At 46.1% G+C, this 57,671-nt stretch carries 50 protein-coding genes and 1 riboswitch (1 of these 51 running past the window's edge); of the genes, 44 read left to right on the forward strand and 6 right to left on the reverse strand.

Translation table 11 applies throughout. The features are described from left to right. Positions 1 to 347: 347 nt before the first annotated feature. The 4 genes from HMPREF0650_RS03195 to HMPREF0650_RS03205 all read right to left on the reverse strand — a co-directional run bounded on the left by HMPREF0650_RS03195 (position 348) and on the right by HMPREF0650_RS03205 (position 3,876). The gene (locus tag HMPREF0650_RS03195) at positions 348 to 1,163 is read right to left on the reverse strand and encodes a TerB family tellurite resistance protein (protein WP_004348331.1); all 816 of its coding nucleotides are present in this window, start codon (positions 1,161 to 1,163) and stop codon (positions 348 to 350) included. An 82-nt stretch (positions 1,164 to 1,245) separates the two neighbouring features. Next, positions 1,246 to 2,505 carry a sialidase family protein gene (locus HMPREF0650_RS03200; protein ID WP_155813565.1) on the reverse strand — a complete coding sequence of 420 codons (1,260 nt, stop codon included), beginning with the start codon at positions 2,503 to 2,505 and terminating at the stop codon, positions 1,246 to 1,248. A gap of 611 nt (positions 2,506 to 3,116) precedes the next feature. Then, complete coding sequence (locus tag HMPREF0650_RS13015) at positions 3,117 to 3,272, reverse strand: hypothetical protein (protein ID WP_004348334.1); 156 nt, start codon at positions 3,270 to 3,272, stop codon at positions 3,117 to 3,119. A gap of 154 nt (positions 3,273 to 3,426) precedes the next feature. Then, entirely contained in the window at positions 3,427 to 3,876 is a 450-nt protein-coding gene (locus HMPREF0650_RS03205; RefSeq protein WP_004348335.1) for a type I restriction enzyme HsdR N-terminal domain-containing protein, read from the reverse strand. A gap of 143 nt (positions 3,877 to 4,019) precedes the next feature. On the opposite strand from HMPREF0650_RS03205, the gene holA reads away from it, so the two are divergent. The 18 genes from holA (at position 4,020) to HMPREF0650_RS03300 (ending at position 25,771) form a co-directional block, all read left to right on the forward strand. Next, positions 4,020 to 5,039: a DNA polymerase III subunit delta gene (holA, locus tag HMPREF0650_RS03210; protein ID WP_004348336.1), complete on the forward strand. Its 1,020-nt coding sequence runs from the start codon at positions 4,020 to 4,022 to the stop codon at positions 5,037 to 5,039. 991 nt (positions 5,040 to 6,030) lie between these two features. Further along, on the forward strand, positions 6,031 to 6,498 hold the full coding sequence (locus tag HMPREF0650_RS03215) for a helix-turn-helix domain-containing protein (protein ID WP_040562362.1): 468 nt from the start codon (positions 6,031 to 6,033) through the stop codon (positions 6,496 to 6,498). A 351-nt stretch (positions 6,499 to 6,849) separates the two neighbouring features. Beyond that, on the forward strand, positions 6,850 to 7,626 hold the full coding sequence (locus HMPREF0650_RS03220) for a dihydroorotate dehydrogenase electron transfer subunit (RefSeq protein ID WP_004348339.1): 777 nt from the start codon (positions 6,850 to 6,852) through the stop codon (positions 7,624 to 7,626). Next, positions 7,614 to 8,525, forward strand: coding sequence for a dihydroorotate dehydrogenase (locus HMPREF0650_RS03225; protein WP_004348340.1), 912 nt, complete (start codon positions 7,614 to 7,616; stop codon positions 8,523 to 8,525). Before HMPREF0650_RS03220 ends, HMPREF0650_RS03225 begins: the two co-directional genes overlap by 13 nt. A gap of 65 nt (positions 8,526 to 8,590) precedes the next feature. Further along, positions 8,591 to 8,917: a hypothetical protein gene (locus HMPREF0650_RS03230; RefSeq protein ID WP_040562315.1), complete on the forward strand. Its 327-nt coding sequence runs from the start codon at positions 8,591 to 8,593 to the stop codon at positions 8,915 to 8,917. Positions 8,918 to 9,124: 207 nt separating this feature from the next. Beyond that, positions 9,125 to 10,048, forward strand: a complete 924-nt coding sequence (locus HMPREF0650_RS03235; protein ID WP_004348341.1) for a M48 family metallopeptidase — start codon at positions 9,125 to 9,127, stop codon at positions 10,046 to 10,048. A gap of 489 nt (positions 10,049 to 10,537) precedes the next feature. After that, on the forward strand, positions 10,538 to 10,990 hold the full coding sequence (locus HMPREF0650_RS03240; RefSeq protein WP_040562363.1) for an NfeD family protein: 453 nt from the start codon (positions 10,538 to 10,540) through the stop codon (positions 10,988 to 10,990). Positions 10,991 to 11,022: 32 nt separating this feature from the next. Then, positions 11,023 to 11,973, forward strand: coding sequence for an SPFH domain-containing protein (locus tag HMPREF0650_RS03245; protein ID WP_004348343.1), 951 nt, complete (start codon positions 11,023 to 11,025; stop codon positions 11,971 to 11,973). Between the two features lie 399 nt (positions 11,974 to 12,372). Beyond that, positions 12,373 to 13,572 carry a hypothetical protein gene (locus HMPREF0650_RS03250; RefSeq protein WP_004348345.1) on the forward strand — a complete coding sequence of 400 codons (1,200 nt, stop codon included), beginning with the start codon at positions 12,373 to 12,375 and terminating at the stop codon, positions 13,570 to 13,572. Then, on the forward strand, positions 13,572 to 14,126 hold the full coding sequence (locus HMPREF0650_RS03255; protein ID WP_004348346.1) for a condensin complex protein MksE: 555 nt from the start codon (positions 13,572 to 13,574) through the stop codon (positions 14,124 to 14,126). The genes HMPREF0650_RS03250 and HMPREF0650_RS03255 overlap by 1 nt, the downstream gene beginning before the upstream one ends. Further along, positions 14,110 to 17,775 (forward strand): ATP-binding protein, encoded by a 3,666-nt coding sequence (locus HMPREF0650_RS03260; protein ID WP_004348347.1) that lies wholly within the window; start codon positions 14,110 to 14,112, stop codon positions 17,773 to 17,775. The genes HMPREF0650_RS03255 and HMPREF0650_RS03260 overlap by 17 nt, the downstream gene beginning before the upstream one ends. Beyond that, on the forward strand, positions 17,772 to 18,620 hold the full coding sequence (locus tag HMPREF0650_RS03265) for a hypothetical protein (protein WP_004348348.1): 849 nt from the start codon (positions 17,772 to 17,774) through the stop codon (positions 18,618 to 18,620). Before HMPREF0650_RS03260 ends, HMPREF0650_RS03265 begins: the two co-directional genes overlap by 4 nt. Positions 18,621 to 18,806: 186 nt before the next feature. Then, positions 18,807 to 19,898 carry a UDP-N-acetyl glucosamine 2-epimerase gene (locus tag HMPREF0650_RS03270; RefSeq protein WP_004348349.1) on the forward strand — a complete coding sequence of 364 codons (1,092 nt, stop codon included), beginning with the start codon at positions 18,807 to 18,809 and terminating at the stop codon, positions 19,896 to 19,898. A 74-nt stretch (positions 19,899 to 19,972) separates the two neighbouring features. Continuing rightward, the gene (locus tag HMPREF0650_RS03275; protein ID WP_040562316.1) at positions 19,973 to 20,752 is read left to right on the forward strand and encodes an SDR family NAD(P)-dependent oxidoreductase; all 780 of its coding nucleotides are present in this window, start codon (positions 19,973 to 19,975) and stop codon (positions 20,750 to 20,752) included. Positions 20,753 to 20,882: 130 nt separating this feature from the next. Beyond that, a complete protein-coding gene (locus tag HMPREF0650_RS03280; RefSeq protein ID WP_004348351.1) occupies positions 20,883 to 22,256 on the forward strand; it encodes an MATE family efflux transporter in 1,374 nt (457 codons plus the stop codon). A 596-nt stretch (positions 22,257 to 22,852) separates the two neighbouring features. Next, positions 22,853 to 23,470, forward strand: a complete 618-nt coding sequence (locus tag HMPREF0650_RS03290) for a helix-turn-helix domain-containing protein (protein ID WP_004348352.1) — start codon at positions 22,853 to 22,855, stop codon at positions 23,468 to 23,470. A 91-nt stretch (positions 23,471 to 23,561) separates the two neighbouring features. Next, positions 23,562 to 23,771: a heavy-metal-associated domain-containing protein gene (locus HMPREF0650_RS03295; RefSeq protein WP_004348353.1), complete on the forward strand. Its 210-nt coding sequence runs from the start codon at positions 23,562 to 23,564 to the stop codon at positions 23,769 to 23,771. A 74-nt stretch (positions 23,772 to 23,845) separates the two neighbouring features. Next, positions 23,846 to 25,771 (forward strand): heavy metal translocating P-type ATPase, encoded by a 1,926-nt coding sequence (locus HMPREF0650_RS03300; protein WP_004348354.1) that lies wholly within the window; start codon positions 23,846 to 23,848, stop codon positions 25,769 to 25,771. Positions 25,772 to 25,879: 108 nt separating this feature from the next. On the opposite strand, the gene HMPREF0650_RS03305 is transcribed toward HMPREF0650_RS03300, so the two are convergent. Then, on the reverse strand, positions 25,880 to 26,629 hold the full coding sequence (locus HMPREF0650_RS03305) for a putative outer membrane beta-barrel protein (protein ID WP_245543451.1): 750 nt from the start codon (positions 26,627 to 26,629) through the stop codon (positions 25,880 to 25,882). A gap of 141 nt (positions 26,630 to 26,770) precedes the next feature. Here HMPREF0650_RS03305 and HMPREF0650_RS03310 point away from each other — a divergent pair, with 141 nt between their 5' ends. The 26 genes from HMPREF0650_RS03310 (at position 26,771) to HMPREF0650_RS03435 (ending at position 57,576) form a co-directional block, all read left to right on the forward strand. Beyond that, positions 26,771 to 27,361 carry a hypothetical protein gene (locus HMPREF0650_RS03310; protein WP_004348358.1) on the forward strand — a complete coding sequence of 197 codons (591 nt, stop codon included), beginning with the start codon at positions 26,771 to 26,773 and terminating at the stop codon, positions 27,359 to 27,361. Between the two features lie 5 nt (positions 27,362 to 27,366). Continuing rightward, the gene (locus HMPREF0650_RS03315; RefSeq protein ID WP_004348360.1) at positions 27,367 to 28,257 is read left to right on the forward strand and encodes a tetratricopeptide repeat protein; all 891 of its coding nucleotides are present in this window, start codon (positions 27,367 to 27,369) and stop codon (positions 28,255 to 28,257) included. Positions 28,258 to 28,657: 400 nt separating this feature from the next. Beyond that, positions 28,658 to 29,827, forward strand: coding sequence for a pyridoxal phosphate-dependent aminotransferase (locus HMPREF0650_RS03320; RefSeq protein ID WP_040562366.1), 1,170 nt, complete (start codon positions 28,658 to 28,660; stop codon positions 29,825 to 29,827). Positions 29,828 to 29,960: 133 nt separating this feature from the next. Then, complete coding sequence (locus HMPREF0650_RS03325) at positions 29,961 to 31,025, forward strand: bifunctional 3-deoxy-7-phosphoheptulonate synthase/chorismate mutase type II (RefSeq protein WP_040562368.1); 1,065 nt, start codon at positions 29,961 to 29,963, stop codon at positions 31,023 to 31,025. 155 nt (positions 31,026 to 31,180) lie between these two features. Continuing rightward, entirely contained in the window at positions 31,181 to 31,963 is a 783-nt protein-coding gene (locus tag HMPREF0650_RS03330) for a prephenate dehydrogenase (protein ID WP_004348364.1), read from the forward strand. 44 nt (positions 31,964 to 32,007) lie between these two features. Continuing rightward, entirely contained in the window at positions 32,008 to 32,898 is an 891-nt protein-coding gene (locus HMPREF0650_RS03335) for a DMT family transporter (protein ID WP_004348365.1), read from the forward strand. A gap of 10 nt (positions 32,899 to 32,908) precedes the next feature. Continuing rightward, positions 32,909 to 33,859, forward strand: a complete 951-nt coding sequence (locus HMPREF0650_RS03340; RefSeq protein ID WP_004348366.1) for an endonuclease/exonuclease/phosphatase family protein — start codon at positions 32,909 to 32,911, stop codon at positions 33,857 to 33,859. A gap of 186 nt (positions 33,860 to 34,045) precedes the next feature. Next, the gene (locus HMPREF0650_RS03345) at positions 34,046 to 35,332 is read left to right on the forward strand and encodes a Gfo/Idh/MocA family oxidoreductase (protein WP_004348367.1); all 1,287 of its coding nucleotides are present in this window, start codon (positions 34,046 to 34,048) and stop codon (positions 35,330 to 35,332) included. A gap of 47 nt (positions 35,333 to 35,379) precedes the next feature. Then, on the forward strand, positions 35,380 to 38,643 hold the full coding sequence (locus HMPREF0650_RS03350) for a 3-keto-alpha-glucoside-1,2-lyase-like domain-containing protein (protein WP_040562318.1): 3,264 nt from the start codon (positions 35,380 to 35,382) through the stop codon (positions 38,641 to 38,643). Positions 38,644 to 39,283: 640 nt separating this feature from the next. After that, the gene (ffh, locus tag HMPREF0650_RS03355; RefSeq protein WP_004348371.1) at positions 39,284 to 40,621 is read left to right on the forward strand and encodes a signal recognition particle protein; all 1,338 of its coding nucleotides are present in this window, start codon (positions 39,284 to 39,286) and stop codon (positions 40,619 to 40,621) included. Positions 40,622 to 40,652: 31 nt separating this feature from the next. Next, positions 40,653 to 41,531, forward strand: a complete 879-nt coding sequence (gene folD / locus HMPREF0650_RS03360; RefSeq protein WP_004348373.1) for a bifunctional methylenetetrahydrofolate dehydrogenase/methenyltetrahydrofolate cyclohydrolase FolD — start codon at positions 40,653 to 40,655, stop codon at positions 41,529 to 41,531. Then, entirely contained in the window at positions 41,528 to 41,707 is a 180-nt protein-coding gene (locus HMPREF0650_RS03365) for a tetratricopeptide repeat protein (protein WP_004348375.1), read from the forward strand. Before folD ends, HMPREF0650_RS03365 begins: the two co-directional genes overlap by 4 nt. 19 nt (positions 41,708 to 41,726) lie before the next feature. Beyond that, positions 41,727 to 41,960, forward strand: a complete 234-nt coding sequence (locus HMPREF0650_RS03370) for a 4Fe-4S dicluster domain-containing protein (RefSeq protein ID WP_023056787.1) — start codon at positions 41,727 to 41,729, stop codon at positions 41,958 to 41,960. Between the two features lie 4 nt (positions 41,961 to 41,964). Continuing rightward, entirely contained in the window at positions 41,965 to 43,047 is a 1,083-nt protein-coding gene (locus HMPREF0650_RS03375; RefSeq protein WP_004348378.1) for a 3-methyl-2-oxobutanoate dehydrogenase subunit VorB, read from the forward strand. A gap of 1 nt (position 43,048) precedes the next feature. Continuing rightward, positions 43,049 to 43,816, forward strand: a complete 768-nt coding sequence (locus tag HMPREF0650_RS03380) for a thiamine pyrophosphate-dependent enzyme (RefSeq protein ID WP_004348380.1) — start codon at positions 43,049 to 43,051, stop codon at positions 43,814 to 43,816. 21 nt (positions 43,817 to 43,837) lie between these two features. Next, positions 43,838 to 44,383, forward strand: coding sequence for a 2-oxoacid:ferredoxin oxidoreductase subunit gamma family protein (locus tag HMPREF0650_RS03385; RefSeq protein ID WP_004348382.1), 546 nt, complete (start codon positions 43,838 to 43,840; stop codon positions 44,381 to 44,383). Positions 44,384 to 44,659: 276 nt separating this feature from the next. Then, entirely contained in the window at positions 44,660 to 45,811 is a 1,152-nt protein-coding gene (locus tag HMPREF0650_RS03390; protein WP_004348383.1) for an OmpA family protein, read from the forward strand. Positions 45,812 to 46,106: 295 nt separating this feature from the next. Next, positions 46,107 to 46,883: an acyl-[acyl-carrier-protein] thioesterase gene (locus HMPREF0650_RS03395; protein ID WP_004348385.1), complete on the forward strand. Its 777-nt coding sequence runs from the start codon at positions 46,107 to 46,109 to the stop codon at positions 46,881 to 46,883. A 171-nt stretch (positions 46,884 to 47,054) separates the two neighbouring features. Beyond that, positions 47,055 to 47,241, forward strand: a riboswitch (cobalamin riboswitch). Positions 47,242 to 47,291: 50 nt separating this feature from the next. Next, positions 47,292 to 49,271, forward strand: coding sequence for a TonB-dependent receptor plug domain-containing protein (locus HMPREF0650_RS03400; protein WP_004348393.1), 1,980 nt, complete (start codon positions 47,292 to 47,294; stop codon positions 49,269 to 49,271). A 13-nt stretch (positions 49,272 to 49,284) separates the two neighbouring features. Then, positions 49,285 to 50,418 carry a YncE family protein gene (locus HMPREF0650_RS03405; protein ID WP_040562370.1) on the forward strand — a complete coding sequence of 378 codons (1,134 nt, stop codon included), beginning with the start codon at positions 49,285 to 49,287 and terminating at the stop codon, positions 50,416 to 50,418. 403 nt (positions 50,419 to 50,821) lie between these two features. Beyond that, positions 50,822 to 53,230, forward strand: coding sequence for a glycoside hydrolase family 20 protein (locus HMPREF0650_RS03410; protein WP_004348396.1), 2,409 nt, complete (start codon positions 50,822 to 50,824; stop codon positions 53,228 to 53,230). 202 nt (positions 53,231 to 53,432) lie between these two features. Then, positions 53,433 to 54,137: a GIN domain-containing protein gene (locus HMPREF0650_RS03415; protein ID WP_004348398.1), complete on the forward strand. Its 705-nt coding sequence runs from the start codon at positions 53,433 to 53,435 to the stop codon at positions 54,135 to 54,137. A 235-nt stretch (positions 54,138 to 54,372) separates the two neighbouring features. Continuing rightward, the gene (locus HMPREF0650_RS03420; protein ID WP_004348400.1) at positions 54,373 to 55,122 is read left to right on the forward strand and encodes an NTP transferase domain-containing protein; all 750 of its coding nucleotides are present in this window, start codon (positions 54,373 to 54,375) and stop codon (positions 55,120 to 55,122) included. A gap of 41 nt (positions 55,123 to 55,163) precedes the next feature. Next, positions 55,164 to 55,910, forward strand: coding sequence for an ATP-grasp domain-containing protein (locus HMPREF0650_RS03425; protein WP_004348401.1), 747 nt, complete (start codon positions 55,164 to 55,166; stop codon positions 55,908 to 55,910). Next, a complete protein-coding gene (locus tag HMPREF0650_RS03430) occupies positions 55,907 to 56,839 on the forward strand; it encodes a CDP-alcohol phosphatidyltransferase family protein (RefSeq protein ID WP_004348404.1) in 933 nt (310 codons plus the stop codon). Before HMPREF0650_RS03425 ends, HMPREF0650_RS03430 begins: the two co-directional genes overlap by 4 nt. 8 nt (positions 56,840 to 56,847) lie before the next feature. Beyond that, a complete protein-coding gene (locus tag HMPREF0650_RS03435; protein ID WP_004348406.1) occupies positions 56,848 to 57,576 on the forward strand; it encodes an HAD family hydrolase in 729 nt (242 codons plus the stop codon). A gap of 56 nt (positions 57,577 to 57,632) precedes the next feature. Here HMPREF0650_RS03435 and HMPREF0650_RS03440 read toward each other — a convergent pair whose 3' ends face one another. Beyond that, positions 57,633 to 57,671: the 3' portion of a RecQ family ATP-dependent DNA helicase gene (locus HMPREF0650_RS03440; RefSeq protein WP_004348408.1), read on the reverse strand. It continues 1,872 nt past the right edge of the window; 39 of the gene's 1,911 nt are visible here — the last part of the coding sequence; its start codon lies off the right edge, out of view — the gene reads right to left on this strand; the stop codon is at positions 57,633 to 57,635.

Below are 57,671 nucleotides of genomic sequence, written 5' to 3' on the forward strand. Positions count from 1 at the left end.
ATAAAGTGATCTAGGTTGTATCCTCAATGCAAGCTGATTCATTGGCTAATGGGGTAGGAAAAGCCACTCTATGAATAGTGTTTTCCTCCAGCTTCATAATCGTATGCTGTTTATCAATCCTGTTGCGTTGTGGCATGCAGAATCCTATAGTATTTCATTTTGGTACCGCCACCGCTCACGTTTGCAATCGCCGGTTACATATTCACGTCCCCCATACAAAGTCATAGTGTACAAAATGGCCATACACGGTTATGATGTACTTTCTCCTACTTCTTCTGCTGTCGTCCTTACCCCACCTAGATATAATACCTCAGCGTGTGGTGTCACTCTGCGAAAGGGATGTGTGGCTACATGCCGCGGGCTTTGTAAATGAGGTCTTTGGCGTTGTTGATTTCCTGAAACTTCTTCTGGGCAGCCTTCTTCACATCGTTGCCCAGCGTGGAAACACGGTCGGGATGATGCTTCAAGGCCATCTGCCGGTAAGCCTTTTTCACTTCATCGTTAGTGGCTGAGGGGGCAATTCCCAGTACTCTGTAGGCTGCTTCGAGGTTTGTAGAGCTGTCTTTGAGGTTGAGCATGGAGTCAACATCGGCAGCTGAAAGTCCCAGATATTGGGCTATCTCTTTTAGAACGTTGACCTCTTCACTGACAATCATGCCATCGGCTTGGGCGATAATCACTAGGAAGTTGAACAGCTGCAACCGTTCAGAATAGCCCATATTGAAACTAATTTGGATGCATGCTTGCCGGATGGTGTTGCTGAACTGCTGCCACCCCATTTGCTTTTGTTGCTCGAAAAGCCTGAGAAGAATCTCCTCTCCCTGCTTCACTGCCACCTCACCAAAGTTCTGTCTGAGAAAATTACGCACCGTTTGCATCTCCGAATGCATCACCTTGCCGTCGGCTCGGATGACATACGAGGCCAATGCGAGGATGGAAAAGAGGAACGTGTTGCGCTGTCCTTCGGCGTATTGTCGTTGCTGTTGATTGTATTGTGCATACCTGTTGCCCTGACGTTGTCGATATTCGTCACCCGATTCGCCTTCACTGAAGGTGTCTAAGCCGCTATCGAAGAGCCATCCAATTGCAAATCCAGCGAGTGCGCCTAGTGGGCCTCCCTGCATGAAACCTAGTATTCCACCTATCCATTTACCTGCTGCCATTGTTCTCTGGTTTGTTTTGATTCATGCTTGCATGGCGTGCTGCCATTGTATTTCTTTTTATTTTTCAGGCTTTTCGTGCGTTTCAGAACTTCCCTTTGAGTTGATATTTCCCGTTTGTGATGCTCTCAAGCTTCAAACTTTGGTAGTCGATGTTGTAGATGGTGGGGCCTGACTCCCATAAAAATCCAATTCTTCCATCTTTCTGAAGCGTCATGGTAGAATAGGCTCCCAGGCCTGTTGCTACCATCATGCCTCGCTGCCAGCCGTCAGCCAACTGCTGGGATGTGAGATGTTTCTTGCCCAAATCTTTGTAAAAAAAGCCGATGCGCGTTCGCTGTGGACCAAAAGGAACCGACTGAATGGCTACGAACGTTTTCTTGCCATCGGCTTTGCGAATGGCTGGGACGACCAAGATTTCACCATTACACTCGTTCTCAATGCCCGAGAAGGCAGTCGCTTTGGTGCGTTGTCCCCACGAGCCTTCGGCCTTTTTAAGGTTGCTGAAGGTGAAGACGTTGAACAGTCGGCCGTTGTGACGTGAACTGAGTATGAGGCTGCCGTCGGGCAGTTCCTCGCATTTCACCTCGTCACCGTCGCGACAGGGAGATGTGTTGATGTCGCCCAACACGTGCCACTGCCGGCCAAAATCGTCGCTGTAGAGCACGAAGTTGCCTGACAAGGTGCACAGACCGACGTACAGACGATAGTATTTGCCTACCTTGACGTGGCGGCTTTGGTGTATTTTGCCCGATGTGAAGAACAGCGACTGGATGGGGCCGGCCTCACGTTGGTCGAACAGGCGGTATATCTGTTCGGTGATTTCGTGTCCCTTGTCCCAGGTCTTTCCGTTGTCATGACTGCGGAAGATGGCAATACGGTTAGGGTTGTTGCGTGTTGCTTGGAAATATACGGTTTTGCCAGCCACGCAAACAGCCAGCACCTCGCTGCTCTTTTTGTCGGCCACCAAGGCGCAGTCGCCAAAGGCATAATCCCACTTGACATCAGCCTCGTTGCCATGGCCGTCGGCCAACATCTTCTCTGCCGACCAGGTCTTGCCATTGTCGCGACTCGTGCGATAGACCACGTCCACGGCTCCAAAGCCAATGTCAGAGCCGCAATAACGGTAGTCGGCCGCAGCGATTAAGTCGCCGTTGCTGCATGTGGCGATGGCGGGGATGCGATAGGGGATGGCATCTTTTTCCGGCGTAGTGAAAAGTCGCTGCCGACTGTCTGTCTCATTGATGGCACGGATGCTGCTGCAGAGCATGAGCACGGCGATGCTGATGACCGTGCGAAGGTGCGCGCCTACTAACTGATGGATGTAGTTGTGATGTGTGTGCATAGTAAAATACTTGTTGTTCATTGTGTTCCAAATATTGTTTGATGTTGGCAAATATACGGAAAATTTTTGAAATCAGCAGTGATTTCATCGCTAAACTCCTGCAAAATAAAAAATCGGAAAGATTCGAAATTTTCTTTACAATAACCTCTTCAAAATTCGTTTGTAGGTGAGCAATGCACGCCCTAGCGTCAAATATGCCCAAAATGAACGACTTTTGCAAGTTGCTGATTACAAGGTTGATACGCTATCTCCTCATCGTTTTCTCATCGTCCTCTCCTGTATTGCTGCTCAATAACAATGCTTTTGAATGCCAATAGGTATGCCTTTGGCTTCCAATATGTAAGTCTTTGCTCACCAATGGCATGGTTATAACAGCGCAAGTGATGCCTTTTATCGCATTTAGGTCGTGTTTTTAGATTAAAAAATCGACTTTGACGCTTCCAAAGATGTATGTTAGGTGAGTCCGTGCCTATCAATTTTTTCTATTTCGTCAGTTTTCATGTACCGTTTTACATGTATGTTTTTCTTACAAAATAGGTGGGAATGATGATGTACAAATGTGGCTGAAGATTTCATGAAACGTTTTGTTTCTCAATTACGTGCCGTCGTCATTATGATAACGTGCTGGCTTGTTTCTCTGGCAAACGTATCTCACCGTTGCCCGAAGGGACGGCCAAGTTCTCTGCAATGCCATTCAGCGAGGAGAAAGTCAAAAGTGCATTCGTGATGACTTGGCTGCGTGTGGGCTGTTTTTGAGCGATAATCAAAGAATGGAAAATTGACGTCTGGTGGCTTGGATCTGTAATCGAGTAGGAGGTGAACGCCAATGATTAGTGTTTACCTCCTACACGATTTATAATTTAATAGCAATTTCCTTCCTTTTTAATTTCAGTTTTATGAGCGTAAAAAGGTTCTGTTTTGTTAAATATTTTCGTACTCAGGAATATGGTCTAAATATAAATATTTTTTACTTTCATAATCCATTTTGCAGCAATAAGAATCAATGCCGTTGCTGACAATGAGATAGTCGACATGCAGCAGTAAATTATAGGTGGATATTTGGTCGAACACCTTTTGTGTAATGGGGATGGATGGAGCCTTATATTCTATGATCATCCTGGGACGCAGGTGCGAATCGTACAGAACACTGTCGGCTCGCAGTGTCTTGCCGGCCATGTTGAGTTGTATTTCATTAGCTAACAAGGTGGCTGGATAGTGTTTGTGCTCTATTAAATAATGTATGAAATGTTGTCTCACCCATTCTTCTGGTGTAAGTGCGACATATCTCTTGCGGAGAATGTCGAAAATGGTGGGTTTGTCTTTCGTGCCGCCTAATTTTATTTGGTAATGGGGTAGGTTTAATGGATACATTTTAGTAATTTTGCATTCAGATACAAAGTTAATAAAAAAACAAGAAAAGAAAAAGACCTGGTGGAGAATACGCAGAATATGACCAGAGTGTCAATTTGTATGGCTTTTTGTCATGCTCATCTCGTACCAAGTTTTTTGTAATAATGGCTAAAACAGGACCTACATACGATTCTATCATGCGTGACCTTCAGGCACGTCATTTTTCACCTATTTATATATTGATGGGTGAGGAGTCGTATTTTATCGATAAAATTTCAGATTATATCGCCGAAAACGTCCTGCAACCCGAAGAGCGTGACTTCAATCAAAACATAGTTTTTGGTTCTGACATCAACGCAGCACAGATTGTAGATCTGGCAAAGGGATATCCAATGATGGCCGAATATCGGGTCGTCATCGTGAAAGAAGCGCAAAACTTGCGTGGAACTGACGTGATTGAAAAATATCTGAAAAACCCTGTTAAATCAACAATCTTAGTGCTTTGCCACAAAAATGGCACCATCGACAGACGAAAAAAACTGATTGGAAGATCTGAAGCTTTAGGTGTAGTTTTTGAAAGTAAAAAGATGAGAGAGTCAGAACTGCCTTCTTTCATCGCTTCGTATCTGAAACAGAAAAATGTGACTATCGATTATAAGTCGACAGCAATGATTGCCGATCATATTGGATCCGATTTGAATCGGATGATTTCTGTTCTGGACAAATTGCTGATTTCACTTCCGGAAGACAATCGAGTGGTTGTGCCTGAAGTCATTGAAAAGCAAATTGGCGTGAGCAAAGATTTCAATGCTTTCGAACTGAGAAGTGCCTTGGTCAATCGAGATGTTTTTAAAGCCAATCAGATAATCAAATATTTTGACAATAATCCAAAAGCAGGGTCTATCTATGCTTTTCTTCCTTTGCTCTTCAGTTATTTTCAAAATCTGATGATTGCTTATTATGCTCCCTCCAAAAATGAGAATGCTGTTGCACAATTTTTGGATCTAAGAGGAGGGTGGGCTGCGCGTGATTATATCACAGGAATGAAAAATTATTCAGGTAAGAAAACCATGCAGATCATTGCTAAGTTTAGAGAAATTGATGCTAAAAGCAAAGGAATCAACAATCCCTACACATCGACAGGGGATCTCATGAAGGAGCTTATTTTTTATATCCTGCATTGAAAAAAATACCCGTTTAGGTCCTAAATAGCACCAAACGGGATCCCTCCTAAATAAACTTCAAAAACCTTCTATAACTTCAAATGGGCCTCTAATAATTTCAAATAGGTCCCTAATAGCTTCAAATAGGCCCCTAATAACTTCAAATTGGCCGCTAATAGGGTAGCTATTTCCATCTAAAGAGGGTTTTTCGCATGCTTAAAAGGCTCTTTTTTGCCAAAGATAGACCTCATTTTAGCTTATTTTTGTCTAGAATAAAACTTTCATATTTCATGTTTTTTGCCGTTAAACCCTGATGAAATCAAGGTTCTTCGCATTTTAGTGTGTTCATAATTCGCATATTTAAGCGCACCCTGTACCTTGTTTCAGAATATTGAAATTATGGCGATTTTTCATCTTTCAATCATCAATAAATTTATAGTTAACTAATTTTATGATTTAAAACCATAAAAGATTGCGTTCTTTTTAATTTATAATTACGAATTTAAAATCGAGTATTTTCCTTAAATCCACAAACATATACATAAATCACAATGTGAAATAATAATATTAAAATGCAAATATTTAGATTTCATGTTTAATAATTATAAATATACAATAACAAGAACTTTCCTTAAGTTATTGATAATCAATCGTTATAATGTTTTTCTTCTTCTATTTTCTACATATAACCATTGATTCCTACTTAATTTCATGGAATAGAGCCTGTATACAGTAGAATGATAAACGATAATGCATTTATTCCCAGCTTTTTATAATTTTTTGCTACATTTATACAAAGCCTTGATTTATGGATGTAATTCATATATCTATATGAAAAGTTGTTGTATTACATTCCTTTAATGTCGGTTTTATAAATATAAATAACTAAATTCAAACTATTGAATACTAAATATGATATTGATTTGTTTGTTTTGTGATTTTTATTGTTTATCTTTGTAAAGTCAATGAGAATTGCCTTTTTTGGCCTATTTTATGTTGAATGACGGATAAAATGAAAGATCGAATAAAACAATTGATGAATGCTCAGCACATGAATCAGCAAACTTTTGCTGAGGCATTGGATATTTCACCTGCTTCTTTGAGTAGCATTTTTAATGATCGTACAAAACCGACATTGAATCATATCGATGCTATCAAGAAAAAATTTCCAACTATTAATTTAGATTGGTTATTGTATGGCAATGGTCCTATGTTTATGGATGAATATACAGGTGATATCGATAATCATACAGTTTCGGCTTCTTCAGCTGAATCTGTTTTAAACTTCGATGACTCTCCTTCTACTCCATCAGAGAGTAATGTAGTTCAACCGCAGTTAAGTTTTGTAGAACAACGTAATCAACTTCAACCAGTCGCTAATAACAATACGAAATATATTGACAATAATCCGCGTAAGATTGCTGAAATAAGAGTTTTCTATGATGACCAAACGTGGGAGACTTTTGTGCCTAAAAAATAAGCTTTTTGTGTAGCACTGACTGAACCATTTCAGTCAATTGGTTTATTGTTATTCCATACTCATAATAAGCTTTTCTATTTTGCTCAATCTTTTAAAAGGTTGAACGATTACTGTTATAGGCGTTTTTATTTATTTCTTTCATTTGTGAGTGTGTTCTATTTGTGCTAACTTTGCACTTAATATAATAATGTGTTTCACGATTATTCAATTTAAATAGGTGTCTATTCAAAGCTGAGCTTATTCTACGTTTAGACAAACGAGGTTTATATGTAATATCATTACCCTCGCATGTCACGGTTTAAGATTTGTCCAAGACTTCCTATTTCAATACTATTATAACGAAATTGTTCAATGAGAAAGATTTGTGAAGATTTCCTTGTACAAGCAACAGAGCAATTAAGTGGTCGTCATTGGCTCATGCGATTGCGTTCTTCATCGGCTTTACCCGAGATGAATCCGGGCCAATTCGTACAGGTTCATATTGACGATTCGCCAACAACCTATTTGCGTCGGCCCATTTCTGTTAACATGGTGGATTACGAACGCAATGAGATATTATTGCTTGTGGCCGCAATCGGTGAAGGAACCCGTCATCTGGTACGAAAGAAACCTGGTGAGAAGGTCAATTGTCTGTTGCCGCTGGGCAATAGTTTTACCATGCCACGTTCAACCAATGAGCGTGTCTTGCTCGTTGGAGGCGGTGTTGGAATCGCTCCAATGCTTTTCTTGGGAAAGCGATTGGTGGAGCTGGGAGTGCGTCCTACGTTCTTATTAGGAGCGCGAACCGCTGATGAATTGCTTGAAAAGGACATGTTTAATGAGCTTGGTGACCTATATCTCACCACGGAAGATGGTTCAGAAGGCGAGAAAGGTTATGTAACCAATCATTCCATTCTCAAGGAAAAACAATTCGACCGTATTGCCACCTGTGGGCCCAAACCCATGATGATGTCCGTGGCACGCTATGCCAAGCAGAACGACATAGAATGCGAAGTCTCGTTAGAGAATGATATGGCGTGCGGTTTGGGAGCCTGTCTTTGTTGCGTGGAAGATACTACAGACGGGCATATCTGTGTCTGTACTGAAGGTCCAGTGTTAAATATTAAGAAGTTATTATGGCAGCTCTAAATGTAAAAATAAATGACATTGAGTTTAAGAATCCAATCTTAACCGCTTCGGGTACTTTCGGATATGGTCTCGAATTTGCCGATTTAGTGCCATTGAATCAGCTTGGTGGTATTATTGTCAAGGGTACAACACTCCATCCTCGTCAAGGAAATAAGTATCCACGAATGGCTGAAACGCCGCATGGCATGCTCAACTGTGTGGGACTTCAGAATAAGGGTGTTGACTATTTCTGCTCAGAAATCTATCCAAAGATTAAGGATATAGACACCCACATGATTGTCAATGTCAGCGGAAACACGCCCGATGATTATGCCGAGTGTGCCGCCCGTATCGATGCTCTGGACAAGATTCCGGCCATCGAACTTAATATCTCCTGTCCTAATGTTAAAGAGGGCGGCATGGCTTTTGGCGTAACTTGTGCCGGAGCGGCAGCGGTTGTCAAGGCTGTTCGACGGGCTTATCACAAGACACTCATCGTCAAGTTGTCGCCCAACGTCACCGATGTGGCTGAAATAGCACGAGCCTGTGAGGCCGAAGGAGCCGACAGCGTTTCGCTTATCAACACGCTCATGGGCATGGCCATTGACATAGAGCGGCGCAAACCCGTGTTGAGCATTGCCACAGGTGGCCTGAGCGGGCCGGCTGTAAAGCCAGTAGCGTTGCGCATGGTATGGCAAGTGGCCAAGGCTGTCAATATTCCTGTCATTGGACTTGGAGGGATTTCTACGGCGAAAGATGCCATCGAATTCTTCATGGCAGGTGCCACGGCTATCCAGATTGGCACGGCCAACTTTGTCGATCCCATGGCTACCATCCACGTTCGTGATGGTGTGAACCGCTGGCTTGATGACCATGGCTGTGCTTCGGTGACAGAAATCATTGGCGCATTGAACGTTTAAGCCGACTAAAACCTGTGCTTCCCGTTTATCTGTTGAATCTGCATAGGTTCTAAAAAACATTTCCTATGAAAATACAATGTATATTAATCAGCATAGTCTTTGTTTCTTTTTTATGCTCATGCGAGAGTGTACAAAGTTTGGAAGGGCTTGTGGTGGATGTCCATAATGTTCCTTTAGATAGTGTTTTAATTTCAGACAATCTGATGAATTTTCGTATGCGTACAGATTCGTTAGGAAGATTTAGGTATATGATAATGCTACCTACAACAAGCCGAGGTATAGACACAAAATTTAGTTTTTCCAAAAAAGGATTTATAGATCATAGTCAGACAATTAAAGTCAATCGTTCTACGAAAGTTATTGTTGTTATGAATAGAGACACGACTGAATAAGCCAATGGTGCAACAACCCTGTGTTGGCATGATTGAGGAGCCCTATGCCGTTGATAATGTTTAAGCTGACATAAGACCAAGGGCATCAACTGGGTTCAGCTCCACCTTTCCCTTTCCCGGCATTATTTCAAATTATAATCAACTATTGTCCGCATGTATCATTTTTTTTTGTAAGTTTGCAATATCGAAATTTATAAAACCAAGGATATGAATAAAGCTAAAATTTTATTGTTGACCTTTGCTACAGCATTGCTCGTAGCATGTGGAACAACGCGCACCGTGCCTATTACGGGACGCAAACAGAATTTGATGGTCTCGGATGAGCAGGTGCTTAGTTTGAGCAAACAGGAATATGACAAGTACATGGCTTCGGCTACCAAGTCGTCCAATGCAGCCAACACGGCCATGGTGAGGCGCGTGGGACAGCGGTTGGCCCGTGCCGTTGAAACCTATTTCAGCAGCCATGGACTGAGCGAAGAGCTGCAGCACTATAGCTGGGAGTTCAACCTTGTCGCCGACAAGCAGGCCAACGCATTCTGTATGCCCGGTGGTAAAATCGTGGTGTACGAAGGCCTTCTGCCCTATACACAGGACGAACCGTCCCTGGCAGTGGTTGTAGGTCACGAGATAGCGCATGCCGTTGCCCGTCACAGTGCCGAGCAGATGAGCAAGCAGATCAGGGATCATCTGGGCGTGCAGGTGCTTGGCGGCGCCCTCGGGGCACTGGGTGTGGGAAATACCACCACACAGATTGCACAGGTGGTGGCCCAACAAGGATTGCAATTCCGCAACCTGAAATATTCACGCGACCATGAGTTGGAGGCCGACAACATGGGACTTATCTTTGCCGCCATGGCCGGTTACGATCCTCGGGTGGCCGTCCCATTCTGGCAGCGCATGGCCAGTGGCAAGGGAAACCAGAGCGACATGTTCAGCACTCACCCTGCTGATGCTAAGCGCATTGCCGCTTTGCAGCGTCTTATGCCTACTGCTTTACAATATTATAATGGTGGCTCTGGTGCCGCAGCAGCCCCCGCTCCAAAGACGAGCAGGAAGTTGACCAACAAGAAACAGTCATCCCGACAAAAGACGGTTTCTGCCTCCGGCCTTTACAAAAACACGGGGAAGTAACCGCATCGACCATCTTTCACAGGGCCTGGTAGGATAGTTAGCTCCTACCAGGCCTTGTCCTGTATGAGCTGATGGGGCATCCGTCCGTCATCGGTTCCCCACTATCTGATCGCCCCTTCTGACGTCTATTTTGTGAATATGTATAATGTTGATTTTCAGTAGTTTATACCTTTCGTGGAAAAAGCATTGACTTTGCCCTCCAAAGTCATTGATATTGGGCATCAATGTCATTGAGTTTGGCGGGCAAAGTCAATGCCCTTCCGTCCGCACAATATAGGATGAACGCTTCTTCCCTGGTGGGTCAATCATCTTTTTTATTTTCCACCTACAAAAAGAGCGATTTTTCTTGCCCCAACAGGCGTATAATTCAAGAATTTTCTATAAATTTGTTGCGGATTGAAATGCAATTCGCCACCGTTTGCTTGCAGTGCGCCACATTTCCGGATGGCTCCACCTGCGGCGGTGGTTGTTTACCAAAACCTTATACAGATGATTGAATACATTTCACAACATTTATGGCTCGTTTGGACCATCGTAGCCATGCTCTGCCTGATCATCGAGCTTGGGTCGGGCGATTTCTTTGTCACCTGCTTCGCTATCGGCGCGCTGGGTGCCATGGTCAGCTCGCTCTTTGACGTGCCTCTCTGGCTCCAAATCATCATTTTCGCCGTGTGCTCGGTGCTGAGCCTCGTGTTCGTGCGCCCGCCACTGGTGCATGCCCTGCATGCCTCTGGCGACAACCGGGTCAGCAATGCCGAGGCCCTCATCGGGCGAACCGGCACGGTGGAAGAGCCCATCACGGGCGAGCACAGCGGCTATGTCAAGATCGATGGCGACGTGTGGAAGGCTGTCAGCACCGATTTGGAAACCATCCAGCGGGGCGAGCGGGTGCGCGTGGTCAAGATGGACAGCATCATCCTCACCGTGGAGCGGTGCCTGTAACGCATGAATTATTCACTAAAAAACTTCATATCATGATTGCAACCTATGTGTTAGTGGCGATTGTTATACTGGCTTTGATTTTCGTCAAGCAAGCCATCATCATCATCCCACAGTCAGAAACCAAAATTGTAGAGCGCCTGGGCAAGTACTATGCTACCCTCAGTCCTGGCATCAACGTCATTATCCCGTTTATCGACCGTGCCAAGAACATCGTGGCGCTCAACCGTGGCCGCTACATCTACAGCACCAGCATCGATCTACGCGAGCAGGTGTACGACTTTGACAAGCAGAATGTTATCACCAAGGACAACATTCAGATGCAGATCAATGCCTTGTTGTATTTCCAAATTGTGGACCCGTTCAAGGCCGTTTACGAAATCAACAACCTGCCCAACGCCATCGAGAAGCTCACGCAGACCACCCTGCGTAACATCATCGGCGAGCTGGAACTGGACCAGACGCTCACCTCGCGCGACACCATCAACACCAAGTTGCGCGCCGTTCTCGACGACGCCACCAACAAGTGGGGCATCAAGGTGAACCGTGTGGAGCTTCAAGACATCACGCCCCCCGAGAGCGTGTTGCAGGCCATGGAGAAGCAGATGCAGGCCGAGCGCAACAAGCGTGCCACCATCTTGACCAGCGAGGGTGAGAAGCAGGCGGCCATCTTGCAGTCGGAAGGCGAGAAGACCAGCACCATCAACCGCGCCGAGGCCACCAAGCAGCAGGCCATTCTCTTTGCCGAGGGTGAGGCCACTGCCCGCATTCGCAAGGCCGAAGCCGAGGCCATCGCCATCCAGAAGATAACTGAAGCCGTGGGACAAAGCACCAATCCGGCCAATTACCTCCTGGCTCAGAAGTACATCGCCATGATGCAGGACCTGGCTTCGGGCGACAAGTCAAAGACCGTCTACCTGCCTTACGAGGCCACCAACCTGCTTGGCAGCATCGGAGGCATCAAGGATTTGTTCAAGACCGAATAGCAAAACGCTTTCGTAGACAGAAGAAGTTGCCTTTTCTTTGCCTTAAGAACAGTAAGCACATTCATGTTTAGCGTGTCTTTCTGACAATGGGCGAGAAAAGGCAACAAATCCTCTTCGTATTTTAAGAGGGTGTCAAGTCAGTTGTTAAATTGATGGGCGAGGGGGTGGAAGCACCTCAAGAACGCATTTTTCCCACAAAGATAATGACGCACTTTATTCTTTCTATCATCAGTCATCAAAAGCCGTTTTTTGTGTAAGTCTGTATTTTTGGATATCACCTTCGCACAACCGAACGTTCAGCCATGTAGAAACACAGTCACTAAATCGTGAAAAAAAGAAGTACATTGCTCATTATGCCTCGCCAATTGAGCTATAGGCGATAAGACCATTTAACCGAACATGAAAACATTTCGTTCCATAGAAGAGCTGATTAAAGTATTGGGGAGAGAGAAGACGTTGCTGCGTGAGATGTTCGCCAAGCGCAAATCATTCTCTTTCAAGACCGACTATGCACGCGAATTGGTTGACTATAAAGAAGAACGTATCAGGTTTTTGATAGCCTATGGCATCATACACGAATCGGGCAACTACCTGGAAATGGAGGACGTGTATCTGCAATTCTTTGAAGAAGTGTTAGAGGTAAATGAACAAATCAACACGGCTTCGGTGGCAGAATATATCACAACGCTCAATGAGAATATTGAATACTATCTGAAAGAGAATAATGAGCGTCGCCGCATGGACTATCACAAAAAGGTAAGAAAGATTCTGAAAAACATAGCACTTACCACTGTTCGCAACGTGATAGACCTGAAACGAAATGTGGACAATACGTATAAAAACGAACCTAATTATCTTGTCAAGCGAGCAAGGCTCATCCATTTGGACGAGAAACGCGACACCATTGCAACGCTCATCAAGGAGGTTGAGAAAGTAATCGACGTAGGCCAACCCGTGTTTTTTGCGCAAGCCATGGATGTACAGTTGCGCAGCGTGGTGACAGATGTGAAACTACAGCTGAACGAGGTTTATCACAATTTGTTGGAGATTGATCGGCAAATTATTGGCTATCTGAATTTCATTGACTACCAAAATAAACTTTTCAAGAAAATTCAGCAAATAAAATACCTGAAAGATCAACTAACCTGGGAAGAGCATACCAATGTAAAAATGGTGATGGGGCAGACGAATCCTGTGTGGATAGAGCCACAAGCGGGATACAGGCTCAAACTGTCTATCAACTATTTACGCAACGAAGATGGGGCGATAGAACTTCTTCAAAACGTCATGCAACGCATCAAGTTGCCCAACAAGGCGCAACAAACGGCTGCCGAAGCTATTGATGCGGCTTATATTCAGCAGCAGGAAGAACGAATATCGGTAGTGAGCCAGCAAGAAATGATGAATGCCTTTAGAGCGCAAGGCAGCCATTTGTTTGCTTTCGTGATGAACCATGCGTATAAAAGAGAATTGAACATCGAAGAAAAGCTGGTGCTATTCTGCCAAATAGCCACACAATACGAAAGCGAATTGCGTTTTACAAGTCAAACAGAAACTACTCAAAACATAGAGTACCCACTTATTTATCCGGCAAAATAATGAAAAAGACCGAAGAAATTTTTAGCATATTAAGCAAGGGAATGTTTATCTCACGCAATAGCACGTCGCAAAACATGAGAGCTTATTACGACTTGTTGGAAGATCATCAACAAGAGTATGCCGACTATTATGCTGGCATTGGCTTTTTGTTAGAAGGAGGTAATGGGTATTTTTATTTTTGCAGAAAAGAGAGTAAGGCCGATATGCAGCGCAAATTAGAGCGCATGGCACAATGGATTGACATTCTTGATTTCTTGAAAACATACAACGGTACCTTTTCATCAGGCTTTGAATTCATGACGTCAGACATCGAGGTAAGATTGAGTTCGGATATTGAGTTGAAGGAGAAGGCTGAACAATTGTTTCGTGGCAGGCACAGCACACATCAGGAAATCATAGAGCGGTTGATGAAAGAGTTAACCGACAATGGCTTTGCCGAACTTATTAGTGAGGTGACGAAACAGTATGTAGTCACAGATGCGTTTCATTACATGGAAGAACTTGTTGACTGCTTAACCATATCAGAGGAGGTGAAGAATGAGATACCTGAATAAGATAGTTTTCATCAACAGCGCACACATTCCGTATGCAGAAGTAAAGGTAGACGGCAACGTTCACTTTGTTGGAACACAAGGTGTCGGTAAAAGTACGGTGCTACGAGCGTTGTTGTTTTTCTACAACGCCGACAAATTGAAGTTGGGTATTCCGCGTGAAAAGCAGTCTTTCGATGCTTTTTATTTTCCTTACCCTAACTCTTATATCGTTTACGAAGTGGTTAGAGATGCCAATGCGTATTTCATCTTGGCCTTTAAGCATCGGGGTAGGGTGGCTTTTCGGTATATCGACTGTGCTTATCGGCGTGAGATGCTCATGAGCGAGCAAGGTGAAGTGTACACCGAGTGGATGCACATACAGCAAAAAATAGACAAAGGGGTACACACCTCTCGTATCATTGATAGGTATGAGGAGTATCGCGACATTATATTTGGAAACCGACATGAGGTGCAACCCGAGTTTCGCAAATATGCCATTGCCGAAAGTAATAAGTATCAAAACATTCCACGAACCATTCAAAATGTGTTTCTGAACACGAAACTGGATGCCGAATTCATCAAAAACACCATGATTAGTTCGATGACGGATGACGAGATTTCTATTGATTTGGCTTACTATAGAAGTCAAGTGTCGGCGTTTGAACAAGAATACAACGACGTTCATTTGTGGTATAAAACCGACAAGCATGGGGTGGTTACGGTGCGAAGAGATGCCGATAAAGTGGAGAAGGCTTATCATGACTTATTGATGATTACCGCTAAAATCAAAGAGTTGATCAGCGAATTGGTATATACTTATCAACGAGATGAGCAGCGTTTGCCCTTGTTATATCAAGAATTAGGAAAATTAAAAGAAGAGTTTGCGCGTATCAACAGACTGATTTCAGAAGAAAGCGGCAAGTACAACAAACAGAAGGATGGTAAAAATCGTGAGTTGGGAGCGGTAGAGGCTCGTTTGAAAGAAATTGCTGATAAAAGAAAGTTTTACCAGCAAAGCGATATCTTGTCTGTGGTTAACAGAATTGAGAAAGAGGATTTTGTAAAAAACGAAATAGAGAATAAAAAACGATATAAAGAAGAACTAACACTGCAACATAAGAGTATTACTGATAAATACGCAGCACTGACAGAAAAACTGCAATTAGAACTTCGTACTATTGAAGCCACTTATAACGAAAAGAAAAACCTTTTGCAAGCGGTGTACAACAGGGAAGTGGAGCGTATAACACAACAAAAAGAGGAGCGGAATAAAGAGATTTATAAGCATTTTGATGTTGAAAGCCAAACTGTTGATGAGAAAATACAAACTGCTAACATTGATTTGGCGGCTGCAAAGAGTAAAAGATCGACATATCAGAATACGCATTTGTACGCCAACGAGTTGGAACAATGTAAAAATAAAATAGATCAACTCCATGAACAGCATAGGAAAACAGAAATTGAAAAGGAACAAAATCGCAGTAAGATCAATGAACTGAGGCATGAAGCTGAAGCCGAAAGGCAAAAAATAGAGCAGGAATTGCAAGCTCAACTGAAAGACTTGGAACAAAAGAATGAAAAGCTTGCTCAACAAATAGCTAAACTTGATGAGCTTCTTGCACAGTACAAGGGATCGTTTTATGAGTGGCTGTCTACGCATAAGCAGGGCTGGCAACAAACGATTGGCAAGGTGGTTGACGAACAACATGTATTGTATAACAACCAACTGCACCCACAATTGAGCAGTCAACACAATGATTCGCTCTTTGGAGTTGATGTGGATTTGTCGCAAATAGAGCGTGAAATCCGTACGCCAGACGATTTGAAAGCTGAAAAACAAGATGCTGAACAAGAGATTGAAGAAAACAAAAAGCGTATTTATAAATGTACTACTGCCACTCAAGAGAACATCCAACAAATAGAAAATCGGTATGCTAAACAGATTAGAGAACTGCGTATGGCACACCAAACGTTAGAGGCCAACTTGCTACAAACGGCTCAACAGATAAAAGTTGAACAGGTTAAAATGCAAAATTGGGATAAACGAAACGAGGAAGAAAAACAAAAACGATTAGAAAATATTGACCTGCAAATCAGTAAACTGCAAGAACAACTATCTACCTTCCAACAAGAAAAAGAGAAATTGCGCAACAAGCGGTATCGGGAGTTGAAAGCTTCTGAACAAGAATCCGCATCTGCCAACAATGCAAAACGTAAAGACACGGATAACAAAATAGAAAAATTGCTACAAGAAACGCAAGAAAAAACCACCGCTATCAATAGTCAGATCGAACAGTTAAAAATGCAAGAAAGCAATGAATTGGCTGGACAAGGGGTGAATACAACTGCTTTGCAACAAATAAACGATAAGCTGGTAGCGTTAGAAAAGGAGCTTGATTTTATTAACAACAACCGCAAACGATATTTCGAGTATTTATCGTTTAAAGAAGAATGGTTGCCCGAAGAGGATAAAAAGAAAGAGCAAAAGAGGAAGTTGGAAAATGACTTGGCGCTGTTGGATGAAAAATTTAGATTGAGAAGCAGCCGATTAGGACAACAGAAATTGCAGTTTGAAACAAAAATAAGAGATAAAGAAGCGGAACAAACGCAATTGGAAAAAGGGTTGACAGCGGTTGACAATTTCAAATTGTCTATAGAGAACAAAACTTCTATTGAATGGACAACTGTCAAGCCAAAGACGTCAACAGATCCTACAGAGCAGGTTTTGCAATTACTAAAAGACAGCCTATATGATAAACTTGGGAAGGCTGATGCGTTAAAACAAAACGTTGATCGGTTTAAAAGCTACTTCTCTACTAAGAACACTTTCGCCTTTAAAACCCAATTAAACACAGATGATGACTATATGACATTTGCACAAAATTTGTGCGACTTTATAGATCATGACAAAATAGAGGAATATAGTAGGAGGCTTAGCAATAGATATGGCGACATCTTGCAACGCATATCAAAAGAGGTGGGAAGCATTAACAGCTACGCCAGTGAAATAGGAAAGATCATTAACGACATCAATGCCGACTTCCACGAGCGTAACTTTGCGGGCGTGATTAAAGAAATTGCCTTGCGCAGTCAGCCCAGTAGCGACCGCTTAATGATATTGCTCAACGATATGAAAACCTTTAATGACGAGCATACCTACGACATAGGCGAACTGAATTTGTTTTCATCTGTACAACAAAGAGATGATACCAACAGTGGGGTCACCAAACGATTGTTTGAATTTATGATGTGCTTAAACGAGAATCCGAACAGAAGTAGGTTGGTTTTGAGCGATACCTTCAAACTGCAATTCCGCATCAAAGAAAACGATAACGACACAGGTTGGATAGAAAAAATATCGAATGTGGGTTCGGATGGTACGGATATTTTAGTGAAAGCAATGGTTAACATCATGCTTATCAACGTGTTTAAGGAAAAGGTGTCGAGAAAGTTTGGCGACTTTACCTTGCATTGTATGATGGACGAGATTGGTAAATTGCATCCCAACAACGTGCGGGGAATACTGAAATTTGCAAATGTTCGCAACATCTATTTGGTGAATAGTTCGCCTATATCGTATGCGGTATCCGATTACAAGTATACTTATCTGCTCACAAAAGATAACAAATCAAACACGCTTGTCAAAGCACTTATTACGATGAAAGTATGAATATCACACGTTCGCTATTGGAAAATCTATGCGCATTGGCTGCCGGCGAAACGATTGCTGCCAGTAAATTAAAGGGTAAATGGATAAACGAAATGCTGCAAGACGGGGTGCTTGTCGCGATTAGTCATGGCAGCAGGGTGACGTATAAGGTGGCTGCTATTGACTATTTTCAAAAATATTTGGCAGAAAAATACAACTTGCGAGATGTTCAGGCCATACTGGATATGAAGCTGAAACATGATACCGAACGGAGTAGGCAGGTGGCATTGTCGGGAGATTCGAAGCTGTTGAGGCAACGAACAATGAGGGGCTTTTTGGTAAACGGATACGAACCGTTGGAGGTAGAGCTGTCGGGCGTGCGTCAAACACTTCGTTTTCAACCTGGCATGTTGCCTTTTATCCATGATTATCCTTCGCTTGTCATTCCTACAGACGTAACGGTTATAGGTATGGAGAATGTGGAAAACTTCGTGCAGATAGCCCATCAGCGTTATTTGTTTCCTAACAACAGACTGTTGTTTGTATCACGTTATCCTCAATCGGGCGATTTGATAAAATGGTTGAAAACCATTCCTAACCCTTATATTCACTTTGGTGATTTCGATTTGGCGGGTATACATATCTATTTGTCCGAATATTACAAGCATTTAGGTTCGCGTGCTTCGTTCCTCATTCCCACCGACATAGCCACACGCTTGCAACACGGTAGCGGACAAAGATACGATGCACAATACGACAAATTCAAAGATATGGTTGTTACGGATCAGCGGGTACAGCCTCTAGTCGACCTTATTCATCGCACACATAAAGGTTACGATCAAGAGGGATATATACAAAAAGAATAACCGTATGCGTGCCTCTCATGAAAGGAGAGTGCATCAATAAATCGAACAACGCTGTTGTCTTCTGATGGGGTAGTAGCATGGCAGAAGTCACAAGATATGCTTCTGTCTGGGCAAAAAGACAAGTTCTTCTGTCTAAATGTATGGCCGTTCTATTAATAATGTATAACTTTGCAAAAAAATAGCATAATGAATATATGTATCGTAGCGGGCGCACGGCCCAATTTTGTCAAGGTGGCACCCATCATCAGGGCCATCCAAAAGGCGGCAGATGCTGGTAGAGATATTTCTTACCAATTGGTTTATGCCGGTAAAGAGGACGATCCCACTCTGGAGAAGTCGCTTTTTGAAGATCTTCAAATGCCCTATCCAGACACCTATCTGGGTGTGGATTGTGAGAATCTCAACCAACTCACCGGACTCGTCATGGCTGGTTTTGAACATTATTTGCAGACCCAACCTACTGATGTCGTGATTGTTGTGGACGACTTGGCCTCTACGTTGGCAACGGCCATCGTGACGAAGAAGCAAGGCATCACCTTGGCACATCTGGTCGCAGGCACGCGAAGTTTTGACATCAACATGCCCAAAGAAATCAACAGACTGGTCATCGATGGGTTGAGCGACTTGTTGTTCACGGCCGGCATGGGCAGCAACAGCACTGCTACGCGTGAGGGTGCCGAGTTGTCGAAGATATACATGGTGGGCAATATCTTGATGGATACGTTGCGCTTCAACCACAGCAGGCTGCAACGTCCTGCCGTGCTTGATGAGCTGGGAGTTAGAGAAGGCGATTACATTGTTTTCACTTTGAACCGCAAAGCTTTGCTGGCAGACAAGGCAAACCTCAAAGACATGCTCCATGCCATGCTCGACAAAGCCGGCGACAAGATGGTGTTGGCACCGCTTCGCAGTCGTTCGGCAGCTGTCGTGGCTGAACTTCTGGGTGCAAATCATCCCACATTCAAGCTGATAAAGCCACTTTCTTACTTGCAGTTTGGCTATCTCACCGCTCATGCTTGCGGTGTAATCACCGACAGCGGCAATGTGGCCGAAGAGGCAACGTTCAACAACATTCCCTGCATCACGCTCAACAGTTACACCGAACATATTGAAACGGTCAAGGTTGGTTCCAACGTCTTGGTTGGCGAAGATGCCCATTTGTTGGGCAAGGCCGTTGAAGATATGGTGAATGGCGCGTGGAAAAAATGTGCCATTCCCGATCGCTGGGACGGAAGAAGTGCCGAGCGTATCGTACAGATATTATTGGAACAGCCATAAACGTATCACCAACAAAGGTCTTGCCAGCATTCCTGCGTATGCGCAGGACGGAGCAAGGCCGTGTTTTTTCAGCTATGAATAAAATTGCTTTGATTACAGGTGCCACAAGCGGAATAGGTGAAGCTTGTGCCCGTGCGTTTGCAAAAAACGGTTACGGCCTTATCTTGACCGGTCGCAACCAAGTGCGTTTGAACCAGCTCACCGCCGAGTTGGCGCATCTTAACGTCGATGTTGTCACCCTTTGCTTCGACGTGCGCGACCGCTTGGCGGCTACGGCGGCCTTGGAATCGCTCGACGAAAAGTGGCGCAACGTTGACGTGTTGGTCAACAATGCCGGACTGGCATTGGGACTGGAGCCCGAATATGAAGGGAATTTCGACGATTGGGACACGATGATAGACACCAATATCAAGGGATTACTCACGATGACCAGATTGATTGTGCCAGGCATGGTGGCCCGCAACCGTGGGCATATTATCAATATAGGTTCAGTGGCTGGCGACGCGGCCTATGCCAACGGCAATGTGTATTGTGCCACCAAGGCAGCGGTAAAGGTGTTGAGCGACGGGCTGAGAGTGGATCTTGTCAACACTGCCGTGCGCGTCACCACAGTTAAGCCGGGGTTGGTACAAACCAACTTCAGCGTTACTCGCTTCCATGGCGACCAGACTCGCGCAGACCATGTCTATGACGGCATCCAGCCACTTACGGGCGATGACATTGCCGATGTGGTGCTTTATGCGGCACAGGCACCCCAACATGTGCAAATAGCCGAGGTACTTGTGCTGGCCACCCATCAGGCCAATGGCTCCACCATCAGTCGCAATGCCGCGCGAAACGAGTCACTGTCCTGACCATAGGGCAGGCGGCGGGCAGGTCGCAACCATGCCTTTACCATCTAAGGCATGAGGCCGGGGTAGCAACGTCGGGACGATACGCATACCGTGATGACACCCGGCATGCACCACAATTCGTGAGATTCGTATGCAACAACACAGAGACAACTATACATTCTTAACACAAGGACCCGTTTATCGGGTCATCGGAACCATGGCTGTGCCCACGATTGTCAGCATGCTGGTTACCAGTTTGTACAATGTGGCTGACACTTATTTCGTGGGAAAAATCAACACTCAGGCCGTCGCGGCCGTGGGCATCGTGTTCTCTGTGATGTTCGTTATCCAGGCTTTCAGTTTCTTTTTTGGCAATGGGTCGGGCAACTACATCGCCCGTGAGCTCGGGGCGCAGCGGCATCACAATGCTGAGGCCATGGCGTCGACGGGCTTTTTCTATGCTCTTGCGGCGGGATTGGTCATCATGGTGGTTGGCCTTCTCTTGCTGAGGCCTCTCTCCGTGTGGCTTGGCAGTACGCCCACCATCCTGCCTTACACAGAGAAATACCTCAGCATCATACTCCTTGGTGCGCCTTTGATGACCGGTTCGCTGTGCCTGAACAACCAGATGCGTTTTCAAGGCAATGCGTCGTTCGCCATGTGGGGCATCGTTGCCGGCGCCATTGTCAACATTGGACTTAATCCTATCCTTATTTTCTGGCTCGACTGGGGCATCACCGGAGCGGCTTTGGCCACGGTTTTCGGCCAACTGGCCAGCTTTGTGGTGCTGCTGCGCATGACCCGTCACGGCGGAAGTATTCGCATTAGCTTTCGTCATTTTTCCACCTCGCGCATCTATATCAAGGAGATTCTGGCCGGTGGAACGCCTTCTCTGTCACGCCAGGGGCTCACCAGCGTGGCCAGCATCTTGCTCAATGTGGCCGCTGCGCGCTATGGTGACGCAGCTGTTGCAGCCATGTCTATTGCCAATAGGTTTACAATGATTGTCATGGCCTCTGTCATTGGATTGGGACATGGCTTCCAGCCGTTCTGCGGGTTCAGCTATGGCGCGCGCCTTTATGGTCGTGTGCGGAAGGGGTTCTGGTTTACGGTGAGGATAGGAACCTGCTTCTTGCTTATTTGCACCGTGTTAGGATGGATTTTCTCGGATGCCATTGTCGAGTTGTTCCGCAACGATTCAGAGGTCATCCGCATCGGCACTCAGGCCTTGCGCTGGCAGTTGGTGTCGCTGCCTGTCATGTCGCTCTTCCTGACGGCCAGCATGTTGATGCAGACCATCCGTAAGACGTTCCGCGCCAACCTGCTGGCTGCCTCGCGCAGTGGCCTGTTCTTCATCCCGCTGATTGTTGTGCTGCCCCATTTTCTGGGCTTGCAAGGCGTGATGATGAGTCAGGCTTGCAGCGATGCCTGCTCAATACTCCTTACGCTACCACTATTATATAAGACGTTCAGTGAGTTGAGACAGGCGCAACAAGCTGGTACGCCAAGTAGTGAAAAAGGTTGAGTTTGAAGATCGAAAATGTTCAGTATTTTGACTGAAATATGCCTTCAAAATGGCCTTTCAAAGTCTTTCATCTGGAGAAAAACAATAGGTCGCGAGGATGCAAAGCAGGAGATTATTTGGGAATCGTCAGCCGTATTTTCAGCAATAACCATGCTTTTGTCCGCTTAGAAGCCTCGCTTTGGCAGTCAATTCGCATGTGGTTGCACGCCAAAAGCATGTCAATTGGTGATTAAATGCAATGCTTTTGTCTTGAAAAAGCGTAGAAATTCCATATATAACAGTCTGTTGTCATCTTAATATGTTGAAATACAGAGGTTTGTGAAACTTGCTCATATTTGGCGTATTTGCGACGAGAGGCACAATAGTTTGTAAATACGGCCAGGATTTAACGACATGTTGTCAAGAAAATTCGTCATCATCCAAAAACTTGATTCTTATTTTTTCCATGGGTTTTGTTTCATGAGTAGGCATCCTTCTTGTACTGAAAGTTGGTTAGAACGGGCCAAAAATCCAACCGCTACGCATGGCGTTTACAGACTTATTTACTACATTTGCAGATGGCACTTCATGGTGTTTGACGGAAAGGGAGTAAAGAGATGAAGAATCAGGCAAAGCCATCTACTGCCGATAAGAAACGAGCATCTGCCGGCGGAAGTGTGTTGTACATCAAGAACATGGTGTGCGACCGCTGCATCATGGCTGTGCGACAATTGCTGCAAAGTCTGGGTATCGCACCTCAATCTGTAGAGTTGGGGGTGGTAAAACTGGCTGATGAGCTCAGCAAAGAGCAGTTGGAAACACTCGAAAAAGGGTTGCAGCAGCTGGGCTTTGAACTGCTTGACGACAAACGGCAGCAAACCATCGACCGCATCAAAACCCTCATTGTCGACCTGGTTCATTATCATGACAACCGCTCCCAGCTCAACCTCTCCGACTATCTGGCACAACAGCTGCACAGCGAATATAGCAGTTTGAGCAAGCTTTTCAGTGAGTTTACGGGCATCACCATAGAGCGTTATTTCATTCTACAACGCATTGAGCGTGTCAAGGAGTTGATTTTCTACGACCAGTTGTCGCTCACCGAGATAGCCTATAAACTCAATTATTCGAGCGTGGCTTATCTATCGAGCCAATTCAAGCAAATCACGGGCATGACACCCTCGCAATTCAAGGCATTGAAGAAAAACATGCGTAAGGGATTGGACACCATCTGATATCCTTTTTTATAATTTTCTCCCAAAATTCCATAACACGTTTTGTGGACCAAGGCTGTATCTTTGCAGTGTTCAATTAAAACATATAACAATGGAAAAGAAAACATTTACAGTAAACCGAATGGCTTGCGACCACTGCAAAGCCAAGGTAGAACGCACGTTATCGTGCCTCAAGGGCGTAGATTCGGCTGAGGTTGACCTTACTCATCACACGGTTGCGGTGACTTATGATGAAGAGTTGATAAAACCAACGAACATGAAGAAGGCTGTCGATGAGGCTGGTTACGAGTTTCAGGTGTAATCACTCAACAACTAGAAAACTTACCAACTCAAAAACTCAAGAACTCAAAAACTCATCAACTATAACAACATAAAATGATTAAGAAAACAATACCGGTGGTGGGGATGGCATGTGCTGCCTGCTCTGCCCATGTGGAGCGGAAACTCAATTCCCTGCCAGGCATCCAGTCAGCGTCAGTCAGTCTGCCAGGCAGAAGCGCGCTGGTGGAATTCGACGAAAAAGAGATTTCACTCGAACAGATGAAGCGTGAAATCAATGCCATTGGCTATGACCTCGTGATAGAGAGTGACCGGTCGGTGGAAGAGATAGAGCGCAATGCGTACAGACAACTGAAGCGAAAGACACTGCTGTCGTGGCTTTTTGCCGTGTTGTGCATGGCCGTTTCGATGAGATGGATTTCATTGGGGGCAGTCCAAGTGTCCAATCAAGTGGCCATGCTGCTGGCATTGGCCAACTTTGTCTACTGCGGTCGCCGGTTCTTCGTATCTGCTTGGAAGCAGTTGCTGCAAAAGTCGGCCAACATGGATACGCTCGTGGCACTCTCCACGGGCATTGCATTCGTCTTCAGTGCGTTCAACACTTTTTATGGAGAGCGTGTTTGGGGCAGCAGAGGCATTGAGTGGCACACTTATTTTGATGCCTCGGTGATGATCATCACCTTCGTTCTCACCGGCAGGTTGTTGGAAGAGAGGGCCAAGGACAGCACAGCCGGCAGTATTCGCCAGCTCATGGGCTTGTCTCCCAAGACGGCTCATCTGGTCAGTGGTGAGCAAACGGAGGACATCCCTCTGTCTACCGTCAAGATCGGTGACGTGCTGGAGGTGCGTGCGGGTGAGAAAGTGCCGGTAGATGGTGAGGTGACTTGGGCGACCAGCTTTATGCTCGAAGACGGTGCTTATGTTGATGAGAGCATGATAACCGGCGAACCCACGCCGGCCTTGAAGCTGGTTGGGGCATCGGTATTGGCGGGAACTGTGATCTCGCAGGGCAAACTTCGATTTAAAGCCCAACAGATAGGCGAGCATACGGCATTGGCTCAGATTATCCAAATGGTGCAACAGGCACAGGGAAGCAAGGCCCCCGTGCAGCGCGTGGTTGATAAGTTGGCCTTGGTGTTTGTGCCGGTAGTCATGGGTGTAGCCGTGTTGACGTTCGCGCTCTGGTGGCTTCTTGGCGGCAACGAGGCTCTTCCGCAAGCCATTCTGTCGGCTGTCTCGGTGCTGGTCATCGCCTGTCCGTGTGCCATGGGCTTGGCAACACCTACGGCATTGATGGTGGGAATTGGGAAAGCGGCTGAGAAGAATGTGCTCATCAAGGACGCAACAGCGCTGGAAAGTCTGCGTAAGGTTAATGCCATGGTCATCGACAAGACCGGCACACTGACCATTCCGAATCAGCAAATCGATTTTACCAAGGCCGATGACTTGCCCCTTGAAGCACGCGAAACGCTGAAGCCGAATGCCCGTGAGGCCATGCTCGAATTGCAAAACGAGGCTGGGGTGGAGGTCTATATGATGAGTGGCGACAAGGAAGAGGCCGCCAACTATTGGGCTCAGCAGGCGGGCATCCGCCATTATCAAAGTAAGGTGTTGCCCCAGGATAAAGAAGACTTGGTACGCAAGTTGCAGCGTGAGGGCAAGCAGGTGGCCATGGTGGGCGACGGTATCAATGACACGCAGGCCCTGGCGATGGCAGATGTGAGCATTGCCATGGGGCGGGGAACCGACGTGGCCATGGATGTGGCGCAGGTGACGATGATGGGCGATGACCTTCGGCGCTTGCCACAGGCCATCCATTTGAGCAAAAAAACGGTGTCGATGATTAGGCAGAATCTCTTTTGGGCCTTCATCTACAACATCGTTTGCATTCCTTTGGCGGCCGGTGTGCTGTATCTTTTCGGATTTAACTTTCAAATCACGCCCATGTGGGCCAGTGCTTTGATGGCCTTTTCGAGTGTGAGCGTGGTGCTCAACAGCTTGCGATTAAAGTATGTGAAGTAGTTAAAAGGTGCAAACAAGTGGGAAAAGAGAAGGGGTTGTTGGTGGTTGACCCTGCCTTCTTGTTTACCCTTGTACCGGTTGGTAGGATGGGTAAACGTTGATTTTCGTTTACCTTTCCGGCACGGGATAGTTGTATTGATCGAAGTAGCGGCTGTCTTGTTTGGGCATCCAGCCTCGTTCTACCGATAATTGCACGCTGAAAGAAGGGTTGAAGTTGTATTTCACCGCAGCACCAATGCGATTGCCCAGATTGCCCATATCGTACAACGGTAGTGGTGTGAAGCGAGTTTGGACGATGGACTTCTGCCCATAGAGATAAGCCTCCCAATGTTCATCAAAGCGATAGCCCAAGGCTGCCGTCAGTCCGGCATCACGGTATGAGGTGCGGCTCCATATAATGTTGTTGAGATAACCGCCCACGGCGAGCGACAGATTCTTGGTCAGGGGCATGGCATACATGGCCGACAGGTTCTGTGTGAACCCAGCTCCACGAGGTGCGTTCTTGCCCAAAAAAGCGAAAACAGATGCACCAAGGTTGACATTCAGACCGGGGTGAAGGTCCCAATTGTACCAACCCAGCCATCCGTAAGGGTACCAACGGAAAGGCAACACTTGCCCGTATGCGTTGATGGTGGGCAGATGCAGTGTGTCGGTAGCCGTGGTTTGCGTGGCTGGCAAATGCCTGTCAATGATAGGGTGGGCATAGGTTCCAGCCGTGTGAGGTTGAAGATTGGGGCCAGCATCAGTAGGTTTGGCTTGCACAGCGTCTGTTTTTTCGACCGTTGACCGAAATACTTGGCGACGCTCCTGCGCGCTGATGTTGATGCAAAACAGCCCAACCAACAATAGAATGTACATCTTTTTCATCTGCCACAAAGATAGGTTATCGTGCTAATATCGCAAAACTTTTAAGGGTAATTTTATTTTAATTATCAATTGTTATTTTGATTCTCTGCTTATTTATGCTATTTTTGCGACAATCTTTTAAATGATACGACAATGAAGAAAATAGGGTATATCGTGCTTGTCCTTTTATTGGGATCAGTCACAAACGTGTCGGCGCAGAGCCAAGATAAGAAAAAAGAGCCTTTTGATAAAAAGGTGTCGAAGTTTTTGAAGAAGACCAAGAAGGAGTTGGAGCAGGCCGGACACGAGCTTGGCGATGCCATTGGCTTTAACGACAGGATAGATGGAAAGTCTGACTTACTGAAAGTAAACGGGTCTTATTACATGCCCTTGTACAGCAAGGATCTGTATAAAGGCGAAGATGCGTTGACGTTTCGCAAGACCTGCACGCAGCAGTTTAGAAAGAAATACCCCAAGGTAAGCATCCAGTCGGTGGCCATTCCGCAGAAAGAATGGGTACTGGAGACGGTTGAGAAGGATGGCGAACTGGTGGGATATCAGCGTACGCTGCATTGTTTTATCATCGCCCGTGACGGTGATGAGGGGTATGTTAATGCCAAATTTACCTATCAGCAGTATAAAAATGTGGGACAGGAGTTTCAGAACGTGAAGGGCTGGTGGCCGAAATGGGAGCGTACCGACTTCATGACCAACTCGGTTTACGAACAACTTTTAAATCTATAAAAACTATGAATTTCTTAAAATCGCTGTTTGGAAGCAAGGTTGAAAACGAGGAAGAAAAGCGTCGGGAAGAAGAAAGGAAGAACTTTGAAACACTGAAATACGATGGTGTCAGAGCGCTACAGATTAACCAAATAGAACAAGCTCTGCGCTGTTTCAGTCACGCCTTGCAACTGCACGACGATCTGGAGACGCGTGATTACTATTCACAAGCATTGATACGTACCAACGACCTGCCTGGCGCCTACGCACAATTGCAGAAGCTGATGGAGGCAAAACCCGACAATTTGCAGATTTATCTTCGCATGGCCGACGTGGCATATATGATGGAAGATTATGTTGCCATGGGCAATGCCTGCGAGAAAGCCATGCTTGTTGACAGTGAAAATCCGCAAGTGTTGTATCGCTATGCCAAGGCCTGCATAGGTCGTGACGACCTTACCAACGCCATTGCCATGCTCACCAAGGCCATCATGTTGAACCCCAAAGCATACGAAGCCTATCTCTTGCGAGGCGAAACGCTGTTGGATTCGGGTGATTTGGACGCTGCGGATGAAGACGCCTCCCATCTGTTAAAACAGTTGGCAGACAATGAAGACGTGCTGGTTTTGAAGGCTCGCATCGAACAAAAGAAGGGCAACAAGGCTGAAGCGCTTACCTATTATAATAAGGTGATAGATGTAAATCCTTTCTCGATGGTTGCTTTTCAGGAACGAGGACCGCTCAGGATGGAGCTTGGTGATGAGCAAGGGGGTAGGGAAGATATTGAGATGGCCGAGAAGATGGCTGCTCAATTGGCTGCCGATCAAGCTCAAGGTGTTGCTGATGAGGATGTGGAGCAGAAGGTGAAACAGGCCTACAAGAATGTGGATGCATACGGTGTTTTCAGCAATTCTTGATACATCGTCTTCAAAAATATTAAAAATGTAAGCTATTTTAATGATTTCTTAGCAAAATGTTTGTTAGTTACAAATAAATCATCTACTTTTGTAATCGAATTAGGAAATATGAGAAAAATGTTGAATCAGTTACACACATCTTATTATTACTTCTATTTTTACTTTGCAAACACTTGTGAAGCGGAAGTTTGTGTGCCATAGTCAATTCAATAAATAACCCCATAAAAGCCTCGCTTCACAATATGTGAAAGCGGGGCTTTTCGCTTGTAGTGCCTCATCAAACAGATAAGGATATGAAGAGAAAGCAAAACAATTCTTTCTTTCACCATGAGGTCGGAAAGGCAAAGATAAAGAAGTTTGAATGATAAGTTCGTGGTCTAACTATAAAATCAACAACAAAATGAACATTCAACCTGCACAACGTGTGAACCAAATACAAGAATATTATTTCAGTAAGAAACTGAAAGAAGTAGCACAGCTACAAGCCTCGGGAAACGATATCATCTCACTTGCCATAGGTAGTCCTGATATGCCGCCTTCTCACCAAACGGTTCAAAAGCTTTGCGAAGTGGCCAACGACGTTTCTACACATGGCTATCAACCCACCTGTGGTACGCTAGAATTGCGCCAAGCCATGGCACGCTTTTACGAAAAGTGGTATGGCGTGAGGCTCAATCCACAAACCGAAATACAGCCACTTATTGGTAGTAAGGAGGGTATTTTGCACGTAACGCTGGCTTTTTGCAATCCTGGAGATGTCGTATTGGTTCCCAATCCGGGTTATCCTACATATACTTCGCTGAGTAAATTGTTGGGAGTACAGGTGCTCAATTATGACTTACGAGAGGAAAATGCATGGCAGCCCGACTTTGATGAGTTAGAACAAATGGATTTGACAAAGGTTCAACTGATGTGGACCAATTATCCTCACATGCCTACGGGCGGCAATGCGCAATTGGAGACCTATGAGAAATTAGTGGCATTTGCACAAAAACACAATATTGTGATTGTCAATGACAATCCTTATTCGTTCATACTTAACGACCGTCCATTGTCAATCATGCAAGTAGAGGGAGCCAAAGATTGCTGCATCGAGTTCAACTCTATGTCTAAAAGCTTTAATATGCCAGGGTGGAGAGTGGGCTTGTGCGCATCGAATACAACGTATATTTCATGGATTCTCAAGATAAAAAGCAACATAGACAGCGGCACTTTTCGTGGTATTCAGTTGGCTGCAGCTGAGGCATACAACACCAATGACGAAATGTGGCATTATATAAATAATGTGAAGGTGTACAAAGAGCGTCGCAAGATAGCTGAGAAGATCATGCAAGTCTTGGGCTGTAGCTACGATCATGCACAAGTGGGGATGTTTTTATGGGGGCGTATTCCTGCCAAATATAAGGATGCTGAGCAACTCACCGAACGTGTATTGCACAAGTCGAACGTTTTTATTACCCCTGGATTTATATTTGGTAGCAACGGAAAACGCTATATCAGAATATCACTTTGTGCCAAAGAAATAAAGATGAACGAAGCCTTGATACGCCTTCAGGCAATGGCATGGTAGTCGGCTATGATGTAGCAAAGTCTTCAAAATAACTGGGAGAATTTGAACAAAACGAGCAATTAGAAATATTTATACAGATAAAGTATTTACCTTTGCCATAGTGTCAAAGGTGATAGAAAATAGGAAAAATGAAATGGAAATAGAATTATTACCACTCAATTTACAAAGCGATGTAAAGCGACCCTTCGTCATTGCAGGGCCTTGTAGTGCCGAAACGGAGCAACAGGTCATGGAGACAGCATGGCAATTGAAAAAGAAAGGGTGCCATAATTTTAGGGCCGGTGTGTGGAAGCCCCGCACCAAACCCGGAGGTTTTGAGGGGAAAGGCGAGGAGGCTTTGCCGTGGTTGAAACGTGTGAAGGATGAAACGGGTATGCTTGTTTCTACAGAAGTGGCCATCCCAGAGCATGTAGAACTGTGCTTGAAGCATGACTTAGACATCCTTTGGATAGGGGCTCGCACCGCTGCCAACCCCTTTGCCATGCAGGCTTTGGCCGACTCGCTGCAGGGTGTGGATGTCCCTGTGCTTGTTAAAAACCCCGTCAATCCCGACTTGGAATTGTGGATTGGAGCCTTGGAACGTCTCAATAGAGCCGGCGTAAAGCGTTTAGGAGCCATTCATCGCGGTTTTTCAAGTTACGAAAAAACAATGTATCGAAATCTTCCGATGTGGCAAATCCCCATTGAACTGCGTCGCCGCATCCCCGAATTGCCCATCATTTGCGACCCAAGTCATATCGGCGGGCGCAGAGAGTTGATAGGTCCGCTTAGCCAACAAGCGATGGATTTGGGGTTCGATGGGCTTATCGTAGAGTCGCATTGTGATCCTGACAACGCCTGGAGCGATGCCAAACAGCAGGTAACCCCTGATGCCTTGGACATCATTCTGAGCATGCTGGTGATACGCGATGAACATACTACGACCGAAGGTCTGCGTAGTTTGCGCGCTCAGATTGACGAGTTGGATGATGAACTCATGGCCCTTTTGTCCAAGCGTCTTCGTGTTTGCCGAGAAATAGGGCAGTACAAGAAAGAACACAACATGACCGTGCTGCAGTCTAATCGATACAAAGAGATATTAGAGAAGCGAGGAAAGCAGGGCGAGCAGTGTGGCATCTCGGCTGAGAGTGTGGCCAACATCTTTGAAGAGATACACCAGGAGAGTGTGAGACAACAACTGAAAATCATTAATTCATAATATAGTTGACAGGTTTACGAGTTTACGAGTTTACAAGTTGACGAGGAGACAAGTAAATAGACTTATTGCTTATAAGACTATCAACTGGTGAACTTGTAAACTCGTAAACTTGTCAACTATATTATGAATGATGAATGATGAATTAAAACCAAGCTATGCGAATACTGATAATGGGTGCAGGCAAGATGGGAAGTTTCTTCCTTGACCTGCTCAGTTTCGACCATGAAACGGCCGTGTACGAGAAAGATCCAAAGCGAATGCGCTTCACATACAACTGTCAACGCTTCACCTCGATGGACGAGGTTCGAGCTTTTCAACCCGAACTGGTTATCAACGCCGTGACGGTGAAATACACCATTCCGGCTTTTGAGGAGGTGATGCCCTACCTGCCGACCAACTGTATATTGAGTGACATCAGCTCGGTGAAGACCGGTTTGAAGGCTTTTTATGAGCAGGCCGGTCACCCTTACGTTTCAACGCACCCCATGTTCGGACCCACTTTTGCCAACTTAAACCAGTTGAATGAGGAGAATGCCATTATCATCAGCGAGGGTGACTACATGGGACGCATCTTCTTCAAGGATCTGTACCAGCGCCTGGGGCTGCACATCTACGAGTACACGTTTGAGGAACACGACAAAACTGTGGCTTATTCGTTGAGCATTCCCTTCGTCAGTACGTTCGTCTTTGCGGCCGTGATGAAGCATCAAGATGCGCCTGGAACGACGTTCAAGCGGCACATGCGCATTGCCAAGGGTGTGTTGAACGAGGATGATTATCTCTTGCAGGAAATACTTTTCAATCCCTACACGCACGACCAAGTGTCGCAAATACGGGTAGAATTGAAAGAACTCCTGAACATCATTGACAACAAGGATGCGGAAGGGATGAAAAAATATCTTACTAAAATAAGGCAAAATATGAGAGAAGATTTGTAGCTTTGCAGCACAAATTAACTTAAAAGCTTAAATATATTGATATCATGTGGTTCTATCACGTTGTAGCTTTCATGACGGTGGCTATCTGGGGTTCTACCTTTATCTCCACCAAGGTGCTGATACAAAGCGGCATTTCGCCGGCTCAGGTGTACACGTTGCGTTTCTTGATAGCCTATGTGCTGATGTTGTTTTTTTTCCATAAGCATATTTTTGCCCGCACATGGAAAGATGAATTACTGATGGCAGGATTGGGTTTGACGGGCGGAACGGTGTTCTTCCTGGCACAAAATGTGGCGTTGGGTTACTCAACGGCCATGAACGTGTCGCTCATCGTGTGCTCGTGTCCTTTGTTCACCATGCTGCTTCACCGGATATGGTTTAGGGGCGAGCCGCTCGGCAAGTGGCAAATCATTGGCACGGCCTTCTCGTTTGTGGGCATGGCGGCTGTAGTGCTCAACGGTCAATTGGTGCTTAATCTTTCTCCACTCGGTGATTCGCTGGCTTTGCTGGCTTGTATCAGCTGGGCAGTGTATTCGCTATTGCTCAAAAAAGCCAACGAGAAATATCCTACCACCTTCATTACTCGAAAGGTATTTTTCTACGGACTGCTCACCGTGTTGCCTTATTATGCCTTTGAACCAGGGTTTCCAAGTGTCGAAACCTTGATGCAACCCAAGATATTGTACAACCTGCTGTTCTTGGGAGCGGTGGCTTCCATGCTCTGTTTCTGGCTGTGGACGTGGGTGATGTTGCGGCTGGGTGCATTGCAGGCAACCAATTATGTGTATGTGAATCCCGTGACCACCATCATTTTTGCCGCATGGATTCTGCACGAGGAGATAACGGTTTACTTCGTCGTGGGTACTGCGCTGATATTGACGGGCTTGTACCTGAGCAGCCGAAAGGGGCAGGTGCCCGCAGGAAAGACCGCCTGATGCTGCTGAGATGACGTATCTGCTGAGCTTGTTGCTGGGCGTGTTCACCGTGGTAGAGCTGAACTGCGAGAACCTTTTCGACTGCCGCCACGACAGTATGAAGCATGATGAGCAGTTCCTTCCTTCCTCTGATTATCATTGGACACCTCGCCGCTATTGGCAGAAAGTGAACCGCATCGGACAGACCATCCTATCTTGTGGCGAATCGGACGAAGGCTGGTCGCTGCCCGATTTAGTGGCCTTGTGCGAGGTGGAGAACGACAGTTGTTTGGTTGATTTGACCAAACGGTCGCTGTTGCGCAAGGCTCGGTATGAGTATGTGATGACCCATTCGCCCGACGAGCGGGGCATCGATGTGGCCTTGTTGTATTCTCCTTTCTCGTTTCAATTACTTCAATCTTATTCTATTCGCATCCATCCCATGAAAGAGATGCGCCCCACGCGTGATATCCTGTATGCGAAAGGACGTGTCAGTTTGCGAGATACGCTACACGTTTTTGTGGTACACGCACCCAGCAGGACAGCTGGTGAACGTCCTACGCGTGCCCATCGCCGACTGGTCATCAATCGGTTGTTGCAGTCGGTCGATTCGCTTCGTGCCTTGTCTGCCCATCCCCATGTCCTGCTGATGGGCGACTTCAACGACTATTCCAAGGATGAGAACATAAGACAGTTAACCGAGCACGGCCTTGTAGATGTTTCTCAGCAGGCTGTTGGCACGCACGGAGCCAGGGGGACGTACCGCTACCGCGGCGATTGGGGTAGCTTGGATCATATCATGGTGGATGAGCATACGGCGCAAAGGTTGGTGGAATGTCATGTGCACGATGCCCCCTTCTTGCTGAAAGAAGATGAAAAATACGGCGGAGTGCAGCCCCGGAGGAATTATTTGGGACCTCGCTATCAGAATGGTTTCAGTGACCATTTACCCTTGGTGGCCAGACTTCGATGGGACGACTGACAGCATCACCGCCCCTCTTTCTATGAAGGGTAGATGCCTGATGCACAGGCTGTTTGTTCTATCAGGTTGTAAAAAAAGCACATGGATGATGTGTGATGACCCTAAAAATTAGTATATTTGCAGACAACTCATGTTCTCGGTGCCGATTGGCACTGCAATGAAAATCATTAAATACCGATATTTATCATGAAGACAAACCGTAGAACGTTCTTGAAAACAATGGGGACAATTGGGCTTTTTTCGATTGTTCCGCGTAAAGTCTTGGGTGGGAATGGATTTATTTCACCCAGTGACCAGTTAACAAAAGGAATCATTGGTGTGGGAGGAATAGGCAAGTCGTCTTACCATTTCACGAGTTCCGAAGCCTGTAGATTAGTGTCAGTCTGTGATGTTGACCAAAAACATTTGCAGCAAGCCGTTGATTTAGGCAAGAAGAAATTTGGAACTACACTCACCACCTACCATGATTTCCGTGACTTAATTCGTGATCCCAACGTGGATATTGTGCACATTGCCACTCCACCTCATTGGCATGCATTGATGGCTGTTGAGGCAGCAAGGGCTGGAAAGGATGTTTGGTGCGAAAAACCCATGACCCGTACCATTGGAGAAGGTAGAAAGGTTGTAGAAGCCATGCAACGTTATAATCGTATATTTAGGTTGAATACATGGTTCAGGTTTACGGATACGTTCTATGGACTGGGCACAACCGTACAACCCTTGAAGAAGCTTGTGGAGAGTGGAATGTTGGGTTGGCCGTTGAAAGTTGTTGTGTCTGGTGCGACAGGCTTTACCTGGAAATTCTATTGGGTAGGCAAAGACAATCTGCAGCCACAACCAGTTCCACAAGAGTTGGATTATGACATGTGGTTAGGTCCAGCTCCTTTCAAGCCTTACAACGCCCATCGTGTACATCAAACGTTTAGGGGATATTGGGATTATGATGGCGGTGGACTCACTGACATGGGGCAGCATTACCTCGATCCCATCCAATATTTCTTAGGCAAGGACAACACCTCACCCGTAAAAGTGGAAGTGGATGCACCTCAGCAGCATTATGATGCGGTGGGAATCTGGCGTAAGATTACCTATACCTACGCTGATGGTTGCCAAATAGTGCTTGAGGGTGAAGGCTACGAAAGCAAGGGAAAGGTGCCGTATATCGAAGGTCCGAAGGGTAAGGTGTACAAAGGTTTTGAATGTACCATACCAGATGTGATGAACAAGTTGGCCGAATTTCCTGATCCGGAACCGCAGAACACTGACTTCCTGGATTGCATTCGCACCCGAAAGAAGTTTGCGCTCAACGAACTGAATGGTCACCATAGCTGCACATTGGTCAATATGGCAACCGTGGCTTTGCGCTTGAATCGCAAGGAATTGGCATTCGATCCCAAGACACAGTTGTTCATTGGGGATGATGCCGCCAATGCTTTGGTTAATCAACCCATGCGTAAAGGATGGAATTTCTAAGGTTCCTAGTTGATAAATGAATTGACAATCTAATCAATCAAATAAACATGAAAAAGCTTCAATATCATATACTTGTATTATTGCTCTTGTGTATATGCACCGTTGGTCATTCGCAAGGGACAGATCAAAGAAACAGAGTAGCCTCGACCATCATAGCCGATGGATTGGCACAGCTGCCCGCCAACAATGTAGGGACCTTCAACCAGGTAATGGAAGAGATGGCTCAAACAGGTGCGGATGGCATCAAGTCGTTGGTAGGGCTGTTCGGTCCAACCAACAAAGGTGCTAATGCTGCCTATGAATATGCTGTCAATGGCGTGGTAGACTATGTAACCCGACCCGATCAAGCCAATCTCCGGGCTGGTGTGAAAGAGGGTTTGATTCAGGCTTTGCGTACTTCTAAGGATCAGGTTTTGCAGGCTTTCTTGATCACGCAGATACAAAAACTCGCTACAGCAGCCGATGTTGCCGTGTTCGAGGCATATCTCAATGACAGCTACCTGCAGCCGTTTGCCATGAGTGCGCTGGCCACAACACCAGGTGTCGATCAATACTTGATAGGCTGGTTGCCCAAGTCGGACTTGCCAAAGCAGACACTGGCTCATCTCATCGCGACACGTCAGTTGGTTTCGCCCGCATTGGAACCGATGCTCTTGTCATGGATTCCCGGGGCAGATTCACAAACATTGAATGAAATTTACAAGGCTTTGGTGATCAATGGCTCTACGAAAGCCGCCAAAGTGTTGGGCAAACAGGCTAAATCAGTTGGTTATCAATACGAACCAACACATGCAACCGATGCCTACATGCAACTGCTAACCCGCCTGGCAGGCAATGACCCTAAATGGGTAGGCAAGGCTGCCAAGCAGTTGGTAAAGCAACAAAGACCAGCCATTCGTTGTGCCGCGTTGGAACTGTTGCTGAAGACTTCTGGTTCAAAAGCAACGTCAGAGGTGCTCAAGGCCTTGAAAGATAAGGATGTGCAATATCGGAATACAGCTTTGGCCATGGCTGAAGAATGCGCTGGAAATGGCATTTTCAAAACCGTTTCCAATCAGATTGACCGACTTTCGGTGCCTGCTCAGATAGACGTGGTTCGTTGGTTGGGCAACAATAGACAACAGAATTTTATAGAGGTTGTTCTCAAGAAGATGATGAGCAGCAACGATGAACTCTCCAATGCAGCCATTGATGCAGCCAGTCAGATAGGAGGACCACAGGCATTGCAAGGACTGATGGCATTGTTGGGTGGCCCGAAAGCCGACCAAGCACTACAGGCACTCAAGTCATTCAAAGGCTCTATCCAAGTCGAGGCCCTCAAGGCACTGGGCAATAGCAATGCGTCTGTACAGGCTCAAGCACTGAAATTAATTGCTGAACGCCGCATGTATCAGGCTTACGACGAGGTGTTGCGACTGACCTCTTCACAAAATGCCGTTGTAAAGACTGCCGCTTATGAAGCACTGGGTAGCATTTCTGACTATCAACATTTCGAACCTTTGTGCGAAATGTTGGAACGTGCCGATGCTGCAACGGCTCCACATTTACAGAAAGCCGCTTTGTATGCACTTCATCAGCAGTCGTCAGCAGATCAGTTTGCTGCCATTCAAAAACGATTGGCCAAAACCACTCGTCCGCAACTTTATTATCCTATGCTGGCTCAGGCAGGCAACCAACAGGCCATCCGTCAGCTGGTGGAAGAGTTCCAGAAGCCTTCTACGGCCGATGAGGCCTTCAATTCTCTGTTGAAAATTGACAACGAATCGGTGATAGACGTGCTTGACCAGATTGCATCAACAACGGCTACTCGAAAAGACCAGGCGTTGAAGCGTGCCTTGACCCTAACCAAACGTTCGTCACTGAATGGCATGGAAAGGTATTTGTTGTATCGTAGGGCCCTCGAAATGAACCCCTCTGTTTCGGTTGTCAACAGCTATCTGTCGGCACTGGGTAGCATTTATGAGCTGCCAGCATTAACGCTTGCCGCACAATATCTTGATAAGAAAGAGAATGCCTATCAGGCTGCAACCGTTGTGAAGACCATTATTGCTAAAAACAAAGCCTTGCAAGGTGGCGAAACCATCAAGACATGGCTCAACAAAGCCAAGGACATTTTCAGTGCCAAGACCGAAGATGCCGATGCTGGATATTCCATTGATGAAATCAAAGGATTGTTGGGCAAGTGGCAGTCGGATGGCTTTATGCAGGAAGTGGTTGACGGCAAGTGCAAGGGCAAGGCCTCTGTGGGCAGTGGCGACACTTTCGAAAACGTCGACCTGTATGTAGACTGGCGAACCAAGGGCAAAGGTATGCTGTATCTGCGCTCTATGCCTGAGGTTGTACTGGATGGCACTACGGGTGCACAGTTTGTGCATGCTGCCGACAGTAAGCTTGTGGCTGTTGAGCAGAATGCAAAGCCCGGTGAGTGGAATACGCTACATGTAAGGTTGGTCAACGACCGACTTTTGGTTGAATCGAATGGCCGTGTGGTTGCTGAGAATGTCATCATCAAGAACACCCCGACCCGTTTGCCAATCAAAACCGTGGGACAAATTTTCTTCATGGGTGGAGAAGAGGAGATGCAGATTCGTAATCTGATGATTCACAAACTGCCTTCTACCCCTGTCTTTACCTTGTCAAAAGAAGAGAAGGAAGAAGGTTACGAAGTGCTGTTCGATGGTCGTTCGCTCGACAAGTGGGAAGGAAATCTCATCAATTACGTTCCCGTGGATGGCAATATTTATGTAAGTGCCAAGTACGGAGCCGGTGGAAACCTCTATTCAAAGAAGAAGTATAGCGACTTTATCTACCGCTTTGAATTTAGTTTTGTGAAGCCAGGAGTCAACAATGGCATAGGCATTCGTACCAAGCACGGTGTTGATGCTGCCTACGATGGCATGGAGATTCAGGTGCTCGACCATGATGACCCCATCTACAAAGGCTTACATGACTATCAACAGCATGGTGCCGTTTATGGTATCATTGTGCCGAAACATGTCAAGTTCGGTCCTTTGGGAACCTGGAACGTTGAAGAAATTCGTGCCATTGGCGACCGCATCACCGTTACAGTGAATGGCGAGGTGATACTTGATGGCAATATTCGTGAAGCCTGTCAAGGCCACAATGTAGCCCCCGACGGTGGAAAGATGAATCCATATACGGTTGACAAGAAAAATCATCCCGGCCTGTTCAATAAGGATGGTTATATCAGCTTCTGCGGTCATGGTGAGGGTGTGAAGTTCCGCAATGTCCGCATTCTGGATTTAAGCAAGAACAAGAAAACGTCAAAATCAAGAACACGAAGAAGATAGTATTCGCTGTCAACGAAGACAAACAACAGCCGGTTCCGTGCATGTGTCATGGAACCGGCTTTCTTTTTCTCATTCCTCTGTCTGGCTGTGTACAAGCGAGTTCCCGATAGGTAGATGAGGAAATTTAAGAGTTTGTATTGTGTTGATATTCAAGTAATTTGATTCTCGCATCCAATCTCAATGTTATTGGATGCCAAACTCAATGTTATTGGATGCCAAACTCAATGCTATTGGATGCCAAACTCAATGACTTTGGAGGTTAAACTCTATGCTATTGAAAGCAAAGCCCTATGAGTGCTTGTCGAAGATGGAAAAACATACCGGTTTGTACGCTGGATATAATTTGTACAAAAGGACAATTTTTCCTTGATAATTTAAGCTAAATCACTTGGAGAATCGAAAAAATATATTACTTTTGCAAGAGGGGTGGAGGGTGCTTGTACGGAGTGTTTACGCCACGGCTGCCATCAGTTTGGCTGTTGTCAGTACCATCAAGTTATCGTCTCCCCAACATATTTATGAATACGCCTCACACATCATTCGCTGCGTTATTGTATGGTTCTTTTCCACATCGCAGTGAGGATTGGTTTCAACGATGCAGGCAAACAAGAAAATAATTATATAGAAACAACATAAAACAATGTTTGAGAATTTAAGTGATAGACTAGAAAAATCCTTTAAAATACTAAAAGGTGAAGGAAAGATTACCGAGATTAACGTTGCCGAAACATTAAAAGATGTGCGACGTGCATTGTTGGATGCTGACGTTAACTACAAGGTAGCCAAGAGTTTCACCGACCGGGTTAAGGAGAAGGCCTTGGGCATGAACGTGCTCACAGCCGTGAAACCGGGTCAGTTGATGGTGAAGATTGTACACGACGAGCTGGCAGAGCTCATGGGTGGTGAGGCAGTTGGACTACAGTTGGAATCCAAACCGGCCATCATTTTGATGTCGGGTTTGCAGGGATCAGGTAAGACTACGTTCTCAGGAAAGCTGGCCAATCTGCTCAAAAGCAAGCAACGGAAAAATCCTCTGTTGGTTGCTTGCGACGTGTACCGTCCCGCTGCCATCGAACAGCTGAAGGTTGTTGGTGGCCAGGTGGGTGTTGAGGTGTACAGTGAGCCCGACAACAAGGACGTGGTTGCCATTGCCAAACAAGCCATTCAGCAAGCCAAAGCCAAAGGCAATGACGTGGTAATCATCGATACGGCCGGTCGTTTGGCGGTTGATGAGGAGATGATGGATGAGATTGCACGGCTCAAAGACGCCGTTCATCCTGACGAAACCTTGTTCGTTGTTGATGCGATGACGGGACAAGATGCCGTGAATACCGCGAAAGAATTTAATGACCGACTCGATTTCAACGGCGTTGTACTCACCAAGTTGGACGGCGATACCCGTGGCGGTGCTGCGCTTTCCATTCGTACGGTGGTGACCAAACCTATTAAATTTGTGGGTACTGGCGAGAAGATGGAAGCCATCGACGTGTTCCATCCTTCGCGTATGGCCGACCGAATCTTAGGCATGGGCGACATCGTTTCTTTGGTAGAGCGTGCCCAGGAGCAGTTTGACGAGGAAGAAGCCAAGCGTCTGCAAAAGAAAATTCAAAAGAACAAGTTCGATTTCAACGACTTTCTCAACCAGATAGAGCAAATCAAGAAGATGGGTAACATCAAGGACTTGGCTGCCATGATACCAGGTGTGGGCAAGGCAATCAAGGACGTTGACATCGACAACGACTCGTTCAAAGGCATCGAGGCCATCATCAAGAGCATGACACCGAAAGAACGTACGAATCCTGAAATATTGAATACCTCACGCCGTCAGCGCATTGCCAAAGGTAGTGGAACGGACATTCAGGAGGTGAATCGATTGATCAAACAGTTCGACCAGACGCGCAAGATGATGAAGATGGTCACTGGCAACCGCATGGCTGGCATGATGAGCCGCATGAAAGGGATGCCAAAGATGAGATAATAAGTTAGAATAGAAGGAGGAAAAAACAGAAATGCAACTCATAGACGGTAAGGCTACGGCCGCTGCCATCAAGGCAGAAATAGCTGAAGAAGTGAAAACAATAGTCGCCCAGGGCGGCAAACAGCCTCACTTGGCGGCTGTGTTGGTGGGACACGATGGTGGCAGTGAAACGTATGTTAAGAACAAGGTGAAGGCTTGTGAACAATGCGGATTCAAGTCAACCTTGATCAGATTCGAGGACGATGTCACCGAAGAAGAACTTTTACAGTGTGTAGACAGACTGAACAAAGACGAAGATGTAGATGGTTTTATCGTGCAGTTGCCACTGCCCGAGCACATCGATGAACAGAAAATCATCATGGCTGTCGACTACAAAAAAGACGTAGATGGATTTCATCCCATCAACGTGGGACGCATGTCGATAGGACTTCCTTGCTTTATCTCGGCCACACCACTGGGAATCCTCACTCTGTTGCAATATTACAACATTGAGATGAGTGGGAAAAAATGTGTCGTTCTCGGTCGAAGCAACATCGTTGGCAAGCCCATGGCACAACTCATGATGCAAAAACAGTATGGCGATGCCACGGTGACGATATGCCACAGCAGTTCTAAGGGCTTGAAAGATGAGTGCCGACAGGCCGATATCATCATCGCAGCCGTTGGCAAACCTGACTTTGTTCGGGCCGATATGGTGAAAGAGGGGGCCGTAGTGATTGACGTGGGTACCACGCGCGTGCCCGACGCATCGCGTAAGAGTGGGTTCCGACTCAATGGCGATGTGAAGTTTGATGAGGTGTCGCCAAAGTGCAGTTACATCACACCTGTACCTGGTGGGGTTGGCCCCATGACGATATGTTCGCTGATGAAGAATACATTGGCGGCGGCAAAAAAGGAGTATTACAAATGACAGCAGAAGAATTCTACCAGCAAGGCAACCGCTATCGGCAGCAGGAAAACTGGCAGATGGCACTGAATTGCTATCTGGAGGCCATTGAGTTAGACCCCCAGTCGCCCGCCGTGGCAGCCAAACAAATGGTAGAAGATATTCTGGGCTTTTACAATAAGGATGCCTATAATCCTTAAACAACTAAAACATGATACAATGAGCAAGATGAAAGGAGCCATAGTTGTGAATACCGATCGCTGTAAAGGATGTTCACTCTGCGTGGTGGCATGTCCGCAAAAGGTGATCGAACTGGCTCAGAAACAAGTGAACACGCACGGATACAGATATGCGCAAGCCGTGAATCCAGATGATTGTGTGGGTTGTGCGGCATGTGGCATCGTTTGTCCGGATGGATGTATAACCGTTTATAGAAAACGAGTGGAGGCGTAACAAGATGGCAGCAGAACAAGAAATAACGTTGATGAAAGGGAACGAGGCTATTGCCAACGCAGCGATTCGTTGTGGTGCTGATGGCTATTTCGGCTATCCCATTACTCCCCAGAGCGAAATTATTGAGACGCTGGCAGTACTCAAACCGTGGGAAACCACGGGGATGGTGGTGCTGCAAGCCGAGAGTGAAGTGGCGTCTATCAATATGGTTTATGGTGGAGCTGGTGCCGGAAAACGCGTGTTGACGAGCTCTTCGTCACCAGGAATAGCGCTGATGCAGGAAGGTATCTCCTACATGGCGGGCGCCGAACTACCTGGCGTGTTTGTCAATGTGCAACGCGGTGGTCCCGGATTGGGAACCATTCAGCCTTCGCAGAGTGACTATTTTCAGGCAACAAGAGGTGGAGGAAACGGTGATTATCATGTCATTGTGTTGGCTCCTAACTCTGTTCAGGAGATGGCAGACTTTGTTGATTTGGCTTTCGAGTTGGCGTTCAAGTATCGCAACCCGGCCATGATTCTGAGTGATGGCGTGATAGGACAGATGATGGAAAAGGTGGTTCTACCTCCATTCAAGCCCCGTCGCACCGAAGAGGAGATTAAGAAAGAATGCCCATGGGCTACGGTTGGGCGGACAAAGAATCGCAAACCGAACATCATTACTTCGTTGGAACTCAAATCAGAAGTGATGGAAGAGCGTAACTTACATCTCCAAGAGAAGTATAACACCATTCAGGAGAAGGAAGTAAGATATGAAACACAGCAGATGGAAGACGCCGATTATATCATCGTAGCCTTTGGCAGTGCGGCTCGAATAGCTGAAAAAGCACTTGAATTGGCACGTGAAGAAGGGTTGAAGGTTGGCCTGTTCCGCCCGATAACCTTGTGGCCATTCCCGCAAAAAGAACTCGTTGAGGCTGCTCAAGGCAAAAAGGGTGTGCTGGTAGCAGAGATTAATGCAGGACAAATGGTGCAGGATGTGCGGTTAGCTATCAACAACACTGTCAAAGTAGAACATTTCGGACGTCTCGGTGGTATCGTCCCTGAACCGGAAGAGATCGTCAAAGCATTGAAGGAGGAACTGTAGGATGAACAATGATATCATATCTCCCGAGAACCTGGTTTATGCCAAACCTGAACTGATGAACGATACAACCATGCACTATTGTCCTGGTTGTTCGCACGGTGTCGTGCACAAATTGGTGGCCGAAGTCATTGCAGAAATGCAGATGGAGGAAAAGACTGTCGGCGTATGTCCAGTAGGTTGTGCGGTTTTTGCTTATCGTTACCTGGACATAGACTGGCAGGAAGCGCCGCATGGACGTGCTCCTGCGGTGGCAACGGCTGTGAAACGACTGTGGCCCGACCGTCTGGTTTTCACCTATCAGGGTGATGGTGACCTGGCATGTATAGGCACTGCCGAGTCGATTCATGCATTAAATAGAGGTGAAAACATCGTTATGATATTCATCAACAACGCCATCTATGGCATGACAGGCGGTCAAATGGCACCGACAACCCTTTTGGGTCAGAAGACTAGCACGTGTCCTTATGGACGCGATCCCAAACTACATGGCTATCCACTCAACATCACAGAGTTGGCTTCTAAGTTGGAAGGAACCTGCTACGTCACACGACAGAGTGTAGATACCGTTGCTTCCATCCGCCAAGCGAAGAAGGCTATCAAGAAAGCTTTCACTGCTTCGATGGAGGGAAAAGGGTCTTCACTTGTTGAAATGGTTAGCACATGCAACAGCGGATGGAAGGTTTCACCTGCTAAAGCCAATGAGTGGATGCGCGAAAACATGTTCGATAAATATCCAAAGGGCGACCTGAAAGACAATACAGGCCTATAACCAAACAGGAGGAAACAACGTATGAAGACAGAAATTATCATATCGGGCTTTGGCGGACAGGGCGTACTTTCCATGGGTAAGATCCTGGCTTATTCGGGCTTGATGGAAGAAAAAGAGGTGACATGGATGCCTGCTTACGGACCAGAGCAACGTGGTGGAACAGCCAATGTAACGGTCATTGTGAGCGACGAGCGCATTTCATCGCCCATATTAAGTAAATATGACGTAGCAATTGTGCTCAACCAGCCTTCGTTAGACAAGTTTCAACCGAAGATAAAGCCTGGTGGCATCTTGATATACGATGGTAATGGTATCGTCAATCCACCATCAAGGACGGATATACAGGTCTATCGTATCGATGCAATGGAACAGGCTGCCGAGATGAAGAACGCCAAAGTGTTTAACATGATCGTGCTGGGTGGACTCTTGAAGGTGTGTCCCGTGGTCAGTACTGATGGCCTACAGAAGGCTCTCTACAAATCTTTGCCAGAGCGACATCATCACATGATTCCGCTCAACATGCAGGCTGTTGACATGGGAATGAAACTCATTACTAAACAAAGATAACTTGATTTTTATAACTCTCTAATTTTTTTTCAGAGTTGGTCGTAGTGATTACGGCCAGCTCTTTTTACTTCTTCAACTTCGATACATTTGCCATTTTAGCACCATATTATTAGATTGGAAATGTAAAAAAATGAATACTATTTCTAAATATAAGTCAAGTATATGCTATAAAATGTCAAAATTATTCGCATTTCTTTGGAGGTTATCGTTTTTTTTTCTTACTTTGTCTGTACAAATAGGAAACGAAAACATTATAATTGATTAAATTTAAGGTAAATGAAAAAATTAGGATTACTTATTACCGCAGCTGCTATGGCAGCATCTGTTTCAGCACAAACTGTAACAGAAAGCAAGACATTTGACAACTTTTATATTGGTATTAACGGTGGAGTTGCAACCAAAACAACGGGAAACAGTTGGATGAAGAACTTGAATCCCAATGCAGGTCTTCGCATTGGTCGCAATTTTACGCCAGTTTTTGGTATGGCTGCAGAGAGCAATGCCTACTTCTCTAACAAGCCTCTCGCATCAACAGGCACGGCTGTACGCGCGCTCAACACCAGCTTGTTGGGTACTGTAAACCTCAGTAATTGGTTCGGTGGATATACTGGTGAGCCTCGTTCGTTCGAGTTGGTTGGTTTGTATGGCTTCGGTTGGGGTCACTTGTTTGGTAACACCGATGCTTACAAGAAGATGAATCACGACAACCTGATTTCCAAGGCTGCCGTTGACTTCGTGTTCAACTTGGGCACTGAGAAGGCATGGCAGTTCTATGTAGAACCAGCAATTGTATGGGCTTTGAACGGTGATGGTACACAACCCATTGAGTACAACATCAACAAGTCAGCAGTACAGTTGAACGCTGGTTTCGTTTACAAGTTCAAGAACTCTAACGGAACCAACAACTTCACCATCGCACAGCTTCGCGATCAGGCTGAAATTGATGGCTTGAATGCACAAATTAACAGTCTTCGCAGCGACTTGAATGGTAAAGATGCACAACTTTCTAACAAGGATCGTCAGATTTCTGATCTTCAGAAAGCACTTGAAGAGTGCAAAAACAAGAAGCCTGTATACGTGAAGCCAGCTACGGCAACCAACCTGCAACCAACGGTTCTCTTCCGTGTTGGCCAGAGCGTTGTAGACCGTTCTCAGATGCCAAACGTTGAGATGATTGCTAAATACATGAAGAATCATAAGGATTCTAAGATCACCATCAAGGGTTATGCTTCACCGGAAGGTCCTGCAGAGCTGAACCAACGTCTGTCAGAGAATCGTGCTAAGAATGTCAAGAACTTGCTCGTAGACAAGTATAAGATTGCTCCCAGCCGCTTGACAGTTGTTGGTATGGGCGTGACAGACAAGCTGTTCAAGGAATATGACTTCAATCGTGTGGCTACTTTCAATGACGATACAAGCGTTGAATAAGCAACCACAAGATTAAAATATCACCAAATCCCGATGTTCTTCTATAGCGCATCGGGATTTTTTAGTGCCCTGCCAACAGCCCTCGTTCTGCCTTTTTTCACCAATAAGATGAATGAGAAATGTCATTATAAACAGCGAATAAGTAAGGTAAATTACTTTCTTCGTCATCAAAGTAGATTATTTTGCGGATGATAAAATATTCGGGCATCCCATGGGGTTATATCTTATAGCAACCCCAATTTCGCGCCTAAGCCTAAGGGGTTTGTGAAACATCTACATCAACAACAACGTGAAAATGAATCTTTTAAATAAAGTAGGACGCTATTCCTTCCTGTCAGAACCCTTCCATTGCGACTTCTCACAACGGCTGTTCATTGCCCGTTTGGGAAATATTTTACTCAATGCCGCTGATTTCCACTCCAACGAACGTGGTTACGGCATGACCATTCTCCATCCGCTTCACAAAACTTGGGTGCTCTCTCGTCTGGCCATCGAGCTGGAAGAGATGCCCACGGCTTATCAAAAGTTCTACGTTGAAACGTGGGTGGAGGGTGTCATGAAATACTTTACCAACCGTAATTTTGCGGTGGTTGACGAAGGTGGACAAGTATTTGGCTATGGCCGTAGCGTTTGGGCCATGATTGATACAGACACACGCCAGCCCATCGACATCCAAGCTGTCAACGATGGAATTGTCAGTCAGTATGTTGAGGTAGAAAAATCATGCTCCATTGACAAGCCTTCTCGGGTGAAGATGACCGACGCTGCCCAACGGGTACGCACCATCAGCACTTGTTATAGTGATGTCGATATGAACGGACACATCAACAGCGTGAAGTACATTGAGCATGTCATGAATCTCTGGGACATGAATTTTCATCGCTCGCATCAGCTCAAGCGGATTGATGTGGCCTATGTCGCCGAGGCTTATGGCGGAGATGAATTGGCCTTTTATGTGGAGCAGACTGGTTCCGAAGAATACTGTGTGCGAATCACCAAATACGCAAAAGCAGCGCCTCAAGAAGTGGAAGTTTGTAGGTGTAAATTGCTCTTTGTTCAAGCACGCCGCTAAACTCAATGAGTTTGGTGTCCAAACCCATTGATATTGGCCACTAAACCCATTGACTTTGCACCCCAATCTCTATGCTATTGGTTTTGGCTCTCATGGGCTTTCGTTCAGAACATTGATGGGGATGTTCTGTTATTTTGATGTTTTCCGTGTCTTAATCTGACAGAATTTAGTATCTTTGCATTTGCAATTGGTTCTATACGGATAGAATGAAAAAGGGAATCAGGTGAAAGTCCTGAACAGTCCCGCTGCTGTGAGCAACCTTCAGCGCATGCGAACACAAAGCCACTGACAATTTTTCGGGAAGGCGTTTGCATGATGGGTTGCAAGTCAGAAGACCTGCCGTTGCAACATGTTCCTATTCGGACTCGAGGAAGACGAATAGATGAAATTTAATTGTAAAACTGTTTCATGCCAAGGTGTGTCATCACATTCGTGTTGTGCGCGTGTGTCTTGTCTGGTTTTTCGCAGAACGATTCGATACATGACCAGGTTCATGTGTTGGATACCGTTGTTGTATCCCGCCTGCGCAGCCATCGCTCCCTGCAGAGTACTACTCCGCTTCATACGCTCGGTCACAACGATTTGCAGCGCATGGGGGTATCCACGATGGCGGATGCCTTGCACCGTATACCGGGTATTACCTTGCGTGATTACGGTGGAGCTGGTGGCATGAAAACGGTGTCGGTGCGTGGTTTCGGCACACAGCACACGGGGGTGAGCTATGATGGTATCTTATTGAACAATAGTCAGAATGGCGAGATAGACCTCTCACACTATTCGTTGGATAATCTGGGCAGCCTGTCGTTGCTGGTAGGCGATAACGACCAGCTTTTCATTCCTGCGCGCAATGCCAGCGTACCCTCATTGTTGTTGTTGGAAACACGCTCCATGCTATTTGACGATGCTGCGCCGCACGTCACGTCACAGTTGCGTGTCGGCTCGTTTGGCTATGTGGGTCCGTTTGTTCGGTACGAGCAGAAACTGTCTTCCCGCATGGCACTCTCGGCCCTGGGTGAGTATGTGTATGCGGAGAACGACTATCCGTTCACCTTGCGTAACGTTTCAGTTGTAACTCGTGAGCGTCGCACCAACAGTAGGATGAATACTGGTCATGCTGAGCTGAATGCGTCGTGGCTTCCGGTATCCCATCATGAGTTGAAGGCGAAGGTGTATTATTACGACAACCGCCAGCAGTTGCCCGGCATAGTGAGGTATTATACCAACGAGAGTGATGAGACGTTGCACACGCAAAACTTTTTTGCGCAGGCGCAGTATGTGGTCACCAGCCTTCCCAAGTGGTCGTTCAAGTGGTTGGGAAAGTTCAATTGGTCATCGTCAAACTATCGCAATGGCAACTATCCAGATGGCGTGGTTGATGGGCATTACTGGCAGCGCGAGGCCTACACCTCGGCATGTGTCTTGTATGCTCCAAGCCGCCAATGGGCTTTCGATTATTCTGTTGATTACATCTTCAACAACCTCAACAGCTCTCGATTGTATGATGTGAAACCCTATCGCCAGGCACTGTTGCAAACGCTGTCGGCCACTTATCGTCAACAGCGTTTCAAGGTGTTGGCCCGCTTGTTGGGGTCGCTTTACTTCAATGGGGCCCGCAAAGGTGACGGATCCGATGACATGCGCCGCTTGTCACCCTCTGTTTCTCTATCGTATCAGTTGCTCCACCAGCCTGCCATGTATCTGCGCGCCTCGTATAAAAACATCTTCAGGGTTCCGACGTTCAATGAAAACTACTTCTACCATTATGGTAGCAAGGATTTGAAACCCGAGTTGACCGATCAGTTGAATATTGGACTCACCTTCCTGCATGACCAGTCGCCTTGGCGGATAGAGGCCTCACTCGACGGTTATCTCAACCATGTGAAAGACAAGATTGTGGCTGTGCCGTACAATATGTTTGTGTGGAGCAATATCAATGTAGGTAAGGTGCGTATCCTTGGGCTGGATGCCATGCTTCGTGCGGCTTGTCAGTTGGTGCCGCAACATGTGTTGCGGTACACGGGCAGTTATGGCTTTCAGCGTGCAGCCAACCGAACACTGAAAACGTCTCCTTACTATAACAACCAAATAGCCTATATGCCCCTGCACTCTGGCAGTATGTCGTTGGCCTATGAGAATCCTTGGGTTAACCTTACCGTGCATGCCTCGGGCGTGAGCAGTAACTGGAGCAACAACGAACACCATGACCAGAGCAAAATTGGAGGCTACATGGAATGGGGCGTCATGGCTGCCCGAACGTTCAAGGTGTGGCGCCATTCTTTGGCTGTAAGGGCTGATGTCAAGAATATTTTTAACCGACAATATGAGATTGTGGCCGGCTATCCGATGCCTGGCATCCAATATCAAATAACAATGAATTATCAATTTTAAAAAAACAATGAAGATGAAAAAGTATTTATTAAGTTTTGCCGTGTTGTTGATGGGCATGGCCATGTTCACGTCATGTAGTGACGATGAAGAGGATGTAACGCCTGGTCCTACTCCAATGAAGATGAAAACCACAGGCATTTATGTCATTAATCAAGGTAACGAGTATGCCAAGATTTCCGGCAGCATTACGGGCATTTCCACCAAGAACTGGAACGCAACCCAAAACTTCTTTGAGCTTGCCAACGGCCGAAAGCTGGGCATGACGCCCAATGATGCCATTATTTATGGCAGCCGCATGTACATTGCGGTATCTGCAGAAGGCACGGTAGAAGTGTTAGACAAGAACACCATGAAGTCGGTGAAACAAGTCAAGATTACCGACCTGCTGGGTAGTAAGGAAGGATATTACCCCCGCCATTTGGCAAGTGCCTATGGATGTGTGTATGTAACCACGTTTGGCGGCTATGTGGCAGCCATCGATACCGTATCATTGAGCTTGAAAAAGAAATACCAGGTAGGGTCTTATCCCGAAGGAATCACCGTGCATGGTAATACGTTGTATGTGGCTAATTCTGACTGGGGAAGAGGAAAAGGCAACTTATCTGAAATCAATCTGATCAACGGCACCGTGGCATCCATCAACGATCCGCTGGTTGTCAACCCCTCGAGCATCAAGGTTGTTTCCAAAGGTTTGTTTGTTCTCGACTCCGGTAAGTATGATAAGACAGGCAATCAGCAAGGTGCCGGCGTCATTCGGTTCATGTATGGAAAGGCTAAAAAGGTTGCCGATGCCACCATGATGGCCGTCATGAGCGTGAGTGGTAAGCCACACCGCATCTACACCATCAATGCTCCGTACACCAAACCGGCTACACCTGTTACATACCAGGTGTACGACATGCATACGGGTAAGACCAGTACGTTTATCAAAGAAGGGGTAGACTGTCCGGCTGCAATAGCGGTTGATCCCGTTTCGGGTTATGTGTACATTACGTCTTACAAGAAGAGTCCAGACACAGGCTTTGCTGATTATAGCACACCGGGCTATGTGAATATCTATGATGAGTCGGGTGTGTTGCTCAAAACATTACCCACCGGCGTTGGTCCAGGTGCCATTGTTTTTGACCATCATAACGTGATGCAGTAAGCTGAACGCTGCATCGTATACACTATAGTCTGTGAGCTTCATAGACGCGACATGCCACCTCGGTTGTAACACATCGGGGTGGCATTTTTCAGTTCGCAGCTTTTGCGTCTTCATGCATGAAGGCTGTAAAAGTTAGCATGGACGACCCATCGGTCAATTATTTTGGCTATCTTTGTAAAAGATTGGCTTCGCCTTAACATAGAAAGTAAACTTTCTCTGTCTTCGGCTTGCACTATCTTTGTAGAAGATTGGCTTCGCCTCAACAAAGAAAGTAATCTTTCTCTGTCTTCGGCTTGCACTATCTTTGCAGAAGATAGGCCGCACCTCAACATAGAAAGTGAACTTTCTCTGTGTTCGGCTTGCGCAATCTTTGTAATAAAGTAAACTTGAACAATCTTTCGATATGAAGAAAACAATCTTGATGAGCGTATGCCTGTGGTTGCTCGCTACCATGGGATATGCGCAAAGTGCGCCAAACATGGCAAATTACAGTGTGATTCCTTTGCCACGACAAATCAATATGGTGAAGAGTAAGGGCTTTGTGCTGACCCCTCAAACCCGAATTGTGTACCCAGCACGTGACAGTGTGCTGAAGAAAGATGCCCAATTGCTGGCATCTTACATCTTTGAACTCACGGGCTTGCAACTCAAAGTGGCGACCAGTGCCACAGATGCACACAACATTGAGTTGTGTACGGGACTGTCACATCTCAACAAGGAGGCGTACAGCATGCGTGTTTCCGCACAAAAAATAACCATTCAGGGGGCGTCGGCCGCTGGCACTTTTTATGGTATACAAACCTTGCGAAAGGCAATTCCCTTGAAGTGTAATATGGAGAAGGGAAGATGTGAGAAAGAGGATGGGAAGAGCAAGAAGTGCTGTTCAGCAACAGAACAGAAGGACTTGCTGCCTTATTCGTCAGGAATTGTGTTTCCAGCAGGTGAGATAATAGATTATCCGCAATATGCTTATCGGGGTGCCATGCTCGATGTGGCACGCCATTTCTTTGGGGTAGAAGCTGTCAAGACATTTATCGACATGCTTGCTTTGCACAACATCAATAATTTTCATTGGCATTTGACCGATGATCAGGGTTGGCGTATCGAGATAAAAAAATATCCATTGCTGACCCAGAAGGCTGCATTCCGACCCGAAACGGCTATCGGACACACAGACAAGAAGGATGGCAAACCCCATGGAGGTTATTATACGCAGCAACAAATCAAGGAGATAGTGCAGTATGCTGCCGAGCGTCACATCAACATCGTGCCCGAGATAGATATGCCAGGACACATGGTGGCAGCATTGGCAGCCTATCCGGAGCTGGGCTGTACGGGCGGACCGTACAGCGTACGCACAGAGTGGGGCATTGCAGAGGAGGTGCTTTGCGCCGGCAACGACAGCACTTTGCAGTTTGCCAAAGACGTGATTGCCGAGGTGATGCAGCTCTTTCCTGGTCCGTATATCAACATTGGCGGCGACGAATGTCCAAAGAAGTCGTGGCAAAACTGTGCAAAATGTCAGGCGAAGATTCAAAGTCTGGGACTTGTTACCGATGCACAGCACACCAAAGAGCAGCGTTTGCAAAGCTACTTTATGACCGAAATGACTAATTTTATCACTCAGCATGGGCGAAAAGTGTGTGGCTGGGACGAAATATTGGAAGGTGGTGTGGCGCCTAACGCAACGGTGTTGTCGTGGCGAGGCATTCAAGGAGCCGAACAGGCTGCCCGCTTGGGACACGATGCCATTATGTGTCCTACTTCGAACATGTATTTCGATTATTACCAAACCGAAGACAGAGCCAACGAGCCTGTGGCTTTCAATGCCTATCTGCCCATTGAGAAGGTGTATGCTTTCCAGCCTGTTCCTACGTCGCTGACGCCACAACAGGCAAAGCATATCATTGGTGTGCAAGCCAATCTGTGGACCGAACAGATAAAAACGCTATCGCATGTAGAATATATGATGTTGCCACGATTGGCAGCAGCGTGCGAGGTGCAGTGGTCGAGCGAGCAGGAGAAGGATTATGGCAGCTTCTTACAGCGGTTGCCTCACATGCTGCAACTCTACACAACTTGCGGCTATCGATATGCTGAACATTATTTCACGGTGAACACGGTGCTGACACCATCGCCCAAAGGGCAAGCCATGGAGGTGGCTCTCAGTGCACCGGGGAAGGCGAAAATCTATTATACCACTGATGGAAGTGAGCCAAATGAGCAAAGCAAACCGTACAAAAAGCCGTTTTGTCTCAAGCGATCTGCTACCATTAAAGCCATAGCTTATAGCGATAGTCTGCACAGTGATGTGACGAAAGAGCAAGTCATTGTTCACAAAGCCATGATGAAACCCGTTCGTTTTTGCACGCCACCCAACCATGCTTATCAAGGAAACAGTCCACAAGAGTTGGTGAATGGATTGCTGGGTAACACTTCGTTTCACTCTGGACGTTGGGTAGGATTCGTGGGAAACGATATGGACATCATCATCGATCTGCAACGCAGGATGCCCATTAGGAGTGTATCGGTGCGCACACTTACCGAACAATCCAACTGGATATTCCCCGACCGAGGCGTTTCGCTATTGGTGTCTGACGATGGAGAGCATTTCAAGGAGGTGTTTGCGGATACTAAACAATCGCTTCCACTCGTTGTGCCACCCAGTGTAAACACACAGAAGATAACGCTTGAAAACGTCAAAGCACGGTATCTACGCATCAAGGTGTTGTCCGAACACAGTATGCCCCAATGGCATTATGGTTATGGACAGCCCGCCTTCTTGTTCGTAGACGAGATAACGGTTGATTAAGAAAACCGTAGGAAGAGAGTTCATCGTGCATGGTCATGATGAACTTTTTCGATGAAAAGGATATGACATGACCAGATAAATGCGATTGATGACGGATAAAAGTTTTGCCCGCTGCAACTTTTATAGCTGTGCCATCGTCCTATAAACAGTTAGTAAATGGCCTCTTTTGGTAGGCCATGTAATCCTCTAAATTGTAAATGGTATGAAGAAAATACTTTGGTTGGCATGTGTTGTGGTATGCGTAGTGACACTCGCATCGTGTGTGAACGTCGTTAAAAGGAAGGATGGCGGAAAGAAAATCACAAAAAACGTGAAGGTGCAACCGTTTAAACGCATCAAGTTAGAAATGGCTTGTGAAGTGCATTTTGTGCAAGCTGATTCAGTGAGTGTCAAGATTGTAGGGCCAGAAAATGTGATTAAGCACATCAAGACCATTAGTGACGGAACGGAATTGACCATCCAACATACACGAAATAATGGGTGGAAAAACCTCCGTTCTTCCGATGACGTGAATATCTATCTTACTTCCCCTGACCTTATTTCGGTGTTGATGCGGGGCGCCGGTGATTTCAATATCGATCGACATCTGGATACAGATACCTTGATAATTCGATTGGAAGGGGCTGGTGATGTTGAGATAAAGGATCTGATTTGCGATGAGGTGAATGTGGAAATGAAAGGGGCCGGCGATATCGAACTCGACCAAGTGATTGCGTCTAAAGCCTCGTTAAAACTCAAAGGAGTAGGAGATGTCAAAGCTCATCTGGCAAAATGTGACTGGGCGCAATGTGAACTCGAAGGGGTTGGCGACATCGAACTGTCAGGAACGGTTAGGCATTTCAGACACAAGGTGAGAGGAACGGGCTCTATCAACACAGACGATTTGCAGATTCTTTCCAATCATTAGACCTGGAAGAAAAGCGAGCGTCTTGGGGTGGTGTCAATCTTTTTCGTGTTGTGAGGCTGTTGCTGTCGAATGCATTGCGGCTTCACGACAATGAAAGGAATATTTGAAATGCCACTTCCTTATTTCAAAAATATGTTTTATCTTTGTATCTATAAAGGCTCTTGAGGGGTCATTGTGCCAATGCGCAGCAAGATATTGACCAGTCATTGTCGACAAACGGATAAAACAGATACGAATGAAATATGCTGTTATCGCAGCGGGTGAGGGCTCACGTTTGAGCAAAGAGGGGATTAATGTCCCTAAGCCGTTGGTAAAAGTGCATGGAGAATCGTTGATTGACCGATTGATACGAATCTTCATGGAGCATGAAGCGGACGAAATCATCGTAATCTGCAACGAAGCCATGCCCGATGTTTATGCTCATTTGTGCGACCTCAAGGCAGATGGTTTGCAAGGCGTTCGTGTTCCCTTACGCCTACTGATGAAGCGTACACCCAGCTCAATGCACAGTCTGTATGCCATGAGCACATGGCTCAAGGGTTCACCTTTCTGTCTTACAACGGTAGACACGGTTTTCTTGGAACAAGCTTTCACCGATTACATTCGTACTTTTAAACATTCTGTCAATCATGGTGTTGATGCTTTGATGGGTGTGACTAGGTATGTGGATGATGAGAAACCACTCTATGTAGAAACTGACGCTGCGTACAATGTTTTGGGCTTTCATGATCAAAACCCTGGTCACCATACCTTCATCTCTGGTGGTGTTTATGGTCTGCACCCTCGTGTGTTGGACACCTTGGCTCACTGTATTGAGCGTGGCGAGCATCGCATGCGCAACTTTCAACGAGCATTGATTGCCGAACAATTGAAGGTTATGGCCTATGACATGGGGCGGGTGATGGACATCGATCACGCCTCTGACATCCCAAAGGCAGAGGAGTTCTTGCGAAATCCTGCGTCGTTGTTGAGCCAAACTCATTAAAACAGAATCATCGAAGGCTCGCAGTGCCTTCATCCAACGATATGAAAAATAAAATCATTGCTATCCGTCGTGACGTGAGATATTCACTGGACGCAGAACAAAAGGACCGCGAGATACTCGCTTCTGTCATCCAATGTCTGGGCGGTGACATTCCTATGATTGACGAAGCTCTACTCACAGATGAGCATAAGGCCGATGTTTATTTGTCGATGGGACGCCTGCCAGCAACGTTACAGTTCTTGCGTAAACGAGCCGAAGCGGGCGCTTTGGTGATAAATATGCCCATGGCTGTGGAAGCATGTGAGCGAAAGAATATTGTGAAGTTGATGCGAACGCACCATATTCCCATGCCTCCAGAGAAAGGAGAGCACGGCTATTGGCTCAAACGGGGTGACGCCTTGGCACAAAGAGATGGCGACGTGGTGTTTTGTCAAGACGAGGATGAGTTGAGAAAGCGGAAGGATGAATGGGAGAAACGCGGTATTCTAACTTGCGTGGAGAGTGCGAATGTTGAAGGCGACTTGGTGAAATTCTACTGCGTCGGCCATGACTTCTTCAGATGGTATCGGCTACATGCCTCAGAACAAGGGTACGATTTTGATGCGAAAGAGCTGCACCGCCATGCCTGTAGATTGGCTGATATCATCGGTATTGATGTCTTTGGCGGTGATTGTATCGTGAGCAAAGATGGTCATTTCTGCATCATTGATTTTAACGATTGGCCCAGTTTCTCTCCTTGTAGGGAGGAAGCAGCACTGGCCATTGCACAACTTTTAAAGGAAGTATGAGTAGGTTTCAAGAACTTTTGAGGGCTTCCATGAAGTCGAAGGATACGGAAGAGTGGCTTGATGTTCACTTCACACGCCCCGTGGGCTTGGTGTTTGCCTTGATGTGGAGACAACTTGGTGTGCATCCCAACGCCGTCACCATCCTCTCTATCTTTCTTGGAGCAGGAGCAGCTTATTGTTTTTATTTTACTGACCTGTGTCACAATCTGTGTGGTGTGATGCTGTTGCTCTTGGCCAATCTATGCGATAGCACCGACGGTCAGTTGGCTCGTCTCACTCATCAGCATACATTCATCGGGCGCATGCTTGATGGTTTCGCCAGTCAGTTGTGGTTTTTAGGCATCTATGTGGCCATTGCCATGCGTCTGCAGCATCAGCCAATGCCGTTCACCGATATTCATTGGGGTATGGGAAGTTGGGCTTTGGCGGCCGTTGCAGGAATCTTGTGTCATTCACAGCAAAGCTCCTTGGGCGATTATTACCGGCAAATTCATCTTTATTTTTTGAAGGGAAAAGAGGGGAGTGAGTTGGATCAATCGAAACAACAATACGACATTTACAAGTCGTTGGCAAAGAATGAATGGCTGAAAAGACTGTTTTACGTCAATTATGCCAACTATTGTCGAGGACAAGAACGGCGCACACCGGCGTTCCAACGATTCTTCCAAGCCTATCTTGGATATCCACAAGAGGATGTGAAGCAACGATTCTTGGCAGGAAGCCGACCACTCATGCCCTATGCCAACATTCTGACGTTTAATACACGCGCTATCTGTTTGTACGTTACTTGCCTGCTCAACTGTCCATGGGTGTACTTTGTCTTCGAGATAGTGGTTCTCCATGCGCTTTATATTTACATGCACAATCGACATGAAACCTTGTGTAAACTGCTTACGAACGATCTCGAAAAACGGGCCAAACAAATATAAATATGGTGATGAATACGGCAAAAAAAACATCTGACATCAAGGGATTGATACTTGATTTTGGTGGAACCATCGATACAAACGGCCAGCATTGGGGCAAGATGTTGTGGCATTCTTACCAACAGGAGGGGATGCCTGTGATAGAAGATGATTTTCGTGAGGCTTATGTTAATGGTGAACGCACGCTCGAGAAAAATCCATTGATTCGGGCAGATTATTCTCTCAAGAAGACAATAGATGTCAAGTTGCGGCTCGAGTTGGAACAGTTGTGCATCCTTGGTGCCTGGGATGCGGATGAGAATGAGCTGAAACGGATGCACCAACAACTGTCAAATCGGGTATATGAGCATGTCTCAGCCATCATTTATCGCAACAAAATGGTTCTCGAGAAGCTACGCCATCGATATCCGCTTGTGATGGTTACCAACTTTTATGGTAACATGAGGCAGGTTTTGAAGGAGTTTGAACTTGACGATTTGTTTGAAGATGTCATTGAATCAGCTGTGGTTAACATCCGAAAACCGGATGCCCGACTGTTCAAAATGGCACTTGATATTTTGCAAATGCCAGCTGCTAACGTTCTTGCTGTTGGTGACAGTTTCTACAAAGACATAGAACCCGCCTCTACAATAGGCTGCCAAACTGCTTGGTTGAAGGGTGAAGGATGGACGGATAAGCAATATGATGAAACGCTTCCAACCTATATATTATCTGATTTTCACGATTTATTGAAAATCTAATGTGCCTTTTTGATAAAGGTAAGTTCTTGTTTATCAACCCTGAAAGTGAGGATTTTTTACGGATGTAAGAAGATGTAACTTCCTTCAATTGTTAC

Origin of the sequence: Hoylesella buccalis ATCC 35310 (assembly GCF_000177075.1) — a bacterium.
GTDB classification, from domain to species: Bacteria; Bacteroidota; Bacteroidia; order Bacteroidales; family Bacteroidaceae; genus Prevotella; species Prevotella buccalis.

What these genes read in the sequence shown, in the direction of transcription:
- HMPREF0650_RS03425 (WP_004348401.1), top strand. Translation starts at nt 55,164, where the DNA reads ATGAAAAATAAAATCATTGCTATCCGTCGTGACGTGAGATATTCACTG.
- HMPREF0650_RS03315 (WP_004348360.1), top strand. Translation starts at nt 27,367, where the DNA reads ATGAATTTCTTAAAATCGCTGTTTGGAAGCAAGGTTGAAAACGAGGAA.
- HMPREF0650_RS03385 (WP_004348382.1), top strand. Translation starts at nt 43,838, where the DNA reads ATGAAGACAGAAATTATCATATCGGGCTTTGGCGGACAGGGCGTACTT.
- HMPREF0650_RS03280 (WP_004348351.1), top strand. Translation starts at nt 20,883, where the DNA reads ATGCAACAACACAGAGACAACTATACATTCTTAACACAAGGACCCGTT.
- HMPREF0650_RS03400 (WP_004348393.1), top strand. Translation starts at nt 47,292, where the DNA reads ATGCCAAGGTGTGTCATCACATTCGTGTTGTGCGCGTGTGTCTTGTCT.
- HMPREF0650_RS03290 (WP_004348352.1), top strand. Translation starts at nt 22,853, where the DNA reads ATGAAGAATCAGGCAAAGCCATCTACTGCCGATAAGAAACGAGCATCT.
- holA (WP_004348336.1), top strand. Translation starts at nt 4,020, where the DNA reads ATGGCTAAAACAGGACCTACATACGATTCTATCATGCGTGACCTTCAG.
- HMPREF0650_RS03430 (WP_004348404.1), top strand. Translation starts at nt 55,907, where the DNA reads ATGAGTAGGTTTCAAGAACTTTTGAGGGCTTCCATGAAGTCGAAGGAT.
- HMPREF0650_RS03335 (WP_004348365.1), top strand. Translation starts at nt 32,008, where the DNA reads ATGTGGTTCTATCACGTTGTAGCTTTCATGACGGTGGCTATCTGGGGT.
- HMPREF0650_RS03220 (WP_004348339.1), top strand. Translation starts at nt 6,850, where the DNA reads ATGAGAAAGATTTGTGAAGATTTCCTTGTACAAGCAACAGAGCAATTA.
- HMPREF0650_RS03350 (WP_040562318.1), top strand. Translation starts at nt 35,380, where the DNA reads ATGAAAAAGCTTCAATATCATATACTTGTATTATTGCTCTTGTGTATA.
- ffh (WP_004348371.1), top strand. Translation starts at nt 39,284, where the DNA reads ATGTTTGAGAATTTAAGTGATAGACTAGAAAAATCCTTTAAAATACTA.
- HMPREF0650_RS03275 (WP_040562316.1), top strand. Translation starts at nt 19,973, where the DNA reads ATGAATAAAATTGCTTTGATTACAGGTGCCACAAGCGGAATAGGTGAA.
- HMPREF0650_RS03320 (WP_040562366.1), top strand. Translation starts at nt 28,658, where the DNA reads ATGAACATTCAACCTGCACAACGTGTGAACCAAATACAAGAATATTAT.
- HMPREF0650_RS03245 (WP_004348343.1), top strand. Translation starts at nt 11,023, where the DNA reads ATGATTGCAACCTATGTGTTAGTGGCGATTGTTATACTGGCTTTGATT.
- HMPREF0650_RS03345 (WP_004348367.1), top strand. Translation starts at nt 34,046, where the DNA reads ATGAAGACAAACCGTAGAACGTTCTTGAAAACAATGGGGACAATTGGG.
- HMPREF0650_RS03375 (WP_004348378.1), top strand. Translation starts at nt 41,965, where the DNA reads ATGGCAGCAGAACAAGAAATAACGTTGATGAAAGGGAACGAGGCTATT.
- HMPREF0650_RS03225 (WP_004348340.1), top strand. Translation starts at nt 7,614, where the DNA reads ATGGCAGCTCTAAATGTAAAAATAAATGACATTGAGTTTAAGAATCCA.
- HMPREF0650_RS03340 (WP_004348366.1), top strand. Translation starts at nt 32,909, where the DNA reads ATGACGTATCTGCTGAGCTTGTTGCTGGGCGTGTTCACCGTGGTAGAG.
- HMPREF0650_RS03395 (WP_004348385.1), top strand. Translation starts at nt 46,107, where the DNA reads ATGAATCTTTTAAATAAAGTAGGACGCTATTCCTTCCTGTCAGAACCC.
- HMPREF0650_RS03410 (WP_004348396.1), top strand. Translation starts at nt 50,822, where the DNA reads ATGAAGAAAACAATCTTGATGAGCGTATGCCTGTGGTTGCTCGCTACC.
- folD (WP_004348373.1), top strand. Translation starts at nt 40,653, where the DNA reads ATGCAACTCATAGACGGTAAGGCTACGGCCGCTGCCATCAAGGCAGAA.
- HMPREF0650_RS03270 (WP_004348349.1), top strand. Translation starts at nt 18,807, where the DNA reads ATGAATATATGTATCGTAGCGGGCGCACGGCCCAATTTTGTCAAGGTG.
- HMPREF0650_RS03235 (WP_004348341.1), top strand. Translation starts at nt 9,125, where the DNA reads ATGAATAAAGCTAAAATTTTATTGTTGACCTTTGCTACAGCATTGCTC.
- HMPREF0650_RS03295 (WP_004348353.1), top strand. Translation starts at nt 23,562, where the DNA reads ATGGAAAAGAAAACATTTACAGTAAACCGAATGGCTTGCGACCACTGC.
- HMPREF0650_RS03325 (WP_040562368.1), top strand. Translation starts at nt 29,961, where the DNA reads ATGGAAATAGAATTATTACCACTCAATTTACAAAGCGATGTAAAGCGA.
- HMPREF0650_RS03420 (WP_004348400.1), top strand. Translation starts at nt 54,373, where the DNA reads ATGAAATATGCTGTTATCGCAGCGGGTGAGGGCTCACGTTTGAGCAAA.
- HMPREF0650_RS03305 (WP_245543451.1), bottom strand. Translation starts at nt 26,629, where the DNA reads ATGTACATTCTATTGTTGGTTGGGCTGTTTTGCATCAACATCAGCGCG.
- HMPREF0650_RS03195 (WP_004348331.1), bottom strand. Translation starts at nt 1,163, where the DNA reads ATGGCAGCAGGTAAATGGATAGGTGGAATACTAGGTTTCATGCAGGGA.
- HMPREF0650_RS03330 (WP_004348364.1), top strand. Translation starts at nt 31,181, where the DNA reads ATGCGAATACTGATAATGGGTGCAGGCAAGATGGGAAGTTTCTTCCTT.
- HMPREF0650_RS03370 (WP_023056787.1), top strand. Translation starts at nt 41,727, where the DNA reads ATGAGCAAGATGAAAGGAGCCATAGTTGTGAATACCGATCGCTGTAAA.
- HMPREF0650_RS03380 (WP_004348380.1), top strand. Translation starts at nt 43,049, where the DNA reads ATGAACAATGATATCATATCTCCCGAGAACCTGGTTTATGCCAAACCT.
- HMPREF0650_RS03205 (WP_004348335.1), bottom strand. Translation starts at nt 3,876, where the DNA reads ATGTATCCATTAAACCTACCCCATTACCAAATAAAATTAGGCGGCACG.
- HMPREF0650_RS03365 (WP_004348375.1), top strand. Translation starts at nt 41,528, where the DNA reads ATGACAGCAGAAGAATTCTACCAGCAAGGCAACCGCTATCGGCAGCAG.
- HMPREF0650_RS03215 (WP_040562362.1), top strand. Translation starts at nt 6,031, where the DNA reads ATGAAAGATCGAATAAAACAATTGATGAATGCTCAGCACATGAATCAG.
- HMPREF0650_RS03250 (WP_004348345.1), top strand. Translation starts at nt 12,373, where the DNA reads ATGAAAACATTTCGTTCCATAGAAGAGCTGATTAAAGTATTGGGGAGA.
- HMPREF0650_RS03300 (WP_004348354.1), top strand. Translation starts at nt 23,846, where the DNA reads ATGATTAAGAAAACAATACCGGTGGTGGGGATGGCATGTGCTGCCTGC.
- HMPREF0650_RS03265 (WP_004348348.1), top strand. Translation starts at nt 17,772, where the DNA reads ATGAATATCACACGTTCGCTATTGGAAAATCTATGCGCATTGGCTGCC.
- HMPREF0650_RS03200 (WP_155813565.1), bottom strand. Translation starts at nt 2,505, where the DNA reads ATGCACACACATCACAACTACATCCATCAGTTAGTAGGCGCGCACCTT.
- HMPREF0650_RS03260 (WP_004348347.1), top strand. Translation starts at nt 14,110, where the DNA reads ATGAGATACCTGAATAAGATAGTTTTCATCAACAGCGCACACATTCCG.
- HMPREF0650_RS03415 (WP_004348398.1), top strand. Translation starts at nt 53,433, where the DNA reads ATGAAGAAAATACTTTGGTTGGCATGTGTTGTGGTATGCGTAGTGACA.
- HMPREF0650_RS03310 (WP_004348358.1), top strand. Translation starts at nt 26,771, where the DNA reads ATGAAGAAAATAGGGTATATCGTGCTTGTCCTTTTATTGGGATCAGTC.
- HMPREF0650_RS03240 (WP_040562363.1), top strand. Translation starts at nt 10,538, where the DNA reads ATGATTGAATACATTTCACAACATTTATGGCTCGTTTGGACCATCGTA.
- HMPREF0650_RS03435 (WP_004348406.1), top strand. Translation starts at nt 56,848, where the DNA reads ATGAATACGGCAAAAAAAACATCTGACATCAAGGGATTGATACTTGAT.
- HMPREF0650_RS03390 (WP_004348383.1), top strand. Translation starts at nt 44,660, where the DNA reads ATGAAAAAATTAGGATTACTTATTACCGCAGCTGCTATGGCAGCATCT.
- HMPREF0650_RS03405 (WP_040562370.1), top strand. Translation starts at nt 49,285, where the DNA reads ATGAAAAAGTATTTATTAAGTTTTGCCGTGTTGTTGATGGGCATGGCC.
- HMPREF0650_RS03255 (WP_004348346.1), top strand. Translation starts at nt 13,572, where the DNA reads ATGAAAAAGACCGAAGAAATTTTTAGCATATTAAGCAAGGGAATGTTT.
- HMPREF0650_RS03230 (WP_040562315.1), top strand. Translation starts at nt 8,591, where the DNA reads ATGAAAATACAATGTATATTAATCAGCATAGTCTTTGTTTCTTTTTTA.